At 44.0% G+C, this 45701-nt stretch carries 37 protein-coding genes, 1 tRNA gene and 1 pseudogene; 17 read left to right on the top strand and 22 right to left on the bottom strand.

The features are described from left to right. Window positions 1-3218 (bottom strand): exodeoxyribonuclease V subunit gamma (locus B3J29_RS11665; RefSeq protein ID WP_286965592.1); only part of this gene is annotated, 3218 nt, incomplete at its 3' end. A 178-nt stretch (window positions 3219-3396) separates the two neighbouring features. Here B3J29_RS11665 and B3J29_RS11660 point away from each other — a divergent pair. Then, the gene (locus tag B3J29_RS11660; RefSeq protein ID WP_159123426.1) at window positions 3397-3900 is read left to right on the top strand and encodes a hypothetical protein; all 504 of its coding nucleotides are present in this window, start codon (window positions 3397-3399) and stop codon (window positions 3898-3900) included. Between the two features lie 48 nt (window positions 3901-3948). Here the strand turns inward: B3J29_RS11660 and B3J29_RS11655 are convergent, their stop codons facing one another. Continuing rightward, complete coding sequence (locus B3J29_RS11655) at window positions 3949-5370, bottom strand: polyphosphate:AMP phosphotransferase (protein WP_286965588.1); 1422 nt, start codon at window positions 5368-5370, stop codon at window positions 3949-3951. 206 nt (window positions 5371-5576) lie between these two features. On the opposite strand from B3J29_RS11655, the gene B3J29_RS11650 reads away from it, so the two are divergent. The 6 genes from B3J29_RS11650 to B3J29_RS11625 all read left to right on the top strand — a co-directional run bounded on the left by B3J29_RS11650 (window position 5577) and on the right by B3J29_RS11625 (window position 11460). Beyond that, complete coding sequence (locus B3J29_RS11650) at window positions 5577-6281, top strand: FFLEELY motif protein (protein WP_208462462.1); 705 nt, start codon at window positions 5577-5579, stop codon at window positions 6279-6281. 260 nt (window positions 6282-6541) lie between these two features. Then, window positions 6542-7486, top strand: a complete 945-nt coding sequence (gene ubiE, locus B3J29_RS11645; RefSeq protein ID WP_286965585.1) for a bifunctional demethylmenaquinone methyltransferase/2-methoxy-6-polyprenyl-1,4-benzoquinol methylase UbiE — start codon at window positions 6542-6544, stop codon at window positions 7484-7486. Window positions 7487-7500: 14 nt separating this feature from the next. Next, window positions 7501-8214, top strand: a complete 714-nt coding sequence (locus tag B3J29_RS11640) for a ubiquinone biosynthesis accessory factor UbiJ (protein ID WP_286965582.1) — start codon at window positions 7501-7503, stop codon at window positions 8212-8214. Window positions 8215-8226: 12 nt separating this feature from the next. Beyond that, window positions 8227-9846, top strand: a complete 1620-nt coding sequence (locus B3J29_RS11635) for an ABC1 kinase family protein (RefSeq protein WP_180031125.1) — start codon at window positions 8227-8229, stop codon at window positions 9844-9846. Between the two features lie 157 nt (window positions 9847-10003). After that, window positions 10004-11080 carry a patatin-like phospholipase family protein gene (locus B3J29_RS11630; RefSeq protein WP_286965578.1) on the top strand — a complete coding sequence of 359 codons (1077 nt, stop codon included), beginning with the start codon at window positions 10004-10006 and terminating at the stop codon, window positions 11078-11080. A gap of 77 nt (window positions 11081-11157) precedes the next feature. Next, window positions 11158-11460 (top strand): hypothetical protein, encoded by a 303-nt coding sequence (locus tag B3J29_RS11625; protein WP_286965576.1) that lies wholly within the window; start codon window positions 11158-11160, stop codon window positions 11458-11460. A 36-nt stretch (window positions 11461-11496) separates the two neighbouring features. Here the strand turns inward: B3J29_RS11625 and B3J29_RS11620 are convergent, their stop codons facing one another. Continuing rightward, entirely contained in the window at window positions 11497-13464 is a 1968-nt protein-coding gene (locus tag B3J29_RS11620) for a DUF2075 domain-containing protein (protein ID WP_286965574.1), read from the bottom strand. Window positions 13465-13545: 81 nt separating this feature from the next. Continuing rightward, on the bottom strand, window positions 13546-15897 hold the full coding sequence (locus tag B3J29_RS11615; RefSeq protein ID WP_286965572.1) for a Tex family protein: 2352 nt from the start codon (window positions 15895-15897) through the stop codon (window positions 13546-13548). Window positions 15898-16231: 334 nt separating this feature from the next. Here B3J29_RS11615 and ompR point away from each other — a divergent pair, with 334 nt between their 5' ends. The 4 genes from ompR (at window position 16232) to B3J29_RS11595 (ending at window position 21391) form a co-directional block, all read left to right on the top strand. Next, window positions 16232-16996, top strand: coding sequence for a two-component system response regulator OmpR (gene ompR, locus B3J29_RS11610; protein ID WP_004781707.1), 765 nt, complete (start codon window positions 16232-16234; stop codon window positions 16994-16996). A 310-nt stretch (window positions 16997-17306) separates the two neighbouring features. Then, the gene (locus B3J29_RS11605) at window positions 17307-18767 is read left to right on the top strand and encodes an ATP-binding protein (protein WP_166134779.1); all 1461 of its coding nucleotides are present in this window, start codon (window positions 17307-17309) and stop codon (window positions 18765-18767) included. Between the two features lie 205 nt (window positions 18768-18972). Continuing rightward, window positions 18973-20490, top strand: coding sequence for an acetyl-CoA hydrolase/transferase family protein (locus B3J29_RS11600; protein ID WP_286965568.1), 1518 nt, complete (start codon window positions 18973-18975; stop codon window positions 20488-20490). A 205-nt stretch (window positions 20491-20695) separates the two neighbouring features. Beyond that, window positions 20696-21391, top strand: a complete 696-nt coding sequence (locus B3J29_RS11595) for a DsbA family oxidoreductase (RefSeq protein WP_034170987.1) — start codon at window positions 20696-20698, stop codon at window positions 21389-21391. 60 nt (window positions 21392-21451) lie between these two features. Here B3J29_RS11595 and B3J29_RS11590 read toward each other — a convergent pair whose 3' ends face one another. After that, window positions 21452-21652, bottom strand: a complete 201-nt coding sequence (locus tag B3J29_RS11590) for a dodecin family protein (RefSeq protein WP_005232506.1) — start codon at window positions 21650-21652, stop codon at window positions 21452-21454. 417 nt (window positions 21653-22069) lie between these two features. On the opposite strand from B3J29_RS11590, the gene B3J29_RS11585 reads away from it, so the two are divergent. The 4 genes from B3J29_RS11585 (at window position 22070) to B3J29_RS11570 (ending at window position 25309) form a co-directional block, all read left to right on the top strand. Continuing rightward, window positions 22070-22237: a hypothetical protein gene (locus B3J29_RS11585; protein WP_004781698.1), complete on the top strand. Its 168-nt coding sequence runs from the start codon at window positions 22070-22072 to the stop codon at window positions 22235-22237. Between the two features lie 257 nt (window positions 22238-22494). Continuing rightward, window positions 22495-22674 (top strand): hypothetical protein, encoded by a 180-nt coding sequence (locus B3J29_RS11580; RefSeq protein ID WP_286965565.1) that lies wholly within the window; start codon window positions 22495-22497, stop codon window positions 22672-22674. A 9-nt stretch (window positions 22675-22683) separates the two neighbouring features. After that, a complete protein-coding gene (locus B3J29_RS11575; RefSeq protein WP_286965563.1) occupies window positions 22684-24108 on the top strand; it encodes a hypothetical protein in 1425 nt (474 codons plus the stop codon). Between the two features lie 94 nt (window positions 24109-24202). After that, window positions 24203-25309 (top strand): hypothetical protein, encoded by a 1107-nt coding sequence (locus tag B3J29_RS11570; protein ID WP_286965561.1) that lies wholly within the window; start codon window positions 24203-24205, stop codon window positions 25307-25309. A gap of 130 nt (window positions 25310-25439) precedes the next feature. Here the strand turns inward: B3J29_RS11570 and B3J29_RS11565 are convergent, their stop codons facing one another. From B3J29_RS11565 to B3J29_RS11540, 6 genes are all read right to left on the bottom strand, one after another. After that, window positions 25440-25589 (bottom strand): hypothetical protein, encoded by a 150-nt coding sequence (locus B3J29_RS11565; RefSeq protein WP_228761282.1) that lies wholly within the window; start codon window positions 25587-25589, stop codon window positions 25440-25442. Window positions 25590-25851: 262 nt separating this feature from the next. Next, window positions 25852-27771, bottom strand: coding sequence for a molecular chaperone HtpG (htpG, locus tag B3J29_RS11560; protein WP_175966625.1), 1920 nt, complete (start codon window positions 27769-27771; stop codon window positions 25852-25854). A gap of 154 nt (window positions 27772-27925) precedes the next feature. After that, the gene (locus tag B3J29_RS11555) at window positions 27926-28270 is read right to left on the bottom strand and encodes a lysozyme inhibitor LprI family protein (RefSeq protein ID WP_005232518.1); all 345 of its coding nucleotides are present in this window, start codon (window positions 28268-28270) and stop codon (window positions 27926-27928) included. Window positions 28271-28444: 174 nt separating this feature from the next. Beyond that, window positions 28445-29080 (bottom strand): OmpW/AlkL family protein, encoded by a 636-nt coding sequence (locus B3J29_RS11550; protein WP_175966623.1) that lies wholly within the window; start codon window positions 29078-29080, stop codon window positions 28445-28447. A gap of 332 nt (window positions 29081-29412) precedes the next feature. Next, complete coding sequence (locus B3J29_RS11545) at window positions 29413-30780, bottom strand: Na+/H+ antiporter family protein (RefSeq protein WP_004781683.1); 1368 nt, start codon at window positions 30778-30780, stop codon at window positions 29413-29415. A 98-nt stretch (window positions 30781-30878) separates the two neighbouring features. Continuing rightward, window positions 30879-31760, bottom strand: a complete 882-nt coding sequence (locus tag B3J29_RS11540; protein WP_175966621.1) for an alpha/beta fold hydrolase — start codon at window positions 31758-31760, stop codon at window positions 30879-30881. 117 nt (window positions 31761-31877) lie between these two features. Between B3J29_RS11540 and B3J29_RS11535 the strand changes: the two genes are divergently transcribed. Beyond that, a complete protein-coding gene (locus B3J29_RS11535; protein ID WP_175966620.1) occupies window positions 31878-32375 on the top strand; it encodes a DUF4442 domain-containing protein in 498 nt (165 codons plus the stop codon). A gap of 71 nt (window positions 32376-32446) precedes the next feature. On the opposite strand, the gene B3J29_RS11530 is transcribed toward B3J29_RS11535, so the two are convergent. The 3 genes from B3J29_RS11530 to rpoB form a co-directional block, all read right to left on the bottom strand. Continuing rightward, entirely contained in the window at window positions 32447-32812 is a 366-nt protein-coding gene (locus B3J29_RS11530) for a DNA transfer protein p32 (protein WP_034170980.1), read from the bottom strand. 260 nt (window positions 32813-33072) lie between these two features. Continuing rightward, entirely contained in the window at window positions 33073-37272 is a 4200-nt protein-coding gene (gene rpoC / locus B3J29_RS11525; RefSeq protein ID WP_004781676.1) for a DNA-directed RNA polymerase subunit beta', read from the bottom strand. Between the two features lie 143 nt (window positions 37273-37415). Then, complete coding sequence (gene rpoB / locus B3J29_RS11520) at window positions 37416-41504, bottom strand: DNA-directed RNA polymerase subunit beta (protein WP_286965559.1); 4089 nt, start codon at window positions 41502-41504, stop codon at window positions 37416-37418. On the opposite strand from rpoB, the gene B3J29_RS11515 reads away from it, so the two are divergent. Further along, window positions 41498-41749: a hypothetical protein gene (locus tag B3J29_RS11515; RefSeq protein WP_034170979.1), complete on the top strand. Its 252-nt coding sequence runs from the start codon at window positions 41498-41500 to the stop codon at window positions 41747-41749. The genes rpoB and B3J29_RS11515 overlap by 7 nt on opposite strands. 62 nt (window positions 41750-41811) lie before the next feature. On the opposite strand, the gene rplL is transcribed toward B3J29_RS11515, so the two are convergent. The 8 genes and pseudogenes from rplL to B3J29_RS11475 all read right to left on the bottom strand — a co-directional run. Further along, complete coding sequence (rplL, locus tag B3J29_RS11510; protein ID WP_004781672.1) at window positions 41812-42180, bottom strand: 50S ribosomal protein L7/L12; 369 nt, start codon at window positions 42178-42180, stop codon at window positions 41812-41814. A 48-nt stretch (window positions 42181-42228) separates the two neighbouring features. Beyond that, the gene (gene rplJ / locus B3J29_RS11505) at window positions 42229-42735 is read right to left on the bottom strand and encodes a 50S ribosomal protein L10 (RefSeq protein ID WP_004781671.1); all 507 of its coding nucleotides are present in this window, start codon (window positions 42733-42735) and stop codon (window positions 42229-42231) included. Window positions 42736-43033: 298 nt separating this feature from the next. Next, window positions 43034-43729 (bottom strand): 50S ribosomal protein L1, encoded by a 696-nt coding sequence (gene rplA / locus B3J29_RS11500; protein WP_004781669.1) that lies wholly within the window; start codon window positions 43727-43729, stop codon window positions 43034-43036. A gap of 3 nt (window positions 43730-43732) precedes the next feature. Next, on the bottom strand, window positions 43733-44161 hold the full coding sequence (gene rplK, locus B3J29_RS11495; RefSeq protein ID WP_004781668.1) for a 50S ribosomal protein L11: 429 nt from the start codon (window positions 44159-44161) through the stop codon (window positions 43733-43735). A gap of 117 nt (window positions 44162-44278) precedes the next feature. Beyond that, window positions 44279-44812, bottom strand: a complete 534-nt coding sequence (nusG, locus tag B3J29_RS11490; RefSeq protein WP_005232530.1) for a transcription termination/antitermination protein NusG — start codon at window positions 44810-44812, stop codon at window positions 44279-44281. 7 nt (window positions 44813-44819) lie between these two features. After that, entirely contained in the window at window positions 44820-45260 is a 441-nt protein-coding gene (gene secE / locus B3J29_RS11485; RefSeq protein WP_125279593.1) for a preprotein translocase subunit SecE, read from the bottom strand. A gap of 76 nt (window positions 45261-45336) precedes the next feature. Next, window positions 45337-45412 (bottom strand) — tRNA-Trp (locus B3J29_RS11480). 46 nt (window positions 45413-45458) lie between these two features. Beyond that, window positions 45459-45701, bottom strand: a pseudogene (locus B3J29_RS11475) (elongation factor Tu); the annotation flags it as partial.

The following is a 45701-nucleotide window of genomic DNA, read 5'->3' as shown; positions in this document are numbered from 1 at the left end:
GAAGACTGCATGCTGAGCCAGTAACTGCTGTGCGGCACTTGTGGCAAGGTAATATGGATCAGCAACTCAGGATTATATTGCCAGGTTTGCTGCGTTACAGGCGTCAGCTCTTTATTCAGCTGCAATAAACGCTCTTTCAGGGATTGCTGTTCCTGCTGACTGCTGAGCCAAGTCGCTTCCTGAGTTTTTCCGACCGGCAAGCGGTCCAGCATCAGCTGTGGCTCAATCTTTTGATCCTGTTGCAGCAGAAAATCCCGAACCTGATACTGTTCCAGTTTATTCAGCAATAAGGGTTCTCGTGAACTTGGCAGATCGGCATATCTCACACTGGAAATACCGACACTTTTCAGGAATAGGCGTGCCGGGAAAATCATGTCACGAATCCACTCATCCCCTTTGAGCACCCGGATTTCTTTCTGCATCAGTGTCGGATAATGGGCATTGATCCAGCTGCTGCGCTTGCCCTCTGCACTGCGAATATATTCTGCTACAGCAAACCACTGAGTCTGATAACGTGGAGTATGAGATTCCACATAACCGATCGGGTCAAAAGGCTGTAATGGATGCACATGATAGAGCTGACGGATATGCTTGGCCACGCTCAAACCATTGAGCTCAACCGTTTCATCGACTTCAGCATCGGGCTGGTCGGAGTGGCAAATCAAGGCAATATGCTGGATCAGTTCTTGCAATGAAGTGGATGGATCACGTGCTTCTCCGTCATCAACATCAAAACCATTATAGAACAGCCATAAATTGTCCTGCGCCAGTAGCAATGCATCCAGAAAAGCACCCTGGTCATCATCCAGACGGGAGCGATCCCCTAGTTGCGGCTTCAAACTGTTCATCAGGTCAAATGGCACCTGCTGATTCCGGCTCGGGAATTTACCAGTATCCAGATTTAGCATCACCACCAGCTTATACGGCAACGGACGGATCTGGCCGATTTGACTAAAGGTAATTTGTCCGGTCGGCTCGGCCTGATCCAGTTGCATCTCCAGCGTATTCTGAATTTCTTCCAGTACATAAGGCAATGGCAGACTTAAGGCGACCAGCTCCTGGCTGGCCTGCGGATCATCCTGATCATGGTAATCGGCCAACGTCAGCATCCGCATCTGCTTGTCAATGATTTCTGCGACCGTCTTTAAGGACTCAACCCCGGCTTCACGGAACTCATTCAAGTCTTCACGCAGATATTCCAGCCAAGTTTTTACCGGGGTACGTTGTCCCTGTTCATGCAAAATCAGCCAGTCACGGCGCTGTACCAGATCCTGATAAATCTGGATCAGAGTCGAAATGAGAGGAAAATCACTACTCAAGACCTGAGCATAGCTTAAGGTGTCCTGAAACAGAGCATGTTCTGGCACTGCAAGTCCAAGTGCCAGCCGATCCAGCGCAAACTTAAAACTGAAGCGGTAGTCTTCATCACCGGCAGTCAGGCTTTGCTGTAAATGCTGCTGATCCAGACCGCGTTTAAAGCCCGCTTCACCCAGTAACTGCAACATGCGCTCAACTTGGGTATAGTCCAGTGCATAAAGTTGCTGGGTGGCATTCAGGCTGAGCCAGTCGGCAAAATCTTCGATACTGAAACGTTGATGCACCAGCTGAATCCGGCCCAGTACCGCGCGCCAGGCATTGCTGACATCGAGTCGGGACACCCCGGCAATCTGAATCGGTAAATATAGATTATCTTTTTGCAGACGCTGGCTATTACCTTCCCGTTCTCGCGGTGGTGGTGCAAAGACACTCCGAATCGCCGGCTCCAGCTCTTTCAAGTTCGGGGCCAGCACCAGAATATCGCTCGGCTGACGTGGGGCATCTTCGGTACCTTGAGCCAGCCAGTGAATCATCTGTTCTTTTAAAACTTCCAGTTGGCGCAGTGAAGAATGGCAGACATGGATCTGCACCGAATCATCGTCTGATTTGAGCGGATACTGGTGTTTTTCCGGTTCCAGCAGGTACAGAATATCCGACTGGATTTTGGCCAGTAACTTATCCTGATATTCATCCACGAAAGCATCGGCCCAGAGACCTTCTTCACCTGAAGACAGTTTGGATAATAACGAGAAATGATCACGCGCCTGCTTGCCAAAGCGAGTCAGCAAGGGATGACGCGATTCCCGGTCTTCGGCATTAAAGTTCAGCTGAAAGGCTGCAAAGAAATGCTGGATTTCGGTATCAGTCGGCAAACGTCCCTGAGATTTTTCAAATTTCCTGATGAAACGTTCCTGCACGCCAAGGTCATAACGCGCTTTCCAATCCGGATCGACGCTGTCAGCCCAGTATTCCTGTGAAGGGTTAAAGTGGAAAATATAAATATCGATGTATTGACCGAGACGGCGCAAGAAATCCAGCTGACTCGGTGGCAATTCTAGCAAGGTAAAGACCACGACCTGTTCTGGCAAACGTTTTAAAGCCTGTGCCTGGGTATCTTCATTTTCTAGACGTTCCCAGTACATCTGTTCGATGTCCAGAATCTTGGCATAATCATCCTGAAAGACATGCTGCCACAACCAGCGCTGCCAGGCTTCCAGTTCGCGTGCCTGAATCTTGACGAAGTCTGCCACCGGAATTTCATGGCCATTTTCATCTTTAGGAATATAGATCATCTGCTCAAGATCGAGCGCGATATCCTGCCCCCAGGACGCTAACCAGTTGGTGGGACAACGGCATTCCTGTGGCGGGCAATTCCGCGCGCAATAACCACGATAATCCATATAATGGCTAAACAGGCGCGAGACCTGTTCAGATACCCAGTACAGCATGCTTTGTTTTTTCAGCTGCTTCTCTGTGCCCTGTTCCAGACGATCTGCGCTGTCATAAATCCGTTTGATAATCGAATACAGCGGATGATCGGCCTCTAATAGAATCTGCTCAGGCAAAATACATTTACGTAGTGCCTGGAATACCCGCCATTTAATAATAATTCGCGGAATATTGGCTTCACGAACCTGCTCAACTTCTTTGGGATTATTTAGCACCCACTGATAGGAAGTCCACTGAAAGGCACGGATCCGATGATGAAACTGAGTATTGGCACTGATGCCCTTTTTTTCGGCAATTTTCTGGGTCAGCCAAGTCTCCACTGCAGGAGACGGCACAATAAAATGCCGCGGCTGTAACACGGCCAAGGGATTTTTTGCGCTCTGGTTGACGATACGCAGCATACTATCCAAAAGCACATCAATGCGTTGACTCTGAATAACATGAATTGCCATCGTTTCCCCTGAAAAATGAGATGGAGCAGTACTACAAAATGATAAAGATTATTTACTATACTTACTGAACTGTCTATGTCACTTTAAAACTCATACTTCAGTCAAAAAAGTTCTTTGAAAAAAGCATCTTATTGATGTTTTAACAGAAAAAAACAACATCTAGCTTTAGGTAATGCCCATGAAATTAGACAAAATTCCAGATCGTATCGATCCAAGTTTAGATTTAGACAGAATTCGCAACGAGTGCTTAGAGCTAACCAAAAAACGTGCCTATTATTCTGCCGGAGCAGCTGTGATTCCAGTGCCATTTCTGGACGTGGTCATTGATGTCGGCATTCTGTCGCAACTGATTCCGGAGATCAATGCCCGCTTTGGTCTGGCCCCTGAACAGATCAGTGTGTTTGATCCTGCAACCAAGCAGGTGCACTGGAATGAACTGCGTAAACGCGGAATCGAGTTTTCCGGTCTAGTAGTGGCACGTACAGCAGTCAAAAAATCTTTGAACAATGTTGCAGCGAAAGTGATCACAAAGCAAGTCACAAAATTCATTCCACTCGGTGGTCAACTGGTAGCCGCGAGCCTCGGTTATTTTGTCATGAAGAAAATTGCTGAAGCGCATGTGGAAGATTGCTATCGCACAGCAAAAAATATTCAGCAAAAACAGATTGCTCAAGGCAAATAAATTTCCCACCCCATTTTTTATCCCCAAACTTTTCAAAACTCAGGCAGATTAATCTGCCTGAAGCTGCTTTAAAATCGTTTTTAAAATTTCGACCCGAGCGGTGTTTTTATCATCAGTGGCGATAATATGCCACGGTGCCTGTTCTGTCGATGTACGTTCAAACATGTCAGCTGCCGCTTTTAAATAATCATCCCAACGTTCCCGGTTACGCCAGTCCTCATCGGTGATTTTAAAACGCTTATGCGGGGTGTCTTCACGCGCCTTGAAACGGGTTGCCTGCTCTTCTTGGGAAATCGCCAGCCAGAACTTAATAATCACGGTTTGATGGTTAATCAGGCTCTGTTCAAATCGGTTAATTTCATCATAGGCCCGCTGCCATTCTGCCGGACTGGCAAAGCCCTCTACCCGTTCTACCAGCACCCGGCCATACCAGGAACGGTCAAAAATACAGATATCATCATCAGTTTGCAGCTTGTTCCAGAAACGCCATAAATAAGGACGATTCAGTTCATATTTTTCCGGCGCCCCAATGGTCTGAATTTCATATTCACGGGGATCTAGCTTTTTCACAATTCGCTTGATCGCTCCGCCTTTGCCTGCTGCATCCATCCCTTCAAATAGCAAAATCACATTGCGCGGGTCTGAGCGCAGCGCCTTGGCCACCTGAGGAGACAGTTTTTTCAGTTCTGCCTTATAATCCTCTGTCTTGGCAAGTTCTTGCGAAGGATGCTGCAATAATTCTGGAATTTTGGCCTGTTTCCATCGTCCCTTGGCCCGAACCGGATGATTGGGACAATGTTTTAGCGCCTGCAAAATATGCTGCGCAAACTGCTGGTCACGCCGTTTTTCATCTTCTCCATCAATGATCAGCCAGTCTTCGTCTTTAGTAAACCGCTCTCGCAAACGTTGCACGGTGTCGTACTTTTTTTTGTCGCGCCAGTCCAGGCCATGCAGTTTGTGCCATTGCATTTCACTTGGATCAATCTGATCCAGGCGTTTTTGCAGCGTTTTCCAGGGTAAGTCGAACCAGACCTTGACCACATCAACATAGTTATTTTTTAGATCCTGCTCAAAGACACGCATATCTTCCAGATAGGCATCAAACTGGACATCATCAATGGCACCTGTCTGCATCGTGGTTCTGAGCAGATCACTGTACCAGTTACCAAACAAGACCATGATCTGGCCTTGGGCCGGAATAAACCGTGTATAGGGCTGCCAGAAAGTCTGTTTTTCTCCTAATACTTGCGGCTGATCGGCTTTCACCTGCATATAACGAGGATCTACCCATTCACGTAACTGTTTGACTGCTTCACCCTTACCTGCCAGCTCGATTCCATTGACCAGAACAATCAGGCTTTTGCCATTTTTCTGTCCCTGGATTTTTCTCAGATCATACTGGGCATTGATCAGCGCAAGGGATAGCTCATCTTCATCCATTAACTGGAAACTTTGTTCTTCTGTATGCATGGAGATCCCTCATCTTTTATTCTTGTGGGCAGTATAGCGAGGAGTCTGAACGCAAAAATAGCGTTAGCAACGTTTTTCACACGATTAGATTGTCTGTTTAAACAGCAAATTGACATTCAAATAAGGAATCATTGATCAATTTGTCATAGCGAGATTGCGCCACACCCTCTAAGATTCTGAGATCGAAAAATCATATTTGAAAATACATGTCCAAACTTGCTCGATTAGATGAACTCTTAGAACAGTATTATCAGCTGAAGTATCACACTCAGCCTGAAATTTTAAGCCGTTTACAGGATGTGCAGTCATGGCAAAAGGCACGGATGCAGCGTAGCCATCATCAGCATTTTTCTGAAAAAAATAACCAGCTGATGGCTGAATATTTTCTGAACCGGCTCTACGGCGGCTCGGACTTTGATGCACTGGCCGAGCAGATTGCACGACTGATGAAATATGCGCACAAGGCAGAAAAAATGATTCCGGAAAATGCCCTGAAAACCGGAACCTCAGGCGTAGAACTGGCGATTCTGGCGGTACAACTGGATGAACAGGTCGCAATCCAGCTTTTAGAGGATTACCCTGCCAACGCACCATTGACCGATGAAATGATGCGTGTGACTTATCTGAAACTGGATCAGGGTGAGGCGCGCTTGAAACAGCTGGCATTGCTGGATCAGCTGGGTGTCAGCCTGGACAAATATATGCGTTCCTTTGTGGTTTATACCGCCTTCAAGATGTGTAAAGGCGCAGCCAATAAATATCATTTTCAGGTGATGTATGAGTTTATGCAGGACGGTTTCCAGGCCATGAAACCGTTAAAATCGGCAGAAAAATTCGTGCACGACTTTACTGCGATTGAACGCGGTATTATTGATAAGGTGCATTCAGGTGATCCAACGCCATTTCAATAATAGATGCCTTTCCCATGCCTAATGAGGAAAGTTTATGGTTCTGCCTGATCCTGATATTTTCAGGTTCTTAGGGCAGGCCATCGCCAGTGATAAATCATATGAATTATTCGATCACTGGCAGTGAAGATTTCCGCCCATATTCCTATTTTTCTGTATATTATTCATAACAATTGCATCATGATTGCTGAATAACATCCAAGAATCTGTCATTATGCAGGCAATGCAAGATTAACCCGATTGATATGTTAGGAGTGACTCCAATGTCGAATGAAAATCAAACGCCTACCCCTACACCCGAGTCGGCACAACAGACAGACAAAGTGAGCCCATTCTTAACCACTCCGCTTCCGCAAGGCGCTCCACAAGGTCAGCAACAATCTCTAGAACAACGCCTGACCGATACGCCTGTGACTGGAACTGTCCCTAAATATAACCTGCCACGCGGTGCCAATACCGATAACGTCGGTCCAACCACGCACTTCGGCTACAAGACTGTGAGCAGTGACGAAAAAGCCCAGAAAGTGGCTGAAGTATTCCATTCGGTGGCCAGCAAATACGACATCATGAATGACCTGATGTCATTCGGTATCCACCGTCTATGGAAACGTTTTGCGATTAATATGTCAGGTGTGCGCCGTGGCCAGCATGTGCTGGATATTGCGGGCGGTACAGGTGACCTGGCTAAAGTATTTAGCCGTGAAGTAGGCCCTACCGGCCATGTGGTACTGTCTGATATTAACGAATCCATGTTGAATGTTGGCCGTGACCGTCTGATTGATGCCGGCTGTACCAATGTTGATTTCGTTCTGGCGAATGCGGAAACATTAGAACCATTTGCCGATAACAGCTTTGATCTGGTAACGATTTCTTTTGGTCTGCGTAACGTCACCGATAAAGATGCAGCACTGGCTGCGATGTATCGCGTACTTAAGCCAGGCGGCCGTTTACTGATTCTGGAATTCTCTAAACCAGTCTTCGAGCCATTCTCAAAACTCTATGACCTGTATTCATTCACCGCTTTACCAATCATGGGTAAAATCGTGGCGAATGATTCAGAAAGCTATAAATACCTGGCTGAATCAATCCGTATGCATCCAGACCAGCGTACTTTAAAAGGCATGATGGAAAATGCTGGCTTCCAGAACTGTGATTACCACAACCTGACCGGTGGTATCGTTGCCGTTCACCGTGGCTTCAAGCTTTAAGGGTCGTACCCGATATGTGGTCACTTCTCGCCCTCGGTGCTGTTGAACGCCTGATTCATCATATGATTGATCTGGATGCGATTACCCGCATTCAGATCAATACTTTGGCTGGCAAAATGCTGCGGGTGGTCATTGCTTCACCGCAGCTGTCTGTCGATGTCTTCTTTGATGAGGGCAAGGTTCGTCTGGAGCCAACGCCAAGCGGTCATACTGAAGACTCTTCGATATTTGAACAGCGCCCTTATGAAGCCAATAATGTTCAAACTCCTGAAGCAACGGCGACGCTACAGGTGAGCAATGTCGTAGAGCTGCTCAAGCTGCTGCTTGCTGATGAAGTCGGCAATATTCCACTGCAAGGTGACTATAAACTTCTGCAAGAAATCCAGCGCATCATGCAGCAGGCAGAACCTGATCTGGCGGCGCATTTAAGTCCTTGGATTGGCCCTGCTCTGGCGCATGAAATTGGCAAGTTGCAGCTGGCTCCGAAGCATTTAAAACGCACTTTAGAAAGCCAGTTATTTTTCGCTGAAGATGCCCTGAAAGAAGATAGTGGCCTTTTTGCCCCGCGCTGGCAAATGGATGACCTGAATCAGGATACTCGCATCCTGAATCAGAATTTGGATCGCGTTGAAGCCAAAATCAGTCAGCTTCAGGCACAGATTGAATCTGACGATTCTACTGATCAGCCATTTACTCCTGCTACACCTCATATTCCTTCTCAATACTAGGTACACCGCTTTATGATTCCGCATGTTTCACGTCTACTCGAACTTTGGCGCATCGCCGCGCACTATAGACTCGACACGTTGTTTCCTGCGGAAGAACTTCCTGAAAAAGCCCGGCATATTTTATCTTTGATCCGTATGCATCCAGCAGCCTGGTCCAGCCGTGAGCGTAAGAATCCACTCAAGCTGAAACTGGCACTGGAAGAAATGGGACCGCTGGCGATCAAGCTGGGACAATTGCTTTCGACCCGTCGTGACCTGATTCCGCCTGAAGTACTACAACAACTGGTCCTGTTACAGGATCAGGTCAAGCCCTTTGATAATGATGTCGCCAAGATGCGTATTCAGGAATCCTTAAAAGCGGATGTAAATACTCTATTCGCCCGATTTGATGTTCAGCCATTGGCAGCAGCTTCGATTGCACAGGTGCATACTGCTGCCCTGCATGATGGCCGTGAAGTAGTGGTCAAAGTGACCCGCCCGAATATTCGTCAACAGATCTTGCAGGATTTTGAGATTCTAAGCTGGCTGGGTGATTTTCTGGAAAAGCGTCTGGAAGCAGCGCGTGCCCTACACTTGTCTGAAATTATTCAGGACTATCGCCAGATCATTCTGAATGAGCTAGACCTGACTCTGGAAGCGGATAATACCCGCCGTATGCGTCATTACTTCACTGGCTCCAGCATGATGTATGTGCCTGAAGTCTATATGGACAGTAAGGACGTGCTGGTAGCAGAACGGATTACCGGTGTTCCGATTTCGGATATTGCCACCTTTGATGAACTGGGTATGGACCGTGCTGATCTGGCACGTAAAGGTCTAACCATCTTCTTTACTCAGGTGTTCCGCGATAACTTCTTCCATGCTGACATGCATCCGGGCAATGTCTTTGTCGAAACTATCAATCCGGCCAATCCGCGCTTTATTGCGCTGGACTGTGCGATTATGGGCGAGCTGTCCAAACATGACCAGATGACCGTGGCACGTATGTTGTTGGCGGTCATGAACAGCGACTTCATGCAGCTGATTCAGATTGTGCATCAGGCAGGCTGGATTCCGCCAGGTACCGATCAGGACGCGCTAGCACGCGAAATGCGTCGTACCGTGGGTCCAATGGTCTCCAAGCCAATGCATGAGCTGGACTTTGCCGGGATTCTGATTCAGGTCATGGACATCGCCCGTCGTTTCCATCTGGAAATCCCGCCACAACTGATGTTGTTACTGAAAACATTGGTTCATGTAGAAGGTCTGGGCACAGACTTATATCCTGAACTGGATATCTGGAGTCTGGCTAAACCGATCCTCACCGATTGGGTCAAAGCCCAGATGAATCCGCAAAAGAATATTAAAGAACTGGGGCAAAAAATCCCGGATCTGCTTTTGGGTGCGCAGGATTTACCGACCCTGATGATCGACAGCCTGAATGGCCTGAAAAACCAGTCTGCCTGGCATGCCAAACAGCTCAATGAATTGCAAAGCATGCGTCTGCAAATGGAACATCAGCAAAAGCGTAGCTGGATTTTTGGCAGCATCATGGCTATCCTGCTTTCAATTGCGATTATTTCACCATGGTTTGTATCAGTGATTCTGATTGTGCTAGCAAGCATACTCGCAGTCTGGCGGATTGCAAAATAACTGAATAATCTTCTTAAAAGACCTGACATTGTTCAGGTTTTTTTATTTTTCTCCTTCCCTATGACTGCAAAGTCACCTTAGGGTACATCTTGCCATTGGGCTCTGTGACCAGATGCTTAAAATATGTCCTTATTGGTCAAATATGGGTTGAACCTTTATGCAGATTTTACAAAAACATGCGCCTGCTCTGAACATCCGCGCTGGGCATCAGGCTCGTGAGCTGATTCTGAAAGAAGGTTTGCAACCCGAACAGGTCGATATTGTGCCAGGTGCCGCAGGCGGCCCCAAAGGCATCGGTATTCAGGGGCTGGATCAGGCAATTTTTGGTGAATTCTTTCCACGCGCTCCTCAGCGTAGAACCTTAGTCGGTTCATCCATTGGCAGCTGGCGTTTTGCCAGTGTCGCGGCCTGGGGAGCCAAAGCAGGCACTGAACGTCTTGCCGACTTGTATACCGATCTATACTTCCACAAGAAAATGACTCGCCAAGAAGTCAGTGACGTCTGTCGTGGCATGCTGCTGGATCTGGTACAAGGCAAAGAAACCGATCTGGTGAATCATCCGGATTATCATCTGACGGTATTGTCGATCAAAGCCCAGCACATTTTTCAGAGTGATAAGGCGCTCCCCCTACTCGCCTCTGTAGCCGGAATTGTCGGTACTACCGCTGTGGCACGTAAACACAGCCGCCATTTTATGCAACGTGTGATCAGCCAACCGAATACAGGTGAACAGTTTAAAATTGCCGATGATGGATTTACCACACATTATCATGCCCTGACTGAGCAAAGTGTTTTGTCATGGCTGATGGCCTCTGCTTCTATTCCGGGCGTGATGGCAGCGGTCAATAATATTCCGGATGCACCGCAAGGTTATTATCGCGATGGCGGTCTGATTGACTATCATATTGACCTGCCGTTTCAGAGCAAAGGCATCGTGCTGTATCCGCATTTTACTGACAGCATTACTCCTGGCTGGTTCGATAAACTGTTTAAACGCACGGCAAGCCCGGAAAATCAGGCACGAACTTTGCTAATTTCACCCTCTCAGGAATATTTGCAAAGTTTACCTTTGGGTCGTTTACCGGATCGTAAGGACTTCACTTTGAAAGGTTTGGATCAAACCCAGCGGATTCAGCTCTGGAAGCAATGTATTGCTGAAAGTCAGTGCCTGGGAGATGAATTTCTGGAGCTGGTCGAGAAGCAGAATTTTGCCGATGTGATGCAAAGCCTGTAATGGGCGCAGTCTGCCCGAATTGTTTGTATAATTGCCTTAATTTTTTGAACTGTTGAGATTTATGCAGAAATTTTTTAGTGATCCTGCAATATGCATGTATAGCCTTTGGACTTTATCTGATTTATAGCGTTACCATGTCGCTGTATACCCAGCAATTTGAGCTGATGGAACTGGTGGCAGATATTGGTACCATTCTGATCTGTCTGGATTTGGGTGTGTTCTTATATACCAGTAAAGGCAAACAAGGCATCACCATGGAAGAGTATGCTAAACAGCTAGAACAACCACCGTCTAAACTGGTTTATGTGACACGTAAACTGGGACATCTGGGTATTTTATTGATTATTACCAGCTGGATTGTTCCGATTATTAATAGCTAATCCAAAATAAAAAACCTCCCGATTGGGAGGCTTTTTTTAAATTTCTTTGAGATGACAGGCTTTTAAAAATTGATATGTTGAATCATACAATTCACTCGGTCTGGTCCAATCATTATCATCTACATTCGGTAGGTAAATCACCACTCCTTGACGCGCACGAGTCAACAAAACACGATAAGTATTCAGTAGATATTTTTGCTTTTCCATCTGATTGATGTTCTGCCATTTTGTTCCTTTAAATGCTTGATAACACCAACCATCCTTAAAGTAAAAATTAATATCCCACGCAACACAGCAGTAATCTAATTCTAATCCTTGAACATCAAATTCTGTGGCGACATCTTCTAAGTAATATGAAGAACGTACATCAATTGTAGAATTCAAAAACCAATCAGATGGTGTGATTTTATTTTTAACATCAATCCCCTCTGCTTTGAGTCTTCTTGCGCCTGAGCTCGCAACCATGCCGTAACGCTCTGTCCCTTTAGCTTGTTGTTTTAGCCACGACTTGGCTCTTTCCAAGTTCCTTGTTAAAACAATTGGATAGGATTGTATAACTTGGCTATAAATATGTTGTGCTTTCGTCGCATCCCCATCTAAAATTGCTTGGACAAGTTCAGCAACTCTTTCACTTCTAAACGACCTTACTGATACCGCCAAATGTAAATCAGGTTCTTTATTACCATGCTGAATTAAATGATGCTTTCGGGTTTGATCTTGTATATAGACACGATCCTCTAAAATTTTCTCAGAATAATAAATCTGCCATTCAGGATAATGCTGTTGTAAAGCATCTAACCATTCGATAACCCCTGCTTCTCCAGTGTTAATCTCTTGACCGCCACCGATCAAACAAATAATCACACACCAATCTGTGTGCCGATCCATTACCTCAATCAAAAATTGTGGTTCAGATTTATCAAAGCTCTGAATTCCCTTTTTTTGCTTCATAAAGTTAGAAACTTGTTCTTTGCGCCAAGCTCTTTGTGCCTCATCAAATACCACCACTTTTTCAATAGGAGCTTCTAATGACCTTAAGTACTCATCTCGAAAGTGATGGATATTTTGAATAAAAGCTTTTGCTTTTCTTTCAGCACTTGATCTGGTTTCAAGTTGACCTTCAGTTTTTGCTGTTTCGACTGTTTGTCGAATCAGCGCTTCCCTTAGCACATCAACAAGTGGGCCATTGCCCGAGAGAAAAACTGAATGTTCTGATTCGTCTTTTTTTAGTCGCTGGTTAGCAATATTCAGCCCTGCTAATGTTTTTCCAGCACCCGGTACTCCTGTAAGAAAACAAATTGCCTTATGTCGTTTTTCTTTTGTTGTTTCAATAATATGTTCAATACGTGCTGAAGTTATTTTTAAATTAATCGCCCCTGCATCACTTCTGGAAATATCTTCAACTTGATGTCCTTGATAAAGTGCTTTCGCTGCTTCAATGATTGTGGGTGTCGGTCTATAGCTGGCTTGATTCCACTCTTGGATATTAATGTCCATACCCACATCATAATGCGCAAGAGCCTGTAGAATCATTTGGTTTAAATTGTACTGATGACAACAAATGGGTGCTCCAAGATCATCTACATCCTCCCAAATGATCTCTTGTGTATCCGCTTCAGTAGCTATAAGAATTGGAATAATTTTTTTATCATGACTTTGTGAATGAAAATTCTTTAAATCCAAGCAATAATCAATCACCTGATTTTTTGCAGTTGTAGAGTAAAAACTTTCCCCAACCTTAAACTCAATAACAAAGATTAAATTACGAATAATCAGAATATTATCAGCACGCTTCCCCATTCGAGGAATGCTGTACTCAAAGTAAAGATGACCCTTTGCTATACCAACTAAATTTGCTTTTAAAATATCTATTTGTGCTAACCAAGCATTTTTCTGTAAATCTTCAAGTGCAAATTCATGATGCTGTGCCAAATTACCTAAGATTAAGTCATTTGAGCTAGATAAAAAATCTTGGATGGAACTTTGATAATAACTTCTTAGCATTTTTAGATTCTTTGAGATTTTTTAATATTGTCGATATGAAAAACCTCCCAAAAGGGAGGTTTTTCGTTTAGAGCCTAAAGATTATTTCGAACCTTTAATCCCGGCTTGAAGTAATAGTGCTCCTAAACCACCAATTTTATTTTCTTGTGGTTTAGCCGCTTGAGGTTTCTTGCCATGCGGGCGGTCACCTTGTGGACGTGCATGCTGTGGACGTTTGCCTTGTGGCTTGCGCTCACCGCGTTGCTCATTGTCACGACGTGGTTGACGTGGTGCTTTCGCTGGCGCTTCCGAACCTTCAGGACGCATCGACAGATTGACACGGTTACGTTCCACATCAACGTTCAGTACACGAACTTGTACGATTTGACCTGGTTTTACCACTTTATGCGGATCAGCCACAAATTCATTGGCTAATTCAGAAATATGTACCAAACCATCCTGATGTACACCAACATCCACGAAAGCACCGAAGTTAGTCACATTGGTGACTACGCCTTCCAGCTGCATGCCTTCAGTCAATTGAGACACTTCAGTAATATCATCACGGAATTTTACGGTACGGAATTCTGGACGTGGGTCACGGCCTGGTTTTTCTAGTTCAGCCAAAACGTCCTGAACGGTTGGCAAACCGAATTTATCATCAACAAACTCTTCTGCATTGACCTGGCGAATGATTTCAGTATTGCCAATAATATCTTTTACAGTCGTTGATTTCGCTTCAACAATTTTAGATACCAGTGGATAAGATTCAGGGTGAACTGCAGACGCATCTAATGGTTCTGAACCTTGCTGGATACGCAAGAAACCCGCTGCCTGTTCAAAAGTACGTTCACCTAGACGTGGCACTTTTTTCAGATCCTGACGGTTATCAAAACGGCCATTTTCCTTACGGAAGTCCACGATTTGCTGCGCAATTGATTTGTTCAGACCTGCGATATAGCCCAAGATCGCAGCAGATGCAGTATTCACATCTACACCGACCGAGTTCACACAGTCTTCAACCACTGCTTCAAGGGTTTTTGCCAGACCGGTCTGGTTTACATCATGCTGGTACTGACCTACACCGATTGATTTAGGATCGATTTTCACCAGTTCTGCTAATGGATCTTGCAGACGGCGTGCAATTGATACTGCACCACGGATCGATACATCCAGTTCAGGCAATTCCTGAGAAGCCAGTTCAGATGCTGAGTAAACAGAAGCACCCGCTTCTGAAACAGAAACACGAGTCAATTTCAGGTCGCTATTTGCAGCCATCATTTCAGCAATTAACGCTTCAGTTTCACGGCTTGCCGTACCATTACCGATTGCAATCAGGTCAACATTAAATTCGCGACAAAGACGTGCCAATTCAGTCAGTGAACCTTCTTTATCATCTTTCGGTGCAAATGGGTAAATGGTGCTATATGCCAATACATCACCTGATTCATTCACCACTGCCAGTTTTACGCCAGTACGGATGCCAGGGTCTACACCCAGAGTTGTACGGGCACCTGCAGGCGCAGAAAGCAATAAATGACGCAGGTTTTCAGCAAAGACCTGCATTGCTTCAGCTTCAGCAGCCAGACGTTTTTCAGTCAATAATGAATGTTCGATCGTTGGACGAACTTTACCAAGCCAGAACAGTTTCGCAGTTTGCTTTAAGAAATCCTGACGGGATTGCGGCTGAATGGTATCCAGGTTGTATTCAGTTTCAATACGTGCCAATGGTGCATCATCTTCGCCATCTACTTTAAGGCCCAGTACATTTTCCTGACGGCCACGTAGCATTGCCAATAAGCGATGCGAAGGTACCTTGTTCAGATTTTCAGAGAAATCGAAGTAATCACGGAATTTTTTACCAACTTCTTTTTTCTCTTCGCTAGCGACCAGACTTTTCAGCACAGCCGTTTTAGCAAACATTGCTTTAAGCTCAGTGGTCAATGCAATATTCTGTGCCCAGTCATCAATCAGGATGTGCTGGATCGCATCGAACTGGCTTTCCTGATCTGGATAATCTTCATGGCTAAAGCCCGCTAAAGCTTCTGCTGGATCCACGGCTTCAGTAAAGATTTTCTCTGCAATCGGACCTAAACCGGCTTCTTTGGCTTTAAACGATTTGCTGGTACGTTTTGGACGGTATGGTGCGTAAATTTCTTCTAGGGCATTTTTAGTTTCTGCCGCATTCACCCGTGCCAATAAATCATCAGATAATTTATTTTGTTCTTTTAGTGATTCGATCACCTTTTCACGGCGTTCATACAAATCACGCAAATACGATAAACGTGTATCGAGCTGGCGTAGTTGCGTATCGTCTAAGCCCTGCGTTACTTCTTTACGGTAACGTGCAATGAAAGGAACGCTGGCACCCTCATCAATCAGTTTGATGGCAGCTTCTACTTGATTTGGACGTACGGCAAGTTCTTTTGCCAACTGCTGAACTAAGTCAGTCATCGTGTTTGATCCCACAAGGATAAGTACTAAATGGCATGATTATAAAGACCAGGTCTATAAAATCCACCATTGTTTTTATTAATTTATATAAGCTTTAGATAACCGTATACGATCGTTTTCCAGTTTTTCCACTAAAGTTTGCATGAACTTTGCATTTTATTCTTGTTCCAGGACGATTTTTTCGCATATAGATGTATATATTTGGTATCTATGTCTTGATTTTAACTGCAATATTTGATGCTTTAGAGCATAGTCAATAATAGTAATGAATCGTATACTCAAAGCATATTTCATTTTTTGTTTATGACGACAATAAAGAATAAAGGAGCACCTCATGAGTTTAGTGGTACCTGCTGAAAAACCTGATGCTGTACATACCGAAACCGACCGGGTCGAGCGCATCCTGGTTGTCGATGATGATGTGCGTCTGCGTACCCTGTTACAACGTTTCCTTGAAGATAAAGGCTTCGTCGTTAAAACTGCGCACGATGCTACCCAGATGGATCGACTATTACAGCGGGAACTGTTTTCTCTAATTGTGCTCGATTTTATGTTGCCTGTAGAAGATGGCCTCAGTATCTGTCGTCGCCTACGCCAGTCGAATATTGATATTCCAATCATTATGCTCACCGCACGTGGTAGCGATTCAGATCGTATTGCAGGTCTGGAAGCCGGTGCGGATGATTATCTGCCTAAACCATTTAATCCAAATGAATTGCTGGCACGTATCCGTGCAGTTTTGCGTCGTCAAGTCCGTGAAGTTCCAGGCGCTCCTAGCCAGCAAATGGAAGTGGTATCCTTTGGTCCATGGTCACTGGATCTGTCTACTCGTACCCTGACTCGTGAGGGCCAGGTAGTGACCCTGACCACTGGTGAATTTGCAGTATTAAAAGCGCTGGTACAACACCCACGTGAACCTTTAACTCGTGACAAGCTGATGAATCTGGCGCGTGGCCGTGAATGGGGTGCGATGGAACGTTCAATTGACGTTCAGGTATCACGCTTACGTCGCCTAATTGAAGAAAACCCTGCCCGTGCGCGTTATATTCAAACCGTTTGGGGTGTCGGTTATGTATTTGTTCCAGATGGTGCTGAATAATTTTCTTATTAGAAGAAAGTAAAATATTCGTCCGTCTATCAATTTAGTTTTGAATTACGTGACAAATTCATTCGCAACTGTTTGAGGCAGGAGGTATTCATCTCTAATGTTTCTGCGATAAATTGATTACTTGCCGCAATTTGACGAGTTTTGCGAATGAAAATGGTTTTGCCTACTTTTGCCGAAACAAAAGTAGGTCGAACCGAAGGTTTTAACCTATATCTAAATTACAGATGGTTTGACTCCGGTGTGATAAGGCCTTTTAATCAACTCATAATCATTTGCTGAAGTCATAGCACAGGATTGCTCAGTGAAACTCGACCCCATCGACCCACAAAAATTTACCGATTTTGTCAGCTACTCAGAAAAAAAACGCACCCCTTGGGAACGCTTTCTGGACAAAATCAAGCCGCGCTCTGCAGCAATGCGAACCACTGTACTGGTGGTCTTTGTGGTCTGTTTCAGCCTGTTCATGTCAATCTGGTTTTTCTGGCGCACGCTCTACTTACCTGAAATTCAGCAACACGCGCGGTATCTGGCTATGGAGCTGGAAATTCTCAATAATCCGGACCTGCGTCTTTATCACAAGGAACAAGAAGTCGATATTGATACCTGGCTCAAAAACCGGATCGGAATCGAATATGTCACCAATCCAGCCGAATATCCAAATGTAAAAGACAAGGTCATTGCCGAATTCTTTACCAACCAGATTGAGACCAAACTGGCCAAAGAATTAAGAATCGAACAGGCGACCGTTTATTTCCAGTTTAAGCCAAGTCCACGCATCTGGATCCAAACTCCTGAAATGAACGGCAACTGGGTACGTGAACCTCTTAAGACCTATGCCAACTATAGCCCTGAACTGATTCTAGGCTGGCTGCTTGGTACGCCACTCATTGCCGGCATTATTATTCTGACTCTAGTTCGTCAGCTGAACCGTCCTTTACGCCGCTTGCAGAATGCAGCAAACAGCTATAGTAAAAATGGTTCCGCCCCTTATCTGGATACCAATCATGGTCCGCTGGAAATCCGTCAGGTGAATCATGCCTTTAACCAGATGATTTATACCTTGGATCAAACCGAGCGTGATCGTCGGATCATGCTCGCGGGGATTTCACATGACCTGCGTACCCCGTTGACCCGTATCCGTCTTAGCGCAGAAATGATGCCGGATGAAGACTTTCTCAAGGAAGGTCTGATTTATGACGTCGAGGATATGGATGCGATTTTAAATCAGTTCATTTCCTATATGCGGGATGGCTCCGATGAAGAACTGCAAGAAACCAATGTCAATGTGCTGTTGCAGGAACTGGTCAAGCAGTTTAAGCCACTTGATATTCGCTTTACACCTCAGGAAATACCGCTGGTTGAAGTACGCAGCATGTCACTGAAACGTCTGATCGGCAACCTGATCAACAACTCGAAACGCTATGGTGCGGAACCGATTGAGCTGGCTGCCTATGTGCAGGACCATAAACTGATGATCAGTGTGGCCGATCATGGTGAAGGGATTCCGGAAGACCAGATTGAAGCACTGATGCAACCCTTTGTTCGTGGAAATTCTGCGCGTACCGTACAAGGTAGTGGTCTGGGTCTGGCAATTGTCAAACGTATTGTTGATATTCACTCAGGTGAGCTGCATATCCAGAATCGGCCTGAAGGTGGTCTGGAAGCCATTATCGCCTTACCCCTGAAAACCGCAGATTCAGAGGCACCTGCTGCTCCAACTACCTTGGATAAAATTCGTCAAACGCTCACTGATCACTTCTAGTAAGTGATCATAAAATCAACAAACGACTTTTTAGTATTTCTATACAATTCATTTTAATTTTTAATAATTCAATTATTTAAAAAACATCATTTTTCATTATACCTACATTTAGCTAAAAAATTAGACCTTAGCCTAACACCTATGCAAAATACATTTTTTGATCGGTACAATCCGTATCATTATTTAAGAATTTATGAGAGTTGAAATGTCTTTAGATCGTATCCGTTTAGCCTCCCTACACAACAAAGTCATCAGCCCTGAACAAGCGGCTGAATTCATCCAAGATGGCATGACTGTGGGTATGAGTGGCTTTACTCGCGCTGGTGAAGCGAAGGCGGTTCCTTTAGCTTTAGTACAACGCGCAAAAGCAAATCCATTAAAGATCACGTTAATTACTGGTGCATCACTAGGGAACGATCTAGACAAACAATTGACTGAAGCTGGTGTATTGGCACGCCGTTTACCGTTCCAGGTCGATAACACTTTACGTAAAGCGATCAATAAAGGCGAAGTGATGTTCATCGATCAGCATTTGTCTGAAACAGTTGAACAGATGCGTAACCAGCAGTTGAAAAAACCTGATGTAGCGGTAATTGAAGCAGTTGCGATCACTGAAGATGGCGGCATCATTCCAACAACTTCTGTAGGTAACTCTGCAAGTTTTGCAATTTTTGCAGAGAAAGTGATTGTTGAAATCAATACGAATTTAAGCCCGGCATTTGAAGGCTTGCACGATATCTACATCCCGACGTATCGTCCAACGCGTCAAGCGATTCCATTGACTCAAGTGGATGAGCGTATTGGTACGCATGCGATCAATATCGATCCATCTAAAATTGTTGGTATCGTATTTAACAGCGAATTACACGACTCTCCATCTACTGTAACCGCACCAGATGATGAGACTCAAAGCATTGCCAACCATTTGATCGCTTTCTTTGAAAAAGAAGTAGCTGAAGACCGTCTACCGAAAAACCTCGGGCCTCTTCAAGCAGGGATTGGTTCAATCGCAAATGCGGTATTGACGGGTCTGAAAGATTCAAACTTCGAAGACTTGATCATGTACTCAGAAGTACTACAAGACTGTACCTTTGAATTGATCGACGCAGGTAAGATGAAGTTTGCTTCAGGTTCTTCAATTACACTTTCTGCTAAATATGGCGAGAAAGTATTTAACAACCTTGAGCAATACAAAGACAAACTGGTATTACGTCCACAAGAGATCTCTAACCACCCTGAACTGGTACGTCGTTTAGGTATTATCGGCATCAACACTGCACTTGAGTTTGATATTTACGGTAACGTGAACTCAACTCACGTATGTGGTACCAAAATGATGAACGGTATTGGTGGTTCAGGTGACTTCGCGCGTAATGCCCACTTGGCGATCTTCGTAACCAAATCAATCGCGAAAGGTGGCGACATATCTTCAGTAGTACCATTCGCGTCTCACGTAGACCATGCTGAACATGATGTAGATATTCTGGTAACTGAACAAGGTCTGGCAGATCTTCGTGGTCTGGCGCCACGTGAACGTGCTCGTGCGATCATCGATAACTGTGCGCACCCAATGTACCGCGATGCATTGAATGACTACTTCGACCGTGCATGTGCGAAAGGTGGTCATACGCCTCACCTGCTTCGTGAAGCATTGTCTTGGCACTCTAACTTTGAAGAAAATGGTCATATGCTTGCAGTAGAAGCTGCAGTCAAAACTGCTTAATTAACCGCTTCAGAAAACGCCCTACGGGGCGTTTTTTTATGGGAAAAATAATAAATTAGCGAGGACAAATCCATCTATAAAAATCTGATCTGCTTAACTTCTTAAATATTTTGAATGATTAAACTGCACTTAGTCTGGATGCAGGGCTTTAAATTCCAGTTCTTCACCCTCATACTTCTACCAAGACAAAGATTAGAGACATGACATGCGCGTAGATATTTGGTCAGATGTGGTCTGCCCTTTTTGCTATATTGGTAAAAAACGTCTGGAAGCTGCTGCAAAGGAAAGTGGGATTGAACTTGAAGTCCATTGGCATAGTTTTCAGCTAGATCCTGAAGCACCAGTCCGTCAGGAAGTTTCCAACTCTGAGCGTTTGGCACAAAAATATGGCCGCTCAGTGCCAGAAGTTGAAGACATGCAGCGCAATATTGCAGCCATGGCTAAACAGGAAGGCATTGAATTTAACTGGGAAGGCGCCAATTCTGGCAATACCTTGAATGCGCATCGCATCATTCACCTGGCACAAAGCAAAGGTCTAGGCAATGAAGCTCAGGAAGCCTTTTTCTACAGCTATATGACGCAAGGCCTGCCGATTGGTGAACGTGAAACGCTGGAAGATGTTGCAGCGCGTATTGGCCTGAACCCGGTTGAAGTAGATGATTTACTCGACTCGGATGAATTTGCGGACTTTGTTAAATTTGACCAGGAAGTAGCGCGTGACCAGCTCAAAGTTACCGGTGTTCCGTTCTTTGTATTTGATCAACGCATTGCTTTGGCAGGTGCTCAGCCGAAGGAAGTTTTCTTGCAAGTTCTTGAAAAAGCTTTAGAGGAGCCACAGGAACAGCCAACAGCTGATCAGTGTTCTACAGATGCTTGTGATGTTCCGGCAAAGCCTGAATAAAAATTAAATCAAATCAAAAAATCCCCATTCAAGATGGGGATTTTTTATGAATGATATGAACTATTCAACCAGAAAGCTAATCTTTAGATTGACACGATATTCGGTAATTTTATTGTCATTAATGACGACCTTCTGTTCATTGATCCAAGCACCTTGAACATTTTTAATCGTCTCTGTGACTTTCGCGATGCCAGTCTGAATTGCATCCTCAAAGCTTTTACTACTGCTTGAATTGACTTCTACCACTTTTGCAATTGCCATGATTCAACACTCACTCTGTGAAGATAGAAGCATTCATCTTAGTCGATTTAAATTTCTCTACAGCTCTTAGCAAACAAGCGATAGCAAAAACTTACAGGGAATGAACAAATACTGGCCTGCCCTTATTGCTTTAAAAAAATTTAAATCTGGATCTCTAGTTTTAAATAATCAACAAATAAATGTTTGCTTAAAAGCTTCTAAAACATCTAAAAAATGTATAAAAAACAATCCAAAACTATCTAGAGCAAATATTCTAATATATTGTTTTATAGAGTATTTTATCTAAATTTAGTTGCTTTTCTTGCCGATTTGATCATTTTTTATTAATTGCCATTTGATATTATTTTTCACGTAATTTAGGACTAACTTTTTTTCTTGTTCAAGCTCTTGAACACCCAGATATCAAAAGGTCATGTTATGAAAACTGTTAAATTTTTATGCGCAGCAACTGTGATGGCTTTTTCTCTACAAGCTTCAGCACAAATGGCTCAAGTGGTTTATCTTCCAGATTTCCCTGTAAGCAAAGCACCAGTTGAAACTGTAGCAACAGATACTGCAACTGCAGAAACTGAAAAAGCGGCTTAAGTCTTTAAGCAAAATCTCCCAGCAGGCTGAATTATTCAGCCTGTTTTTATTTCAGGGCTTCGAAAATTTAACTTGTTCTTCTATTTAAAGAGCATTAAAAACCTCATTATTTTTTATTTTATTTTGATTTCATTCACTTTTTACTCAAAAACAACTACCAAATTCGCTTAAAAAAATACTCAAAATAATCAAGCATTTTGTCAATCAGATGCTTATAATCAGAACCTGATCTTTTATGGATTTCAGACTTTCTTGTTATGAACCAGCTTCAAGCATTAATACAGGGAAAAATTTCTCCGCAGGCAATTTCTGTGGATTTTTTGATTGAAATGGCTGAGCGTTATCCAGATCCCAACTCTACCGAATACAAACTGGTAGAACTTGCAATCAATATGATCATGGCCAATTCACTGGATAAAGCACTCAAATATATCTAGAGAGCTAAAATGAATGCTTTAGAAAAAGCAAAATTAATTAAAGAATTAAATGAATTAGGGAAGCAACTAGAACATAAATCCCTCAGTTTATATGAAGCCGCCCGAACCAAAAAACGACTCCAAGATATTTTTCATCTCTGTGATGAACCTGTTTTTAAAAATCAGATTTTAAGTTTTAAATCTCGTGTCCAGCCTGAGCTGGCAGCACATCAGTTTGCGGCGAGCACCGAGTTTCATCACTGTTATCGCGGTTATTTTAAGGATCCTGTCCAGCTGCAACAGACACTGACTGCGCATACAGAAACAGGCTGGGCCTTTTTGCATCAGCCACAACAAGGCTGGCAAATCTGGCTGGGTCCCGTAGAGCAATCTGATTTTTTACATAGTGAATGGGATGAATTAGTAAATTCTCACAACTGGCTTTTGCAGCAACAGCAACAGCAACAAGGCGCATGTTTTCCTCTCGATCCCCAACTGGATATTCCGGCTTTATCGGTTCAAGATGCCGAATTCGATACGCTTACCCTGGAAATCGCACGTTATCATCAGGGCAGTTTGCAGATCCGGACCAAGATCACTGCACCTCAACTGTCTAAAACAATCGAACCTGATTTAGACAGAACAACTGGCAAAACAGAAGAAGCCAAAACAGCTGAGCTGTCTATAGAAATAGACAACACGGATAGTTCATCCTCTATTTTGATAATAGATGAAAATATTAATTTTCCTGAATCTTTACAGCTAGGTGAATTCTCTGCCCTGCTGCATCCATTAGAACATGCAGGAGCGACTATACGGCGTCTCTGTGCCCTAGAATTACAGCCGACTGCCTCTCAACCAGCTGAACTTGAAATGGCGCTATATTATGCTGAGGAAGACCACTGGCAGGCACGTCCTGTTTATCTTGCCATGCAGACCGACCAACAATGGCAAGGTCTGAAATATCTGATGCTCTTGGGTGCACCAAGTCTCTTGCAAGCTAATTCATGTATCCAGCACTGGGGCACGCAGCATGGACGGCGTTGTACAGAGATAAAATCCATATCATGGGCAGCTTTAGGTGCCTGCCTTGATCGGATAGATCTTTTCACTGAAATGTATCTGCAACACGCCGAAACGGTCTGGATGCCTGAGGAAAGCTATGCCTATATTCCTGCTCGGTGTATTCATCAAAAGAAATTTATCAGTTTTGAAGAAGCGCCCGTTAATTTTTCTACTCCAATTTTATTACTACAGGAACATCAGAAAATTCGGGTCATTCATGGGGAACGCCGCCTGGCATTGTCTAATCAGGAAATCGCTTACCCTTATTTAATGCTCAAACGTGATAAGGATTTGAATTGGCAAAAAATTCATCAAATTGTTTTAGGATTGTCACAGCCGGTACAGGTTTTAGATCTTTATATGGCAATTCAGGCACAAATCATTAAATAATTGATGTAGTTATGTAGTTTATCCTTGCTTTTTTTCCTTATTTTTTAGAAAACTAGCGCAGTAAATAAAACAAGATAAGAGCAAGAATCAACTCATGCGAATAAACCAAATTACTCGAATCTTATTGCTATCATTTGGCGTGGGATTAAGTAGTAACCCAGTTTGGGCAGAAGTATCTCCTACAGAAACAGAACAGCCTACAGGTGCAGGTGCAGGTGCAGGTATTTTAGATCAGATTCCACGCCTGATCGACGCTACGCCTACGATTTTACCTGAACAGTCAGACGAAGCGATGGTGCCCACCACCGAAGAAACAGAAGATAAATCTTGGGCCGACAAAAAGCAGAAAAGAATCCGTGAATGGGCAGACCGCACCGCACATAAGATTGATAACTGGTTTGGCCAGACCAACCCGGATGAGCCAGCAACTGCGACCTTGCGAATCATTCTGGATAATAGCTGGGACAAATATGAAAACTATGAAATCAAGCCGAGGATTCGAGGAAAAATCAAGCTTCCCACCTTGGAACAAAAGTTAAGTCTGGTCTTTGGTGATGACAGTCTGGATAACGAACTGGACACCAATGTCGCAATTACCAATGAAAATCCTGGCAATGCCCGGGATAAAAATCTGGATATTCGCCGTACCCGCGAGAACAACAGCTCGTTTGCACTCCGCTGGTCAGAATTTTCGAAAGGTCTACCTTTCGATAGCGATCTGGATCTGGGGGTACGTTCTGGGGATGATATCTATGTACGGGCCAAAATCAGTAAAGACTGGGCGATGCAGAATGACTTCTCTTTTCATGCCGAACAGATTTATCGCTATGGATTGCAGAGTGAAAATTATTTGCGGACCAACCTGGAACTGATCCATGCTCGTCCCAATGAGGCTTTTTTTTCCAATCAGTTAAGTTTGACCTATGCAGATGAGCAGGAAGACGATCTGACTTGGGATAACTATACCTTCAGACAGCATCAATTTTTCCAAGACAACCGCTTTAACTATGGTATCTATACGGGCGGCTATCTGGATGATAAAGATTTATGCTTAAATCGCTGGGGACCTTATGTGTCCTGGAGACAGCCTTTCTTACGTGAATGGTTCTTTGTGCAAGGCGACCTGAACTATCTGAATGATGACCGACTGGACCGCAGCCATTATCTCAGTGCGATGGTACGTCTTGAGGCCATTTTCTAAATTTGAACAAATCCGAAACTATAAAAGCCCATAAAATATGGGCTTTTTAATGTCTGAATCCAATGAGTTTTTATTGGCGGTGCTCAACCGTTGTAAAAACAATACGATCACTACGAATCACACGTTTTTGCTACAAAGAAGGTTGTTCCATCTGTGGCATATTCCATACTGCGCGGTCTGTACGCTGAATTCGTTTTACTTTTGGTGCTTCTTTTTTCATTGGTGCGTGAAAACTAATACGATCACTGCGAGTCACTTTTTTGGACTCAGTATTAGCCATTGTGGCTGCGCTCATTGACATTAGAATGATTGTACTCAGACTCATCATCAGTGATTTTTTCATGGGAGAATTCTCTTAACTTAATAATCGTTATTATAAATTAATATTTTAATTATTATCTATTTTATAGATTTAAAACTTAAAGGTATTTTTTTATTCTAGCTATCGCTTTTTTAAATCATTAAGGAAAAATTGAAGTTTTAAACACCAGATTCAGAACATAAAAAATCCCTCCGTAGAGGGATTTTTGAAGTATAAAAAATTAACCCAATAATAGACTATTAATACGTTTTACATACTCAGCCGGATTTTCTGGTAGACCACCTTCTGCAATCATCGCCTGATCAAAGATCACATTGGCCAGATCATCAAACTGGGTAGAACCTTCTAGTTTTTTCACCAGTGGATGTTCCGGGTTGATCTCCAGAATCGGCTTCACATCCGGTACAGGCTGACCTGCATCTTTCAACATACGGATCAGTTGTGGAGAAAGCTCCCCTTCCCCTGTGACCAGACAGGCTGGTGAATCAACCAGACGAGTCGTTACACGTACTTCTTTAGTTTTATCTTTCAAAGAATCTGTCAGCTTTTCAACCACAGGTTTGAACTGTTCAGCAGCAGCTTCAAGTGCTTTCTTCTCTTCTGCATCTTGCAGATCACCTAGATCGACTGCACCCTTAGAAACATTTTGCAATGGCGTACCATCAAACTCATGCACAAAGTTCATTGCCCATTCATCAACACGCTCTGACATCAGCAATACTTCAATGCCTTTTTTCTTGAACACTTCCAGTTGCGGTGAGTTTTTCGCAGCATTCAGGCTTTCAGCAGTAATGTAGTAAATCGCTTTCTGGCCTTCTTTCATGCGTGCTTTATAGTCCGCCAATGAAGTGCTTACTTCATCATTCGTTGAAGTTGCATAGCGCAGCAGTTTCAAGATACGTTCGCGATTACCGAAATCTTCACCCAAACCTTCTTTCAGTACCGCACCAAATTCGCGGTAGAAAGTTTTGAAGTTTTCCTGATCTTTTTCATCTTCAGATTTTGCCAGATTATCCAAAGTGGTCAGAATACGGCGGGTATTGCCTTCACGGATGGTTTTCACATCACGGCTTTCCTGTAGCAATTCACGGCTCACGTTTAATGGAAGATCGGCACTGTCCACCACACCCTGTACAAAGCGCAGATAGTTTGGAATCAGGTTATCCGCATCATCCATAATGAAGACACGTTTCACATACAGCTTGATGCCGGCTTTGGCTTCACGGGTGAAAATATCCTGTGGCGCCTTGCTTGGGATATAAAGCAGTTGGGTATATTCAGTACTACCTTCAACACGGTTATGCGCCCAAGCCAATGGTGCAGCAAAATCATGAGTCAGGTTCTTATAGAATTCGGTATATTGCTCTTCAGTAATCTCAGATTTATTCCGAGTCCACAGTGCGCTGGCTGAGTTAATCGCTTCCCACTCATCGGTCTTCACATATTGACCGCCTTTTGGTGTTTCACCTTCAGCAGCTTCTTCTTCCTGCCAGACTTCTTTTTGCATCTGGATAGGCAGGCTGATGTGATCTGAATATTTATTGATGATCTGTTTGACTTTATAGCTTTGCAGATAATCCAGCGCATCTTCACGCAGATGCAGGATAATATCGGTACCACGACCTTCTTTAGTGATCTGTTCAACTTCGAATTCACCAGTACCGCCACTGATCCAGCGAACCCCTTCTGAGGTATCCGTACCGGCACGACGTGATTCTACAGTAATCTTATCAGCCACAATAAAGCCTGAGTAGAAACCGACACCAAACTGGCCAATCAGCTGCGCATCAGCTTTCTGATCACCCGTCAGTTTTGACATAAAGTCTTTGGTCCCTGATTTGGCAATCGTCCCCAGATTTTCAATGGCTTCTTGCTGGCTTAAACCGATCCCGTTATCTGAGATGGTAATAGTTTTATTTTCTGGATCGAGGCTGACACGAACGCGGAGGTCAGGATCATTTTCATAATACTCAGGATGATTAATGCCTTCAAAACGTAATTTGTCACACGCATCTGAAGCATTAGAAATTAATTCACGCAGGAAAATTTCAGGATTTGAATAAAGCGAATGGGTCACGAGGTGCAGTAACTGTGCTACCTCAGCCTGGAAACTGTGTTTTTGTACGCTCAAATCGCTCATGAATCACTCCTATTATTTTAGATACAGATGTTAACTGCTGCCTATATGAATGGAGTGAGTTCAATAATTTTCAATAGCCTCAAAATAATTTTTTCGCAAAAAATATTTTTATGGTTTTCATTTTTATCAGTTTAATTGATGGGATGGACAAGACTTAATAAGGCCCCAGTTTATAGATACGATCGAAATGCAGATCCAGCTGCTGCTGACGCATGTTATAAACCTGACTCAAGCAGGATACAGATTCCTGACAGCGGTCACGAAACTGCAGCCATTTCACCTGATCGCGTTGAATCACCGAACGTGTTCCCATCGGCACCATACGGCGCAAGATGTTATAGCTGGTACTCATTTTGACATCCGCATCATTCAGCAAACGATGTTCACAAATTGTTTTCTCAGTCGCGGTTGTCGCTTTCTGACAATTAAAACTGGCAGCATAACTCTGTGAAATAAACAGCGTGCTGAAGATCAAAAGACTCTTCGACAAAAAACTCATGCTTTGATCTTCCTTATTATTAAGTCGTATTCAATTAATATTTACTTTATTCGTTTTAATATATTTGAGTATTGCCAATCTGCTCAATTTCAATACGTTATAAATCGTTGTTATTTTGAAAAAAGCCCCATTCAGCATGAGGCTTTTGGAAAAAGTGAACCAAAAAATTGGAACTTAGAATTTATAACTATAACCGATCGTATACACCCAAGGATCGATCCCAAATTCACCTAAATTAATTTTTGTACCATCAGCAGTCTTTGCTTCCAGATCTGTATCTAAGTCTGCATAACGTGCATCAACAAATACACCCCAGTTTTTTGCATCCGCTGGCTGGAAGTTAAAACCGACTTGACCAGCTACCCCATAAGCAACATCTGCATCAAGCTTTGCTACGCCTAATGCGTCTTTTGCAGTTTGGCTAAATTCCTCATCCCATGGAATGAATACTGTAGCACCTACACCGATATATGGAGTAAAGCGGCTTGAATTTTTAAAATTATATTTGGCTGTGATTGTTGGTGGTAGATGTTTTAATGATGCAATTTTCACATCACCCGCCATCTCAACATCATGTTTAAATGGGGTAGCCAATAATAATTCGGCTGAAATGTTGTCATTGAAGAAATATTCGACTGAAGGAGTAAAATTGAGTTCGCTACTTGCTTTAGCATCTTCAACTACACCAGGAATCAGGTCAGTTTCCTGAGTAGGTGCTAATACAGAAGCCCCCACTTTCATTTGCCATTGACCTGCCATCGCAGATGCTGAAAGACCCATTAATGCAATTAGAGCTATTTGCTTTAACATTTTAAAATACCCCAAGGGAAGAATAATTATTAAGAAAATATTTCTTAATTAATAATAAACATGACTTAAATTAATATGCAATAGAGATTATAAAACTAAATTTTATTTATTATTTAAGTATATGTAATTATTAAATATTTATTTTAAATTGACTATATTGGTTGGTTTTAAATACCCAGCAAATTAATCAGGTTAATATAACAATATTCAGAGTAAAATAATCAGGTTTATATTAATTTTATATTTAAATATATATTTTAAATACATCTTATAATTTATTTTAAATCTAAGCAAATCTGCTCCGACTTATATCAGAGCAGATTAAAATTGACTTACAGAACCATGGCTGCAATCCATCCAAAAATCATAAGTGGAATATTAAAATGAATGAAGGTTGGAACCACACTATCCTTCATATGGTCATGCTGACCATCCATATTCAGACCGGATGTTGGGCCTAGGGTTGAATCTGATGCTGGAGAACCGGCATCGCCCAAAGCAGCCGCAGTCCCGATGATCGCAATAGTTGCCGCAGGACTAAAACCAAATTGAATACAGAGCGGTACATAAATAATCGCCAGAATTGGAACAGTCGAGAATGATGAACCGATCCCTAATGTAATTAACAGACCAATCAACAACATCAGGAAAGCAGCCAGTGCCTGGCTATCGCCAATCCAGTTCACCGAAGCTTCGACTAAGGCTGGTACCTGATTAGTCGCTTCAATTACGGCAGCAAAACCTTGCGCGGCAATCATAATAAAACCAACCAGGGCCATCATACGCATACCGGTAATGATCACATCGTCTGCTTCTTTCCATTTAAAGATTCCGGCACAGCTTAAGATTGCTACACCGACCAGACCGGCAAGAATCATCGAATCTGAATAGAGCTGTACTGCAAGGGTTGCAAAGACAGCAACCGCTGCCATCCAGATAGTAAATTTAGCAATTTGTGGCTTTGCTGATTTTTGTTCTACACCCAGTTCAGCAGAGATACTTTGCTGCTGTTCCACATGGATATCTCTATACAGACGCGGCTTACGGTAGCTGATAAACATGGCCACCAGCAAACCCACGAACATACCTGAGACCGGAATCGCCATCGCAGCGGGAATCTGGTCATAAGTAATCTCAAAGCCATAGGGCTTACCAAAAGTATTGATGTTATGGCCCAAAATATCGTTCAGGAAGATGGCACCAAAACCGACTGGAACCAGCATATATGTTCCCACCAAACCAAAGGTCAGCAGACAGGCCACCAAACGGCGATCCAGCTTCAGATGGTTAAATACTAGCAATAACGGTGGAATCAGAACCGGAATAAAGGCGATGTGTACCGGAATCACGTTTTGCGAAAAAACGGCAGCCAATGCCACGGTACAGAAGATCAGATATTTAACCTTGTTCTGTGCCTTTTCTGATGCCTCACCTTTTAAGGTAGTAATCATTTTATAGGCCAGCAAGTCAGGCAGACCGGAACGTGCCAAGGCCAAAGCAAAGGCACCCAGGATGCCATAAGCCAAGGCAATTTTAGCGCCACCACCCAAACCATTGTTAAATGCGTCTAAAGTTCCCTGGAGGCCAAGACCTGCCAGCAAACCACCCGTAACAGCACCAATGACCAGGGCAAAAACCACAGGTACACGTGCCAATGAGAGTCCAAACATGACTCCAATAGCAGCAAGAATTGCGAACATAATGAATTGGGAATGAGAGAAAACGGCTATTTTATCAGAAAATCCGGATAAAAATTCTTCCACTTATCCCTTGCCGAGTCACATTCCCAATCTCCGTATCAAGTGGCCGCTGTTAATTTTTGCTGAATAAAATTATGAATCAGATGAGCCACCTGTTCCGGTTGGCTCAAAATTGCCCAGTGATTGGCATTCAGTTCTACCCGGGAAAAATCTTCTACCCATTTTGGCATTTCATCAATCAGATCCGGGCCAACAAACTGGTCCTTCTTGAGCACAATTGCCTGTACCGGACAGACCGCAAAACGCTGTCTAGGCCGAGATAAACGCGGCAAAAAGTTGGCCCGATACAGATTGACGCCATATTTGCCGTCTTTGACAATATTCTGGTTTAGCGGCAGATTTTCCTGCTGTTCCAGCTGACTGATCATTTTGCCCCAACGTTCTGCATTAAAGAAATTCCATGCTGTAGGCGCTATAAAAGGCAACTGGAATACCGCGATATACCAGGACCTAGTCATCTGTTTAAAAAACTTGGCCTTATGCTGTTTAAACTGTTCACGCATCCAGAAAGCAGCATGATCCAGACATGGGCCTGACATGGTGCTAAAAGACAAAATCCGACCTTTAAATTTAGGTTCGGTGGCTGCTTCCCAAGCCTGGATTGAACCCCAGTCATGAGCCGCGAGGTGGAAAGCTCGTCCCGGCAGGACCTGATCAACCACTTGCTCTAAATCTGTACACAGACGTTCCAAACGATAGTCCTTAATTTTTTTGGGAACGCTGGAGTCTCCTGCTCCGCGCACATCATAGGTCACCACAAAATAATCCTGAACGAGGTGAGAAATCACCGCTTCCCAAACATCCTGATGGTCAGGATAACCATGAACCAGCACCAAAGCCGGTCGCTCAGGCTCGCCCCAGGTTTTCACATAGAGACGTTGATGATCGCTGGTATCTACCCACTGGCTATGTCTTTGCATAGATGCATCCTTATTCGCTGATTGACTCTTTTATTGTTGAAATAGGCACGATTTATCAATGCCAGCTTATTTTTGTTGTTCTAGTATGCATACAAGACCAGAAAAAAGAATATCCGCATGAGCCTATTACGAAAAATTCAGCAACTGCCTTTGTTATCCAAATTTATCCTGAATCGCTATGCCCCCTATCGTGGAGCAGGAATTGTCATTGATGAAATGGACTTTGCCAATTATCACGTTCGCGTGAAAATGCCACTGACTCGCAAGAATCAGAATATTGTCGGAGTACATTTTGGTGGTAGCCTGTATTCCATGGTCGACCCTTTTTATATGTTATTACTGATGCACCATCTGGGCTCGAAATACATTGTCTGGGATAAAAGCTCTACCATTCAGTTTCTAGCGCCAGGACGTGGAACGGTCTATGCGGACATCCGGATTTCTAGGCAGGAAGTGCAAACAGTGAAAGAACTGGCAGCTGACCATAGGCCGGTTTATCGCCAGTATCAGCTCAATATTTATGATGATTCCGGTGTGCGTATCGCTGAGGTACAAAAGACCGTTTATATCCGCCTTAAACAGAGTAAAGGCAAACCTCGAGCCTCGAGAAGCTAAATAACGAAATTGAATAAACTAAAAGCGCCATTGAGGCGCTTTTAAATCTATCTGGAGGATAGTTCTGTCGATTAACGACGACGGTTATTCTGTTCGATCGCTGCACCAGCACCACCACCGATGGCACCACCAATTGCAGCACCACCTGTACCGCCAAAGATGCTTTTACCCACAGCAGAACCTACAGCACCACCGACACCGCTATAGGTCGCATTACGGTTTGAACCGCCTTGAGCTTTACTGCCGACTGCTGCACCGGCACCACCGCCAACTGCTGCACCAACACCACCACCCACTCTGTTACCTACACCACCACCCACTGCACCACCAAGCGCAGCTGCGCCAATACGCTGATCTTTAGCAGACATATTTTCACAGCCTGCCAACATAAAAGTAGAGATAGTTGCAACAGCCATTACGCTCATTAACTTTTTCATGATCTTGGCCTTCCTTCGTGCTTTGACTTAAGATTAACCTGATTTTAAGGAGCGATTCATAACAAGATGTTAAATCTTGAAACCCTCATGATTTATTTTGTAAAGAGCGCATGAAAGATCATGTTTTATTAATGATTTATCTATATTTAGAACAAGTAACTTCCAGATCATTTGACCTTTTCTAGCAATATAAATATGAATAATTTTAGGAAATAGAAAAGCCACCCGAAGGTGGCTTTTTAAAATGATTTAGCGGCTAATTACAGACCGTTAAATTCATCGCTGAATGCTTGGCTCAATGCTTGATCTACATCAGAGAAGTCATTGTGCAGTTCAAATTCTGCAGCTTCTGCTTCTTGACGACGACGCTCTAAGTGGTAAGCCAGACCTGTACCCGCTGGGATCAGACGACCTACAACTACGTTTTCTTTCAGACCGCGTAGATCATCTTCTTTACCTGTTACAGCCGCTTCAGTTAACACACGAGTGGTTTCCTGGAACGATGCAGCAGAGATGAACGAGTCAGTAGAAAGCGAGGCTTTGGTAATACCCATTAATTGACGTTCAAACTTCGCAGGGAACTTGTTCTGCGCAAGAACAGCTTGGTTCTCTTGCATCACACGGATGTAATCCACTTGTTCACCTTTAATGAAGCTTGTATCGCCACCGTCAGTGATGTCCACTTTACGCAGCATCTGACGTACGATCACTTCAATATGCTTGTCGTTGATTTTTACACCTTGCAGACGGTAAACGTCCTGAACTTCGTTCACGATGTAGTTGGTCAACGCCACTTCACCTTTCAGACGTAAGATGTCATGCGGGTTCTGTGGACCATCAGAAATGGTTTCACCACGGTTCACATGTTCACCTTCGAACACGTTAATGGTACGCCATTTCGGAATCAGTTCTTCGTAGATCTCAGAACCATCATCCGGAGTAATGACTAGACGGTTTTTACCTTTAGTCTCTTTACCGAAGCTTACAACACCTGATACTTCTGCAAGGATTGCGTGTTCTTTCGGTTTACGTGCTTCGAACAAGTCAGCAACACGTGGCAGACCACCGGTAATATCACGAGTACGTGAAGATTCTTGTGGTACACGACCAATTACGTCACCCACACCAATAGTTTCGCCATCACGGACAGAAAGAATGGTGTTTTGTGGCAAGAAGTAGAACTGTTCGCCGCCATCTACTGTGTCAAGCACAACAGCTGGACGTAAATCTTTACCAGAAGCAGGACGTGCTGTTACAGGCAAGATTTCAACAGTGGTCATACCAGTTGCATCATCAGTTTTCGATGTTGCAGTTACACCATCAGCGATTTGGCTGAAGCGAACTTTACCGGCAACTTCTGTAACCAGTGGATGTGTATGCGGATCCCAAGTCGCTACGATACCGCCTGCTTCTACAGCTTCGCCATCTTTCAGCAAGATAGACGCACCGTATGGCAGTTTGTAACGTTCACGTTCACGACCTAAGTCATCTGCAATACCGATTTCACCTGAACGTGAAGTTGATACCAAGTGACCTTTGGCATGTTGTACAGTTTTCACGTTGTGGAAACGTACAGTACCTTTATTACGAACTTGTACGCTGTTTGCAGCAGAAGTTCGGCTCGCAGCACCACCGACGTGGAAGGTACGCATGGTTAACTGTGTACCCGGCTCACCAATCGACTGAGCAGCCATAACACCTACAGATTCACCTGGGTTTACCAAGTGACCGCGTGCAAGGTCACGACCGTAACATTTCGCACAAACACCGAAAGTAGATTCACAAGATACCACTGAACGTACTTTAACTTCGTCGACACCTTGCTCTTCCAGGTAGTTTGCAAGTTTTTCGTCGATCAATGTGTTACGCGGCAGAATAACTTCTTCAGTACCCGCACGTTTCACATCTTCAGCTACTACACGACCTAGTACTCGAGTACCCAGGTTCTCGATCACGTCACCGCCTTGAATGAACGGAGTCATGACAAGACCAGACAACGTACCACAATCCGGCTCAGTGATGACCAAGTCTTGCGCAACGTCTACCAGACGACGAGTCAGGTAACCAGAGTTCGCTGTTTTCAGTGCTGTATCGGCCAAACCTTTACGCGCACCGTGTGTTGAAATGAAGTACTGAAGTACTGTCAAACCTTCACGGAAGTTTGCTTTAATTGGAGTCTCAATGATCGAACCATCCGGTTTCGCCATCAGACCACGCATACCAGCCAACTGACGAATCTGAGCTGCGGAACCACGGGCACCAGAGTCAGACATCATGTAGATGCTGTTGAATGATTTCTGTTTCTCGTCTTCACCCTGTTTGTTCTTAACAGTTGTGAATGACAAGTTGTCCATCATCGCTTTCGCTACCTGGTCGTTAGTACGCGCCCAGATATCGACCACTTTGTTATAACGTTCGCCAGCAGTTACGAAACCTTGTTCGAACTGTTGTTCGATTTCACGAACTTCAGCTTCTGCTTTCCCGATAATCGCTTGTTTTTGTGGTGGAATGACCATGTCTTCCATACCAACAGAAACACCAGAACGAGTCGCTTGACGGAAGCCAAGGTACATCAATTGGTCAGCGAAGATAACAGTGTCTTTCAGACCCAGTTTACGGTAGCAAGAGTTGATTAACTTAGAGATGTTCTTTTTGGTCATCTCAACGTTAATTTGCTGGAAGTCCATACCTTCAGGCACAACTTCCCAAAGCAGACAGCGACCAGGAGTCGTATCTACGATAATCGTTTGCTGTTCACGTTCGCCGTTTTCATTGATCACGGTTTGGTGTACACGTGCTTTCACGCGAGCGTGCATATCCACCTGACCAGTCGCAAGCGCACGGTTTACTTCGTCAGTATCCGCGAACACCATGCCTTCACCTTTGGCATTTACCGCATCACGAGTGATGTAGTAAAGACCCAAGACAACGTCCTGAGACGGTACGATGATTGGCTCACCGTTCGCTGGAGACAGAATGTTGTTGGTCGACATCATTAATGCACGAGCTTCTAACTGAGCTTCAAGTGTTAATGGTACGTGTACCGCCATTTGGTCACCATCGAAGTCGGCGTTGAACGCAGCACATACGAGTGGGTGAAGACGGATCGCTTTACCTTCAATCAGGATAGGTTCAAATGCTTGAAGACCTAGACGGTGAAGCGTCGGCGCACGGTTCAACATCACTGGATGCTGACGAATGACTGATGCTAGAACGTCCCAAACTTCTGGAGTTTCACGCTCAACCATTTTCTTCGCAGCTTTAATGGTTGTAGCCTGACCAGATGCTTGCAGTTTCGCAAAGATGAATGGCTTGAACAGTTCAAGCGCCATTTTCTTAGGAAGACCACATTGGTGTAAACGCAGGCTTGGACCTACGGTAATTACCGAACGACCAGAGTAATCGACACGTTTACCCAATAAGTTTTGACGGAAACGACCTTGTTTACCTTTGATCATATCTGCCAAAGATTTAAGCGGACGTTTGTTAGAACCAGTAATCGCACGACCACGACGACCGTTATCCAGCAATGCATCTACAGATTCTTGCAACATACGTTTTTCGTTACGTACGATGATGTCTGGAGCCGCAAGGTCAAGAAGACGTTTTAAACGGTTGTTACGGTTGATCACACGACGGTAAAGGTCGTTCAGGTCAGAAGTCGCGAAACGACCACCTTCAAGTGGTACAAGCGGACGAAGATCTGGTGGAAGTACTGGAAGTACGTTCATCACCATCCATTCTGGCTTGTTGTTCGAATCGTTAAATGCTTCCATCAATTTCAGACGCTTAGAGGCTTTTTTAAGCTTAGTTTCTGAAGTTGTATTTGGAATTTCTTCACGAAGACGCGCAATTTCAGCTTCAAGATCGATATCTTTAAGCAAGTCTTGAACTGCTTCTGCACCCATTTTCGCGGTGAATTCGTCACCGTGTTCTTCTAACGCATTGAAATATTCTTCATCGTTAAGAAGTTGGTATTTCTCAAATGGAGTCATACCTGGGTCAGTGACAACATAAGATTCGAAATACAATACGCGTTCGATATCACGTAGCGTCATGTCTAATAAAAGACCGATACGGCTAGGCAGTGATTTCAGGAACCAGATGTGCGCAACTGGAGACGCAAGCTCGATGTGACCCATACGCTCACGACGAACTTTTGCAGTTGTTACTTCAACGCCACATTTTTCACAAATGACGCCTTTGTATTTCATACGCTTGTATTTACCACACAAGCATTCGTAATCTTTTACTGGACCAAAGATTTTGGCACAGAATAAACCGTCACGTTCTGGTTTGAACGTACGGTAGTTAATGGTTTCTGGCTTTTTAACTTCACCATGAGACCACGACTTAATCATTTCTGGTGACGCAAGACCAATACGGATGCGATCAAACTCTACTGGAGCATGACCGTCGGAATCCGTCTTTTTGCGCATGATATCGAGCAAGTCTTTCAATTTTTTTCTCCGTGTGTCGAGGAGATTTTCACTTCCCGACTGGGTCACAAATATTGTTTTTTAACTGAAATTTGGAATCTCCCCTAACCCCTCTTTACTAAAGAGGGGAACTCCCCCTTTGAAAAGGGGGCCGGGGGGATTAATTAGTCACCATTTTTCAGTTCAATGTTGATACCTAAAGAACGGATCTCTTTGGTCAATACGTTGAACGATTCAGGCATACCTGGGTCCATATAATGGTTACCATCTACAATGTTCTTATAGATACGGGTACGGCCTTCAACGTCATCCGACTTCACAGTAAGCATTTCTTGAAGTGTATATGCTGCACCGTATGCTTCCAGTGCCCAGACTTCCATCTCACCGAAACGCTGACCACCGAATTGTGCTTTACCACCAAGCGGCTGTTGCGTTACTAGAGAGTAAGAACCAGTAGAACGCGCATGCATCTTGTCGTCAACCAAGTGGTTCAGTTTCAGCATGTACATGTAACCTACAGTTACAGGACGGTCGAAACGTTCACCAGTACGGCCATCGTACAATACAGTTTGACCCGTACGTGACAAGCCAGCAAGCTCAAGTAATTCTTTGATCTGACCTTCTTCAGCACCGTCAAATACTGGAGTTGCCAAAGGAACACCTTTACGCAGGTTACCAGACAGTTTCAAGATTTCTTCATCAGTCAGGCTGTCAAGATCTTCTTGCTGACCGCCAACCTTATTATAAATCTTGTCTAAGAAATCACGCAGTTCAAGAACTGTACGCTGTTCTTTCAGCATCTTGTCGATTTGATCGCCAAGACCTTTAGCAGCCATACCCAAGTGAGTTTCCAGAATCTGACCCACGTTCATACGTGATGGTACACCGAGCGGGTTCAGTACGATATCTACTGGCACACCATTGGCATCATGCGGCATGTCCTCAACAGGCAGGATGTTAGAAACTACACCCTTGTTCCCGTGACGACCCGCCATCTTATCACCAGGCTGGATACGACGTTTAACTGCCAGGTAAACCTTAACAACTTTCAATACGCCAGTTGTCAGTTCGTCACCTGTAGAAAGTTTGCGTTTTTTCTCAGCAAATTTCTCATCAATTTCAAGACTCTTCTCTTTCAGGAACACTTGAATTTGAGTTAAACGTTCAGCAATTGCTTCATCACTTGGTTGGATATCAAGCAGATCAACAAGCTCTAAACCAGATAACAATTCTTCAGACAGTTTGTCACCGCGTTTAGTGGTACCGCCACCGTTAGATTCCTGACCTTTCAACAGACGTACAATACGTTCACGTGCTGCTTCTTCGAAGATTTTGTATTCTTCTTTCAAGTCTTTACGGTAAGCATCAAGCTGAGCTTTTTCAATTGCTTGAGCACGTTCGTCTTTCTCAAGACCGTCACGTGTAAACACTTGAACGTCGATCACAGTACCTTTAGTACCCGATGGAACACGTAAAGAAGAATCTTTTACGTCAGCCGCTTTTTCACCGAAGATTGCACGAAGCAGTTTTTCTTCAGGAGTTAACTGAGTTTCACCTTTAGGCGTTACTTTACCTACCAGGATGTCACCCGCAGTCACTTCAGCACCGATGTAAACGATACCTGACTCGTCCAGTTTAGAAAGCGCTGCTTCACCCACGTTCGGAATATCGGCAGTAATTTCTTCAGCACCCAATTTGGTATCACGTGCCACACATGAAAGTTCCTGGATGTGAATAGACGTTAAACGGTCTTCTTGAAGAACACGCTCAGATAATAAGATCGAGTCTTCGTAGTTGTAACCATTCCAGGTCATGAACGCTACACGCATGTTTTGACCAAGCGCAAGCTCACCGCCATCAGTTGATGGACCGTCAGCCAGAACGTCACCACGACCTACTTTATCGCCCAGGTTCACAAGAACTTTCTGGTTGATACAAGTGTTCTGGTTAGAACGTGTGTATTTGATCAGGTTATAGATATCTACACCTGCTTCGCCTGCAACCATTTCGTCTTCGTTGACACGAATTACAACACGCGAAGCGTCAACAAATTCAATACGACCACCACGTTTCGCGATTACACATACACCAGAGTCATGTGCTACGTTCGCTTCCATACCGGTACCAACCAGTGGTTTATCAGCAATTAACGTAGGAACAGCCTGACGTTGCATGTTCGAACCCATCAATGCACGGTTGGCGTCATCGTGCTCAAGGAACGGAATTAGTGATGCTGCTACAGATACAACCTGCTGAGCAGATACGTCCATATGCGTCACTTTTTCAGGAGGCATACGTACGAATTCACCTTGGTGACGTACAGAAACGAATTCTTCAGACAGGTTGCCATCTTTATCTACTGCAGAGTCGGCCTGTGCAATCACAGTACCTACTTCTTCAATCGCAGATAAGTATTCAACGTCATCAGTTACGCGACCATCAACCACTTTACGGTATGGAGTTTCTAGGAAACCGAAGTTGTTACATTTCGCATAAACAGACAGCGAGTTGATCAAACCAATGTTTGGACCCTCAGGAGTCTCAATTGGACATACACGACCGTAGTGAGTTTGATGGACGTCACGTACTTCGAAGCCCGCACGTTCACGAGTCAAACCACCAGGCCCCAGTGCTGATACACGACGTTTGTGTGTAATTTCAGACAACGGGTTGTTTTGGTCCATGAACTGAGACAACTGGCTTGAACCAAAGAATTCTTTGATTGCAGCAGCCACTGGCTTCGCATTGATCAGGTCTTGCGGAGACAGGTTATCAGTTTCGGCTTGAGACAGACGTTCTTTAACCGCACGCTCTACACGAACCAGACCTACACGGAATTGATTCTCGGTCATTTCACCCACAGAACGAACACGACGGTTACCCAAGTGGTCGATATCGTCGACTTCACCCTTACCGTTACGGATTTCTACTAATGTTTTTAATACATCAGTGATATCTTCGTTCGAGAGAATGCCTTCAACTTCGCGTGACTTCTGGTCAGTACCCACTTCGTAAGGACGACCCAAACGACGGTTGAACTTCATACGGCCGACTGGAGACAGATCATAACGCTCAGAAGAGAAGAACAGGTTATTGAACAGGTTCTCAGCAGCTTCTTTTGTTGGTGGCTCACCTGGACGCATGACTTTGTAGATTTCTACAAGCGCTTCATCACGGCTTACTGTGGTATCAGCACGTAATGTATCCGCAATAAACGGACCACGGTCGATATCGTTAGTAAACAGGATATTGAACTGTTTCACGCCGCCTTCTGCAATTTTCACCATGATTTCATGGCTCAGAACAGTATTGGCTGCAATCACCTCACCATCTTTCAGTAGAATGTCTTCAGCAGTGATACGTTCGTACAGGTACTCATCAGGAACAGAAAGCTTCTCAAGACCAGATGCTTCCATTTGACGTACATGACGTGCGTTAATACGTTTACCTTGTTCAACAATGACTTTGCCGTCTTTGTCAGCAATGTCGAACTGTGCCATTTCGCCGCGCAGGCGCTCTGGAACAAGGTCAATCTGATAGCTCCCCATGTCCAGATACACAGGTACTTTCTCGTAGAACATGTCGAGAATTTGTTCATTGGCATAACCCAACGCACGAAGCACCACAGTCGCAAGCAATTTACGACGACGGTCAATACGTACGTAGACCAGGTCTTTAGCATCGAATTCAAAGTCTAACCATGAACCACGGTAAGGAATGATACGAGCTGAATAAAGGACTTTACCGCTTGAGTGAGTCTTGCCTTTATCGTGGTCAAAGAATACGCCCGGTGAACGGTGCAATTGCGATACGATTACACGCTCGGTACCGTTAATCACGAAAGTACCGTTGTCTGTCATAAGCGGCATTTCGCCCATGTAGACTTCTTGTTCACGTACGTCTTTGATTGATTTAGTTTCGCGATCTTTCAGGATCAAACGAATTTTTACGCGCATTGGTGCTGCATAAGTTGAGCCACGAAGGATACATTCGCGTACATCAAACTCAGGCTTACCAAGACTATACTCAACGAATTCTAAAGCAGCATTGCCAGAATAACTTTCAATAGGAAAAACTGAACGAAATGCGGCTTGGAGACCGATATCTTCGCGGTTTTTTGGTGATTTGCCATCTTGTAAGAATGTTCTGTACGAGTCGACTTGAATCGCGAGCAGGTACGGAGCATCCATGACGCTAGGCAATTTACCAAAATTCTTACGGATCCGTTTCTTTTCGGTATATGAGTATGCCATCTGGAGTCCTCGGAAAGTGTAAACCAAGCCCGCCTGCAGAACGGGCTCAGAAGGAATTACGCTGGCCGATATGGCCACCACTCTTTACAAATGCTGCAATTTTTAGTGGTATTAAAACGCTTAACAATATTTTTTTAATGAAAAATATTGGTAAGCGTTTGTTCATTATGTTTATTTTTAATTTGTATGAATTTTATATCATGCAAACAAAAATCGAGCCGATTATTGTAACGCAAAAAGGCTGATGACCCAAGAGCCATCAGCCAATTTTTGGAGCCGATTATAAAAAACCGGCTCCTTTAAGAAATTACTTAAGAGTAACTGTAGCACCAGCTTCTTCAAGTTTTTTCTTAAGCTCTTCGCCTTCTTCTTTAGAAACGCCTTCTTTAAGAACTGTAGGTGCGCCCTCAACCATGTCTTTAGCTTCTTTCAAGCCAAGACCAGTAGCTTCACGAACTGCTTTAATTACAGCAACTTTGTTAGCACCGAAAGAAGTCAACTCAACGTTGAATTCTGATTGTTCTTCAGCAGCAGCAGCAGCGCCAGGAGCAGCAGCAACAGCAACAGCAGCAGCAGATACGTTGAATTTCTCTTCGAAAGCAGAGATTAGTTCAACAAGTTCAAGAACAGTTTTTTCTGCAACTGCGTTTAGGATTTCTTCGTTAGTTAAAGCCATGAGAATAACTCCAAATGGAAATTGAATGGTGTGGAAATAAATTTAAGCTTATGCAGCTTCTGACTCGTTTTTCTCTTTGAGCGCAGTAATAAGGCGACCCAATTTCGAAATAGGAGCTTGAAGAACGTTTGCAAGCATAGTAAGCGCTTTTTCTTGGTTCGGAAGGTTCGCGATTACGCTAACTTCAGCACCTTCGTAAACTTTGCCATCAAATGCAGCAGCTTTAAGTTCGAATGCTTTGTTAGTTTTTGCGAATTCTTCGAACAAGCGTGCAGCTGCACCCATGTCGTCTTCAGAAGTCGAGAAAGCTAAGATTGTTGGGCCAACAAGGCTGTCGTTCAAGATATTGAATTGAGTATCTTGAAGAGCACGTTTAGCCAGAGTGTTACGCACGATACGTGTTTTAACACCTAGTTTACGAGCTTCAACACGAAGAGCAGTTAATTGCTCAACTGTTAAACCTTGGTAGTCAGCAACAACAGCGGCAAATGCAGTAGAAGCAATTTCACTTACTTCAGCTACGATCTGTTTTTTGCCTTCAATAAGAAGAGCCATTGTAAAACCTCCTAACGGTGATTTATGTGCCTGATACAAGCACACTCCCAATTCGTGAATTCATCTCTGAAATCACACGCGGAGGATGAACAAATCACACCACCGCGTCTACGCAGGCTGAAATATTAAGAAAGAAGCATAAAACTCCCCTCGCCTGAGGTCTTTGACGCTGATAAATTTACATTTATCAATTCAAAGTCTGCCTAAGTTCGCAAGAGACGGAGCGTTTCTTGCGTAAAAATCAAAGCAGCGCTTTGATTTTTACTCAGGGCTTTAAAATTCTGTATAAGTTTAAAACTTATTTAGAAACGTTTGCTACATCAACGATCAGACCAGGACCCATAGTAGAGCTTAGAGTGATCTTTTGGATGTAAACACCTTTAGAAGTAGCAGGTTTTGCTTTCTTAAGGTCAGCTACAAGAGCTTCAACGTTTTGACGAACAGCTTCAGCAGAGAAACCTACTTGACCGATCGCAGCGTGGATAATACCCGCTTTGTCTACACGGTAACGTGCTTGACCAGCTTTTGCATTTTTAACTGCAGTAGCAACGTCAGGAGTTACAGTACCCACTTTAGGGTTTGGCATTAAGCCACGTGGACCAAGAATCGTACCCAGTTTACCAACAACGCGCATTGCATCAGGAGCAGCAATCACTACGTCGAAGTCAAGGTTTCCGCCTTGGATGCTTTCAGCAAGATCGTCGAAACCAACAACGTCTGCACCAGCTTCTTTCGCAGCTTCAGCAGCAGCGCCTTGAGCAAATACAGCTACGCGTACAGTTTTACCAGTACCTGCAGGAAGAGTAGTCGCGCCACGAACAACCTGATCAGATTTACGAGGGTCAACACCCAGGTTTACAGCGATGTCCAAAGATTCTTTGAATTTCGCAGCTGGAAGGCTAGTAAGAACTTCTACAGCTTCTTCTAAAGTGTAAACTTTCTGTGCTTCTACAGCAGCAGCAATGGCTTTTTGACGTTTAGTTAACTTTGCCATGTCTTATAGCTCCACTTCCAAGCCCATAGAACGTGCAGAACCAGCGATGGTACGTACACGCGCGTCTAAATCAGCACCAGTTAAATCTGGTTCTTTAGTAGTCGCGATTTCTTCCAATTGAGCACGAGTCAACTTACCAACTTTAGTTTTGTTAGGTACAGAAGAACCCTTTTGGATACCAGCAGCTTTCTTAAGAAGAACAGCAGCAGGTGGAGTTTTCATGATAAATGTGAACGACTTGTCGTTGTACACAGTGATCACGACTGGAATTGGCAGACCAGCTTCAACTTTTTGTGTAGCAGCATTGAATTCTTTACAGAATGCCATGATGTTAACACCACGTTGACCTAGTGCAGGACCAATCGGTGGAGATGGATTCGCTTTACCAGCTGGAACTTGCAGCTTGATATAGCCGTCAATCTTCTTAGCCATTTCAAATTACCTCTGGGTGCAAACGCCGCTAGGCTCCCCAATGATTTCAAGTAACGATACCGTTACAATAACAATGCCTGATTTGCACGCAAATCAGGCGTTTTCAACCCGAACAAATTAAACTGTTTTTTCGACTTGGCGAAATTCCAGTTCAACCTGAGTTGGTCGGTTAAATACGTTAATAGTCAGCGTTAAGCGTGACTTGTCGTAAAGCACTTCTTCCACCACACCTTTAAAGTCAGTGAATGGACCGTCAATTACGAGTAATTCTTCGCCTGGTTCAAACATGGTCTTAGGACGCGGTGCTTCACCAGTATTGCGTACACGTGCAAGAATTGCATCAGCTTCTTTTTGCGTAATTGGAGCCGGTTTTTCAGCCGTACCGCCAATAAAGCCCAGCACTTTTGGACATTCTTTCACGATATGCCAAGTGTCATCGTTCATTTCCATTTCGACTAATACATAGCCAGGAAAGAACTTACGCTCTGATTTACGCTTCTTGCCATCCTTCATTTCTACCACTTCTTCGGTAGGAACAAGGACTTCACCAAAGCTATCGGCAACAGCGCTACGCTGGATTCGATCATTAAGCGAACGCATTACTTGTTTTTCATAACCTGAATAGGCATGAATAATGTACCAACGTTTCATAGCTCTCTTACCCGATAATAAACTTCATTAACCAGCCTAAAACATAGTCAAAGCACCATAGAACAATGGCTGCTATCACTACAACAGCAAGGACTTGCCAAGATGTGGTCATAGTCTCTTGTTTGGTAGGCCAGGTCACTCGACGTAACTCGATTCGTGCATCCTTAAGAAGACGAACAAAGCCTTTGCCTTGATGGGTGGCGTATAATAAACCGAATGCCACAACGATACAAGCCAAAATTACCCCAACGCGCACCCAAATATCATTCGCAGGCGCCCAGTATGCAGGTAAGTATTGGTTTACCATCATAGCACCGACCAATAAAATCAAGGCGATAACCCATAGAACAATGTCTAATGGAGAACTAGAACTTACATCTACAGCAGGATTATTTCTTTGAGGAATTGCCGCTTCGCTTAATGCGTCGCGTGATTTATCATTCGACATTTTTGTACTCGTCGTAGGTTTCGCGACTTATTATATGACCAGTTTTGCCGACATCAAGCGTCTTTTGAAAAAAACTTGGCAGGCCAGGAGGGACTCGAACCCCCAACATTCGGTTTTGGAGACCGACGCTCTACCAATTGAACTACTGGCCTGTAGATAAACTGGAGCCGAAACTCCAGCTTATTTTCTATTCTATGATTATGCAGTTACTTTAGCAACTACACCAGCACCAACTGTACGACCACCTTCACGGATCGCAAAACGTAGACCTGGGTCCATTGCGATTGGGTGGATTAGTTCTACTGACATTTCTACGTTGTCACCAGGCATAACCATTTCAACGCCTTCTTTCAAAGAAATCGCGCCAGTTACGCCCGTTGTACGGAAGTAGCGCTGTGGACGGTAACCGTTAAGGACTGACGCGTGCCGATCACCTTCGTG

This window comes from Acinetobacter sp. UBA5984 (genome assembly GCF_002429925.1).
In the GTDB taxonomy this organism is placed as follows: Bacteria; Pseudomonadota; Gammaproteobacteria; order Pseudomonadales; family Moraxellaceae; genus Acinetobacter; species Acinetobacter variabilis.
This window is presented reverse-complemented; position numbering and strand designations above follow the sequence as displayed.

What these genes read in the sequence shown, in the direction of transcription:
- B3J29_RS11550 (WP_175966623.1), bottom strand. Translation starts at nt 29,080, where the DNA reads ATGTTAAAGCAAATAGCTCTAATTGCATTAATGGGTCTTTCAGCATCT.
- B3J29_RS11555 (WP_005232518.1), bottom strand. Translation starts at nt 28,270, where the DNA reads ATGAGTTTTTTGTCGAAGAGTCTTTTGATCTTCAGCACGCTGTTTATT.
- B3J29_RS11570 (WP_286965561.1), top strand. Translation starts at nt 24,203, where the DNA reads ATGCGAATAAACCAAATTACTCGAATCTTATTGCTATCATTTGGCGTG.
- B3J29_RS11655 (WP_286965588.1), bottom strand. Translation starts at nt 5,370, where the DNA reads ATGCATACAGAAGAACAAAGTTTCCAGTTAATGGATGAAGATGAGCTA.
- B3J29_RS11600 (WP_286965568.1), top strand. Translation starts at nt 18,973, where the DNA reads ATGTCTTTAGATCGTATCCGTTTAGCCTCCCTACACAACAAAGTCATC.
- B3J29_RS11660 (WP_159123426.1), top strand. Translation starts at nt 3,397, where the DNA reads ATGAAATTAGACAAAATTCCAGATCGTATCGATCCAAGTTTAGATTTA.
- B3J29_RS11535 (WP_175966620.1), top strand. Translation starts at nt 31,878, where the DNA reads ATGAGCCTATTACGAAAAATTCAGCAACTGCCTTTGTTATCCAAATTT.
- rplK (WP_004781668.1), bottom strand. Translation starts at nt 44,161, where the DNA reads ATGGCTAAGAAGATTGACGGCTATATCAAGCTGCAAGTTCCAGCTGGT.
- B3J29_RS11585 (WP_004781698.1), top strand. Translation starts at nt 22,070, where the DNA reads ATGAAAACTGTTAAATTTTTATGCGCAGCAACTGTGATGGCTTTTTCT.
- B3J29_RS11620 (WP_286965574.1), bottom strand. Translation starts at nt 13,464, where the DNA reads ATGCTAAGAAGTTATTATCAAAGTTCCATCCAAGATTTTTTATCTAGC.
- B3J29_RS11635 (WP_180031125.1), top strand. Translation starts at nt 8,227, where the DNA reads ATGATTCCGCATGTTTCACGTCTACTCGAACTTTGGCGCATCGCCGCG.
- B3J29_RS11630 (WP_286965578.1), top strand. Translation starts at nt 10,004, where the DNA reads ATGCAGATTTTACAAAAACATGCGCCTGCTCTGAACATCCGCGCTGGG.
- B3J29_RS11595 (WP_034170987.1), top strand. Translation starts at nt 20,696, where the DNA reads ATGCGCGTAGATATTTGGTCAGATGTGGTCTGCCCTTTTTGCTATATT.
- rplJ (WP_004781671.1), bottom strand. Translation starts at nt 42,735, where the DNA reads ATGGCTCTTCTTATTGAAGGCAAAAAACAGATCGTAGCTGAAGTAAGT.
- B3J29_RS11530 (WP_034170980.1), bottom strand. Translation starts at nt 32,812, where the DNA reads ATGAAAAAGTTAATGAGCGTAATGGCTGTTGCAACTATCTCTACTTTT.
- B3J29_RS11640 (WP_286965582.1), top strand. Translation starts at nt 7,501, where the DNA reads ATGTGGTCACTTCTCGCCCTCGGTGCTGTTGAACGCCTGATTCATCAT.
- htpG (WP_175966625.1), bottom strand. Translation starts at nt 27,771, where the DNA reads ATGAGCGATTTGAGCGTACAAAAACACAGTTTCCAGGCTGAGGTAGCA.
- rpoB (WP_286965559.1), bottom strand. Translation starts at nt 41,504, where the DNA reads ATGGCATACTCATATACCGAAAAGAAACGGATCCGTAAGAATTTTGGT.
- ompR (WP_004781707.1), top strand. Translation starts at nt 16,232, where the DNA reads ATGAGTTTAGTGGTACCTGCTGAAAAACCTGATGCTGTACATACCGAA.
- secE (WP_125279593.1), bottom strand. Translation starts at nt 45,260, where the DNA reads ATGTCGAATGATAAATCACGCGACGCATTAAGCGAAGCGGCAATTCCT.
- B3J29_RS11545 (WP_004781683.1), bottom strand. Translation starts at nt 30,780, where the DNA reads ATGTTCGCAATTCTTGCTGCTATTGGAGTCATGTTTGGACTCTCATTG.
- rplL (WP_004781672.1), bottom strand. Translation starts at nt 42,180, where the DNA reads ATGGCTTTAACTAACGAAGAAATCCTAAACGCAGTTGCAGAAAAAACT.
- B3J29_RS11565 (WP_228761282.1), bottom strand. Translation starts at nt 25,589, where the DNA reads ATGGCTAATACTGAGTCCAAAAAAGTGACTCGCAGTGATCGTATTAGT.
- B3J29_RS11575 (WP_286965563.1), top strand. Translation starts at nt 22,684, where the DNA reads ATGAATGCTTTAGAAAAAGCAAAATTAATTAAAGAATTAAATGAATTA.
- rplA (WP_004781669.1), bottom strand. Translation starts at nt 43,729, where the DNA reads ATGGCAAAGTTAACTAAACGTCAAAAAGCCATTGCTGCTGCTGTAGAA.
- nusG (WP_005232530.1), bottom strand. Translation starts at nt 44,812, where the DNA reads ATGAAACGTTGGTACATTATTCATGCCTATTCAGGTTATGAAAAACAA.
- B3J29_RS11650 (WP_208462462.1), top strand. Translation starts at nt 5,577, where the DNA reads ATGTCCAAACTTGCTCGATTAGATGAACTCTTAGAACAGTATTATCAG.
- B3J29_RS11580 (WP_286965565.1), top strand. Translation starts at nt 22,495, where the DNA reads ATGAACCAGCTTCAAGCATTAATACAGGGAAAAATTTCTCCGCAGGCA.
- B3J29_RS11615 (WP_286965572.1), bottom strand. Translation starts at nt 15,897, where the DNA reads ATGACTGACTTAGTTCAGCAGTTGGCAAAAGAACTTGCCGTACGTCCA.
- B3J29_RS11540 (WP_175966621.1), bottom strand. Translation starts at nt 31,760, where the DNA reads ATGCAAAGACATAGCCAGTGGGTAGATACCAGCGATCATCAACGTCTC.
- B3J29_RS11590 (WP_005232506.1), bottom strand. Translation starts at nt 21,652, where the DNA reads ATGGCAATTGCAAAAGTGGTAGAAGTCAATTCAAGCAGTAGTAAAAGC.
- B3J29_RS11515 (WP_034170979.1), top strand. Translation starts at nt 41,498, where the DNA reads ATGCCATCTGGAGTCCTCGGAAAGTGTAAACCAAGCCCGCCTGCAGAA.
- ubiE (WP_286965585.1), top strand. Translation starts at nt 6,542, where the DNA reads ATGTCGAATGAAAATCAAACGCCTACCCCTACACCCGAGTCGGCACAA.